This window comes from Pseudodesulfovibrio senegalensis, from assembly GCF_008830225.1.
Taxonomy (GTDB): Bacteria; Desulfobacterota; Desulfovibrionia; order Desulfovibrionales; family Desulfovibrionaceae; genus Pseudodesulfovibrio; species Pseudodesulfovibrio senegalensis.
In genome coordinates, this window is the sequence record NZ_WAIE01000005.1 from 115,344 (window position 1) to 170,840 (window position 55,497).

Annotated in this window: 63 protein-coding genes (2 of these 63 running past the window's edge); 25 read left to right on the forward strand and 38 right to left on the reverse strand. The window is 55.3% G+C overall.

Annotated features, from left to right (window positions below; genetic code table 11):
* From F8A88_RS12025 to F8A88_RS12040, 4 genes are all read left to right on the forward strand, one after another.
* Positions 1-547, forward strand: the 3' portion of a protein-coding gene (locus F8A88_RS12025) for a transporter substrate-binding domain-containing protein (protein WP_151151407.1). It extends 293 nt beyond the left edge of the window; the window shows 547 of its 840 coding nt (coding positions 294-840); its start codon lies beyond the left edge, outside the window; its stop codon occupies positions 545-547.
* Between the two features lie 78 nt (positions 548-625).
* Complete coding sequence (locus tag F8A88_RS12030) at positions 626-1,456, forward strand: amino acid ABC transporter permease (protein ID WP_151151408.1); 831 nt, start codon at positions 626-628, stop codon at positions 1,454-1,456.
* 75 nt (positions 1,457-1,531) lie between these two features.
* The gene (locus tag F8A88_RS12035; RefSeq protein WP_151151409.1) at positions 1,532-1,780 is read left to right on the forward strand and encodes a glutaredoxin family protein; all 249 of its coding nucleotides are present in this window, start codon (positions 1,532-1,534) and stop codon (positions 1,778-1,780) included.
* Positions 1,781-1,785: 5 nt separating this feature from the next.
* The gene (locus F8A88_RS12040) at positions 1,786-2,118 is read left to right on the forward strand and encodes a ferredoxin-thioredoxin reductase catalytic domain-containing protein (RefSeq protein WP_151151410.1); all 333 of its coding nucleotides are present in this window, start codon (positions 1,786-1,788) and stop codon (positions 2,116-2,118) included.
* Positions 2,119-2,157: 39 nt separating this feature from the next.
* Here the strand turns inward: F8A88_RS12040 and traT are convergent, their stop codons facing one another.
* The 4 genes from traT to trmFO form a co-directional block, all read right to left on the reverse strand.
* Positions 2,158-2,868, reverse strand: a complete 711-nt coding sequence (gene traT / locus F8A88_RS12045; protein ID WP_161598411.1) for a complement resistance protein TraT — start codon at positions 2,866-2,868, stop codon at positions 2,158-2,160.
* Between the two features lie 26 nt (positions 2,869-2,894).
* Positions 2,895-4,874, reverse strand: coding sequence for a S1 family peptidase (locus F8A88_RS12050; protein WP_161598412.1), 1,980 nt, complete (start codon positions 4,872-4,874; stop codon positions 2,895-2,897).
* A gap of 348 nt (positions 4,875-5,222) precedes the next feature.
* Complete coding sequence (locus F8A88_RS12055) at positions 5,223-6,524, reverse strand: O-acetylhomoserine aminocarboxypropyltransferase/cysteine synthase family protein (RefSeq protein ID WP_151151413.1); 1,302 nt, start codon at positions 6,522-6,524, stop codon at positions 5,223-5,225.
* 66 nt (positions 6,525-6,590) lie between these two features.
* Entirely contained in the window at positions 6,591-7,916 is a 1,326-nt protein-coding gene (trmFO, locus tag F8A88_RS12060; protein WP_151151414.1) for a methylenetetrahydrofolate--tRNA-(uracil(54)-C(5))-methyltransferase (FADH(2)-oxidizing) TrmFO, read from the reverse strand.
* On the opposite strand from trmFO, the gene F8A88_RS12065 reads away from it, so the two are divergent.
* The 10 genes from F8A88_RS12065 to tsaA are packed head-to-tail and all read left to right on the forward strand — an operon-like array spanning position 7,909 to position 17,425.
* Positions 7,909-8,175 (forward strand): hypothetical protein, encoded by a 267-nt coding sequence (locus F8A88_RS12065; RefSeq protein ID WP_151151415.1) that lies wholly within the window; start codon positions 7,909-7,911, stop codon positions 8,173-8,175. The two genes, trmFO and F8A88_RS12065, sit on opposite strands and share 8 nt — an antisense overlap.
* The gene (locus F8A88_RS12070) at positions 8,162-8,728 is read left to right on the forward strand and encodes an HD domain-containing protein (RefSeq protein WP_151151416.1); all 567 of its coding nucleotides are present in this window, start codon (positions 8,162-8,164) and stop codon (positions 8,726-8,728) included. Before F8A88_RS12065 ends, F8A88_RS12070 begins: the two co-directional genes overlap by 14 nt.
* Positions 8,725-9,495 carry a cobalt ECF transporter T component CbiQ gene (gene cbiQ, locus F8A88_RS12075; protein WP_151151417.1) on the forward strand — a complete coding sequence of 257 codons (771 nt, stop codon included), beginning with the start codon at positions 8,725-8,727 and terminating at the stop codon, positions 9,493-9,495. Before F8A88_RS12070 ends, cbiQ begins: the two co-directional genes overlap by 4 nt.
* A complete protein-coding gene (locus F8A88_RS12080; protein WP_151151418.1) occupies positions 9,492-10,214 on the forward strand; it encodes an energy-coupling factor ABC transporter ATP-binding protein in 723 nt (240 codons plus the stop codon). The genes cbiQ and F8A88_RS12080 overlap by 4 nt, the downstream gene beginning before the upstream one ends.
* 57 nt (positions 10,215-10,271) lie before the next feature.
* The gene (locus F8A88_RS12085) at positions 10,272-11,720 is read left to right on the forward strand and encodes an MATE family efflux transporter (RefSeq protein WP_151151419.1); all 1,449 of its coding nucleotides are present in this window, start codon (positions 10,272-10,274) and stop codon (positions 11,718-11,720) included.
* On the forward strand, positions 11,710-12,591 hold the full coding sequence (locus F8A88_RS12090; protein ID WP_151151420.1) for a DUF2156 domain-containing protein: 882 nt from the start codon (positions 11,710-11,712) through the stop codon (positions 12,589-12,591). Before F8A88_RS12085 ends, F8A88_RS12090 begins: the two co-directional genes overlap by 11 nt.
* A gap of 9 nt (positions 12,592-12,600) precedes the next feature.
* On the forward strand, positions 12,601-13,905 hold the full coding sequence (locus tag F8A88_RS12095; protein ID WP_151151421.1) for an alkaline phosphatase family protein: 1,305 nt from the start codon (positions 12,601-12,603) through the stop codon (positions 13,903-13,905).
* Positions 13,902-16,028, forward strand: a complete 2,127-nt coding sequence (locus F8A88_RS12100; RefSeq protein ID WP_151151422.1) for an ATP-dependent helicase — start codon at positions 13,902-13,904, stop codon at positions 16,026-16,028. Before F8A88_RS12095 ends, F8A88_RS12100 begins: the two co-directional genes overlap by 4 nt.
* A 15-nt stretch (positions 16,029-16,043) precedes the next feature.
* Positions 16,044-17,003, forward strand: coding sequence for a thiamine-phosphate kinase (gene thiL / locus F8A88_RS12105; protein ID WP_151151423.1), 960 nt, complete (start codon positions 16,044-16,046; stop codon positions 17,001-17,003).
* 17 nt (positions 17,004-17,020) lie between these two features.
* Entirely contained in the window at positions 17,021-17,425 is a 405-nt protein-coding gene (tsaA, locus tag F8A88_RS12110; RefSeq protein WP_151151424.1) for a tRNA (N6-threonylcarbamoyladenosine(37)-N6)-methyltransferase TrmO, read from the forward strand.
* 51 nt (positions 17,426-17,476) lie between these two features.
* Here the strand turns inward: tsaA and F8A88_RS12115 are convergent, their stop codons facing one another.
* From F8A88_RS12115 to F8A88_RS12165, 11 genes are all read right to left on the reverse strand, one after another.
* Entirely contained in the window at positions 17,477-18,049 is a 573-nt protein-coding gene (locus tag F8A88_RS12115; protein WP_151151425.1) for a DUF2179 domain-containing protein, read from the reverse strand.
* A gap of 240 nt (positions 18,050-18,289) precedes the next feature.
* Positions 18,290-19,279, reverse strand: coding sequence for a ketol-acid reductoisomerase (gene ilvC / locus F8A88_RS12120; RefSeq protein WP_151151426.1), 990 nt, complete (start codon positions 19,277-19,279; stop codon positions 18,290-18,292).
* A gap of 125 nt (positions 19,280-19,404) precedes the next feature.
* The gene (gene ilvN, locus F8A88_RS12125) at positions 19,405-19,890 is read right to left on the reverse strand and encodes an acetolactate synthase small subunit (RefSeq protein WP_151151427.1); all 486 of its coding nucleotides are present in this window, start codon (positions 19,888-19,890) and stop codon (positions 19,405-19,407) included.
* A gap of 13 nt (positions 19,891-19,903) precedes the next feature.
* Entirely contained in the window at positions 19,904-21,598 is a 1,695-nt protein-coding gene (gene ilvB, locus F8A88_RS12130) for a biosynthetic-type acetolactate synthase large subunit (RefSeq protein ID WP_151151428.1), read from the reverse strand.
* A gap of 3 nt (positions 21,599-21,601) precedes the next feature.
* The gene (locus tag F8A88_RS12135) at positions 21,602-21,832 is read right to left on the reverse strand and encodes a DUF465 domain-containing protein (protein ID WP_151151429.1); all 231 of its coding nucleotides are present in this window, start codon (positions 21,830-21,832) and stop codon (positions 21,602-21,604) included.
* A 34-nt stretch (positions 21,833-21,866) separates the two neighbouring features.
* Positions 21,867-22,190, reverse strand: a complete 324-nt coding sequence (locus F8A88_RS12140; protein WP_151151430.1) for a DUF167 domain-containing protein — start codon at positions 22,188-22,190, stop codon at positions 21,867-21,869.
* Positions 22,187-22,690 carry a DivIVA domain-containing protein gene (locus F8A88_RS12145; protein ID WP_151151431.1) on the reverse strand — a complete coding sequence of 168 codons (504 nt, stop codon included), beginning with the start codon at positions 22,688-22,690 and terminating at the stop codon, positions 22,187-22,189. Before F8A88_RS12145 ends, F8A88_RS12140 begins: the two co-directional genes overlap by 4 nt.
* Positions 22,691-22,713: 23 nt before the next feature.
* Entirely contained in the window at positions 22,714-23,022 is a 309-nt protein-coding gene (locus F8A88_RS12150) for a YggT family protein (protein WP_151151432.1), read from the reverse strand.
* 78 nt (positions 23,023-23,100) lie between these two features.
* Positions 23,101-23,775: an HAD family hydrolase gene (locus F8A88_RS12155; RefSeq protein ID WP_151151433.1), complete on the reverse strand. Its 675-nt coding sequence runs from the start codon at positions 23,773-23,775 to the stop codon at positions 23,101-23,103.
* 13 nt (positions 23,776-23,788) lie between these two features.
* Positions 23,789-24,580, reverse strand: a complete 792-nt coding sequence (locus F8A88_RS12160; RefSeq protein WP_151151434.1) for a hypothetical protein — start codon at positions 24,578-24,580, stop codon at positions 23,789-23,791.
* A 14-nt stretch (positions 24,581-24,594) separates the two neighbouring features.
* The gene (locus F8A88_RS12165) at positions 24,595-24,972 is read right to left on the reverse strand and encodes a hypothetical protein (protein WP_151151435.1); all 378 of its coding nucleotides are present in this window, start codon (positions 24,970-24,972) and stop codon (positions 24,595-24,597) included.
* A gap of 203 nt (positions 24,973-25,175) precedes the next feature.
* Here F8A88_RS12165 and F8A88_RS12170 point away from each other — a divergent pair, with 203 nt between their 5' ends.
* Positions 25,176-25,358 (forward strand): twin-arginine translocase TatA/TatE family subunit, encoded by a 183-nt coding sequence (locus F8A88_RS12170; RefSeq protein ID WP_151151502.1) that lies wholly within the window; start codon positions 25,176-25,178, stop codon positions 25,356-25,358.
* A 65-nt stretch (positions 25,359-25,423) separates the two neighbouring features.
* Here the strand turns inward: F8A88_RS12170 and F8A88_RS12175 are convergent, their stop codons facing one another.
* The 3 genes from F8A88_RS12175 to F8A88_RS12185 form a co-directional block, all read right to left on the reverse strand.
* A complete protein-coding gene (locus F8A88_RS12175) occupies positions 25,424-26,014 on the reverse strand; it encodes a CDP-alcohol phosphatidyltransferase family protein (RefSeq protein WP_151151436.1) in 591 nt (196 codons plus the stop codon).
* A gap of 4 nt (positions 26,015-26,018) precedes the next feature.
* Complete coding sequence (locus F8A88_RS12180) at positions 26,019-26,747, reverse strand: hypothetical protein (RefSeq protein WP_151151437.1); 729 nt, start codon at positions 26,745-26,747, stop codon at positions 26,019-26,021.
* 176 nt (positions 26,748-26,923) lie between these two features.
* On the reverse strand, positions 26,924-27,877 hold the full coding sequence (locus F8A88_RS12185) for a hypothetical protein (RefSeq protein WP_151151438.1): 954 nt from the start codon (positions 27,875-27,877) through the stop codon (positions 26,924-26,926).
* A gap of 146 nt (positions 27,878-28,023) precedes the next feature.
* Here F8A88_RS12185 and F8A88_RS12190 point away from each other — a divergent pair, with 146 nt between their 5' ends.
* Entirely contained in the window at positions 28,024-28,512 is a 489-nt protein-coding gene (locus F8A88_RS12190) for a SixA phosphatase family protein (protein WP_151151439.1), read from the forward strand.
* On the opposite strand, the gene miaA is transcribed toward F8A88_RS12190, so the two are convergent.
* From miaA to F8A88_RS12210, 4 genes are read right to left on the reverse strand one after another with little or no spacing between them, the layout of a single operon-like run.
* Positions 28,502-29,434, reverse strand: a complete 933-nt coding sequence (gene miaA, locus F8A88_RS12195; RefSeq protein ID WP_151151440.1) for a tRNA (adenosine(37)-N6)-dimethylallyltransferase MiaA — start codon at positions 29,432-29,434, stop codon at positions 28,502-28,504. The genes F8A88_RS12190 and miaA overlap by 11 nt on opposite strands.
* A gap of 5 nt (positions 29,435-29,439) precedes the next feature.
* Positions 29,440-29,949 carry a pantetheine-phosphate adenylyltransferase gene (gene coaD / locus F8A88_RS12200; protein ID WP_151151441.1) on the reverse strand — a complete coding sequence of 170 codons (510 nt, stop codon included), beginning with the start codon at positions 29,947-29,949 and terminating at the stop codon, positions 29,440-29,442.
* Positions 29,937-30,497, reverse strand: coding sequence for a 16S rRNA (guanine(966)-N(2))-methyltransferase RsmD (gene rsmD, locus F8A88_RS12205; RefSeq protein ID WP_151151442.1), 561 nt, complete (start codon positions 30,495-30,497; stop codon positions 29,937-29,939). Before rsmD ends, coaD begins: the two co-directional genes overlap by 13 nt.
* Positions 30,498-30,506: 9 nt before the next feature.
* Positions 30,507-32,114, reverse strand: coding sequence for an MBL fold metallo-hydrolase RNA specificity domain-containing protein (locus tag F8A88_RS12210; protein WP_151151443.1), 1,608 nt, complete (start codon positions 32,112-32,114; stop codon positions 30,507-30,509).
* A 191-nt stretch (positions 32,115-32,305) separates the two neighbouring features.
* On the opposite strand from F8A88_RS12210, the gene F8A88_RS12215 reads away from it, so the two are divergent.
* Entirely contained in the window at positions 32,306-32,962 is a 657-nt protein-coding gene (locus tag F8A88_RS12215) for an LOG family protein (protein ID WP_151151444.1), read from the forward strand.
* 32 nt (positions 32,963-32,994) lie between these two features.
* A complete protein-coding gene (locus tag F8A88_RS12220) occupies positions 32,995-33,888 on the forward strand; it encodes a DMT family transporter (protein ID WP_151151445.1) in 894 nt (297 codons plus the stop codon).
* 1 nt (position 33,889) lies between these two features.
* Here F8A88_RS12220 and F8A88_RS12225 read toward each other — a convergent pair whose 3' ends face one another.
* Complete coding sequence (locus F8A88_RS12225; RefSeq protein ID WP_241667445.1) at positions 33,890-35,188, reverse strand: methyl-accepting chemotaxis protein; 1,299 nt, start codon at positions 35,186-35,188, stop codon at positions 33,890-33,892.
* Here F8A88_RS12225 and F8A88_RS16015 point away from each other — a divergent pair.
* Complete coding sequence (locus F8A88_RS16015; RefSeq protein ID WP_241667446.1) at positions 35,168-35,479, forward strand: hypothetical protein; 312 nt, start codon at positions 35,168-35,170, stop codon at positions 35,477-35,479. The genes F8A88_RS12225 and F8A88_RS16015 overlap by 21 nt on opposite strands.
* A gap of 295 nt (positions 35,480-35,774) precedes the next feature.
* Here F8A88_RS16015 and F8A88_RS12230 read toward each other — a convergent pair whose 3' ends face one another.
* Genes F8A88_RS12230 through F8A88_RS12245 form a run of 4 tightly spaced genes read right to left on the reverse strand, consistent with a single transcriptional unit; the run spans position 35,775 to position 38,561 of the window.
* Entirely contained in the window at positions 35,775-36,017 is a 243-nt protein-coding gene (locus F8A88_RS12230; RefSeq protein WP_151151447.1) for a hypothetical protein, read from the reverse strand.
* Between the two features lie 7 nt (positions 36,018-36,024).
* Positions 36,025-37,557: a 2,3-bisphosphoglycerate-independent phosphoglycerate mutase gene (gene gpmI / locus F8A88_RS12235; RefSeq protein WP_151151448.1), complete on the reverse strand. Its 1,533-nt coding sequence runs from the start codon at positions 37,555-37,557 to the stop codon at positions 36,025-36,027.
* Entirely contained in the window at positions 37,550-37,945 is a 396-nt protein-coding gene (gene rsfS, locus F8A88_RS12240; protein WP_151151449.1) for a ribosome silencing factor, read from the reverse strand. The genes gpmI and rsfS overlap by 8 nt, the downstream gene beginning before the upstream one ends.
* Positions 37,946-37,961: 16 nt before the next feature.
* Complete coding sequence (locus tag F8A88_RS12245; protein WP_151151450.1) at positions 37,962-38,561, reverse strand: nitroreductase family protein; 600 nt, start codon at positions 38,559-38,561, stop codon at positions 37,962-37,964.
* 305 nt (positions 38,562-38,866) lie between these two features.
* Between F8A88_RS12245 and F8A88_RS12250 the strand changes: the two genes are divergently transcribed.
* From F8A88_RS12250 to F8A88_RS12260, 3 genes are all read left to right on the forward strand, one after another.
* Positions 38,867-40,171: a phenylacetate--CoA ligase family protein gene (locus tag F8A88_RS12250; protein ID WP_151151451.1), complete on the forward strand. Its 1,305-nt coding sequence runs from the start codon at positions 38,867-38,869 to the stop codon at positions 40,169-40,171.
* A gap of 44 nt (positions 40,172-40,215) precedes the next feature.
* The gene (locus tag F8A88_RS12255) at positions 40,216-40,647 is read left to right on the forward strand and encodes an ACT domain-containing protein (RefSeq protein WP_151151452.1); all 432 of its coding nucleotides are present in this window, start codon (positions 40,216-40,218) and stop codon (positions 40,645-40,647) included.
* Positions 40,648-40,824: 177 nt separating this feature from the next.
* Positions 40,825-41,169 (forward strand): Hpt domain-containing protein, encoded by a 345-nt coding sequence (locus tag F8A88_RS12260; protein WP_151151453.1) that lies wholly within the window; start codon positions 40,825-40,827, stop codon positions 41,167-41,169.
* 10 nt (positions 41,170-41,179) lie between these two features.
* Here F8A88_RS12260 and F8A88_RS12265 read toward each other — a convergent pair whose 3' ends face one another.
* From F8A88_RS12265 to uvrB, 5 genes are all read right to left on the reverse strand, one after another.
* Positions 41,180-42,529 (reverse strand): MATE family efflux transporter, encoded by a 1,350-nt coding sequence (locus F8A88_RS12265; RefSeq protein WP_151151454.1) that lies wholly within the window; start codon positions 42,527-42,529, stop codon positions 41,180-41,182.
* A 76-nt stretch (positions 42,530-42,605) separates the two neighbouring features.
* Complete coding sequence (gene dapB / locus F8A88_RS12270) at positions 42,606-43,385, reverse strand: 4-hydroxy-tetrahydrodipicolinate reductase (protein ID WP_151151455.1); 780 nt, start codon at positions 43,383-43,385, stop codon at positions 42,606-42,608.
* Between the two features lie 39 nt (positions 43,386-43,424).
* On the reverse strand, positions 43,425-45,452 hold the full coding sequence (gene ligA / locus F8A88_RS12275) for an NAD-dependent DNA ligase LigA (protein WP_151151456.1): 2,028 nt from the start codon (positions 45,450-45,452) through the stop codon (positions 43,425-43,427).
* 24 nt (positions 45,453-45,476) lie between these two features.
* A complete protein-coding gene (locus F8A88_RS12280) occupies positions 45,477-46,511 on the reverse strand; it encodes a potassium channel family protein (protein ID WP_241667448.1) in 1,035 nt (344 codons plus the stop codon).
* A 7-nt stretch (positions 46,512-46,518) separates the two neighbouring features.
* On the reverse strand, positions 46,519-48,519 hold the full coding sequence (uvrB, locus tag F8A88_RS12285; protein ID WP_277752590.1) for an excinuclease ABC subunit UvrB: 2,001 nt from the start codon (positions 48,517-48,519) through the stop codon (positions 46,519-46,521).
* Positions 48,520-48,605: 86 nt separating this feature from the next.
* Between uvrB and F8A88_RS12290 the strand changes: the two genes are divergently transcribed.
* Entirely contained in the window at positions 48,606-49,082 is a 477-nt protein-coding gene (locus tag F8A88_RS12290) for a hypothetical protein (protein WP_151151457.1), read from the forward strand.
* A 65-nt stretch (positions 49,083-49,147) separates the two neighbouring features.
* On the opposite strand, the gene F8A88_RS12295 is transcribed toward F8A88_RS12290, so the two are convergent.
* The 5 genes from F8A88_RS12295 to F8A88_RS12315 form a co-directional block, all read right to left on the reverse strand.
* Entirely contained in the window at positions 49,148-50,152 is a 1,005-nt protein-coding gene (locus tag F8A88_RS12295; protein WP_161598413.1) for a PEGA domain-containing protein, read from the reverse strand.
* Positions 50,153-50,247: 95 nt separating this feature from the next.
* Positions 50,248-50,931, reverse strand: a complete 684-nt coding sequence (gene aat, locus F8A88_RS12300; RefSeq protein WP_151151459.1) for a leucyl/phenylalanyl-tRNA--protein transferase — start codon at positions 50,929-50,931, stop codon at positions 50,248-50,250.
* 75 nt (positions 50,932-51,006) lie between these two features.
* Positions 51,007-53,337, reverse strand: coding sequence for an ATP-dependent Clp protease ATP-binding subunit ClpA (clpA, locus tag F8A88_RS12305; RefSeq protein ID WP_151151505.1), 2,331 nt, complete (start codon positions 53,335-53,337; stop codon positions 51,007-51,009).
* Positions 53,338-53,342: 5 nt separating this feature from the next.
* Complete coding sequence (clpS, locus tag F8A88_RS12310; protein WP_151151460.1) at positions 53,343-53,657, reverse strand: ATP-dependent Clp protease adapter ClpS; 315 nt, start codon at positions 53,655-53,657, stop codon at positions 53,343-53,345.
* A gap of 84 nt (positions 53,658-53,741) precedes the next feature.
* Positions 53,742-54,329: a class IV adenylate cyclase gene (locus F8A88_RS12315; protein ID WP_151151461.1), complete on the reverse strand. Its 588-nt coding sequence runs from the start codon at positions 54,327-54,329 to the stop codon at positions 53,742-53,744.
* A gap of 48 nt (positions 54,330-54,377) precedes the next feature.
* Here F8A88_RS12315 and crcB point away from each other — a divergent pair, with 48 nt between their 5' ends.
* Complete coding sequence (crcB, locus tag F8A88_RS12320) at positions 54,378-54,755, forward strand: fluoride efflux transporter CrcB (protein WP_151151462.1); 378 nt, start codon at positions 54,378-54,380, stop codon at positions 54,753-54,755.
* A gap of 43 nt (positions 54,756-54,798) precedes the next feature.
* Complete coding sequence (locus F8A88_RS12325) at positions 54,799-55,137, forward strand: DUF190 domain-containing protein (protein ID WP_151151463.1); 339 nt, start codon at positions 54,799-54,801, stop codon at positions 55,135-55,137.
* Here the strand turns inward: F8A88_RS12325 and F8A88_RS12330 are convergent.
* Positions 55,134-55,497, reverse strand: the 3' portion of a protein-coding gene (locus tag F8A88_RS12330) for a protein-glutamate methylesterase/protein-glutamine glutaminase (RefSeq protein ID WP_151151464.1). The gene runs 713 nt beyond the window's last position; 364 of the gene's 1,077 nt are visible here — the last part of the coding sequence; its start codon lies off the right edge, out of view; it ends in the stop codon at positions 55,134-55,136. The two genes, F8A88_RS12325 and F8A88_RS12330, sit on opposite strands and share 4 nt — an antisense overlap.

Here is a 55,497-nt window from a genome sequence, read left to right on the forward strand (position 1 = left end):
CATCCCTGCCCTGCAAACAGGAAAATTCGACATCATCATCGGCGGCATGGGCATTACTCCGAAACGAAACCTCAAAGTGAACTTCACCATTCCCTATGAATTTTCCGGCATGAACATCGTGGCCAGCAACAAGAAGGCGGCCGGATTCAATTCGCTGGATGATTTCAACAAGCCGGAAGTAAGCGTGGCTGTCCGACTCGGCACCACGGCACATGTGGCCGCAAAAAACTTTCTTCCCAAGGCCACGCTGAAGGTGTTCAGCGAAGAATCGCAAACCATTCAGGAACTCCTGAACGGACGGGTCCATGCCCTTGTGGCTTCCAATCCCCTGCCCAAAAACCTTGCCAAGGAATATTCCGGCAAACTCTACCTGGCCCTGGCGGAAGACTTCACCAAGGAACCCATCGGCTTTGCCATCCGCAAAAGCGATACGGATTTCCTGAACTTCCTGAACAATTGGATTCGTGTAAACTTTGCTTCGGGATGGCTCCAGAACAGGTACGACTATTGGTTCAACACCCACGAATGGGAATCCCAGATCCAATAGACGGAATCTGCTGTTTTGAGAAAAACGCGAATACATCTGCGTCAAAACGGGTTTTCGCCCCTTGACGCATTGATCCTCATGGTCCTGACGGCCTTCTGCGGATTCCTGCTGTATCAGGCCGCAGTAAAGCTGGAATACCACTGGAACTGGGGTGTCATCCCCCAGTTCATACTGCGTCACGACTCAACAACAGGAACATGGCACGCAGGCACGCTTCTTCTCGGGCTATTCATGACACTCAGACTCAGCCTATGGGGAAGCGTGCTTGCCCTGTCGTTCGGCATCATCTTCGGCCTACTCAGGATCAGCAAACACCTATACTGGCGGCTCATTGCCGGAACCTACGTAGGCCTTGTCCGCAACACTCCCCCGCTGGTCATCGTTTTCGTCTTCTACTTCTTCATCGGCGACCAGATCATGAATGCATTCTCGGTCAACACCTTCGCATATGGCCTGGCCGCGGACGACCATCCCTTGTTTGCCCTGCTTTTCGGCCCAACAGACCAGTTGCCGCAAATCCTTTCGGCCATCATCACCATAGGGCTCTTCGAAGGAGCATACATCACCGAAATCGTCCGCGCCGGAATTGAATCCATTGAACAGGGACAATGGGAAGCGTCCTGTTCCCTCGGATTCAACCGCAATCAGCAGCTGCGTCACGTGATTCTTCCCCAAGCCCTGCAGCGCATGATTCCCGCCCTTGCCGGACAATTCATTTCCACCATCAAGGACTCTGCCATCGTGGCGGTCATATCCATTCAGGAACTCACGTTTCAGGGACTGCAACTGATGACCACCACGTATCGGACGTTTGAAATATGGATTACGGTTTTGTGCATGTATTTCATACTCACTTTCATGTGCTCACTCATCCTGCACCGACTGGAACATAATTTTGCATGGAATTAGGGTTTTCAAAAAAGTGTCTTTTGAATTACAAAACACTGAATTGAACAGCCGACCAAACCACAAAGGAGCTACCCCATGAGCAAAGATATCAGCATCTATGCCTTGAGCACCTGCATCCACTGCAAAAACGCCAAAAAATACCTTGATGAATGCGGCGTCGAATACAATTGCGTCTTCGTGGACAAACTTGAAGGGGACGAACGCAAACAAACCATTGAAGCCGTCAAAAAGCATAACCCGGCAGTGTCGTTTCCCACAATCGTCATCGGCGACGACGTGGTGGTGGGATTCAACAAGGACAAGATAGACAAAGCTCTGGGGTAAGAAATATGGACGCGAAACAATTATATGAACAGCTGAAAAAATTTCAGGAATCCAAGGGATACTATTTCAATGACGACATGGAAATGACCATGGCGCTCATGGAAAGCCTGCTGGAAAACAAGAAACGTTTCGGCTATATGGCCTGTCCCTGCCGCCTTGCCAACGGCGACTATGAAAACGACAAGGATATTCTCTGTCCCTGCGTATACCGCGAGGAAGACGTCAAGGAATATGGCGCATGCTTCTGCGGTTTGTATGTGTCCAAGGAATGGAACGAAGGGAAAATAGAAAAACAGGTGGTTCCGGAGCGACGGCCTCCAGATAAGATCATTTTTTAAATCGACCGAAGAAACAGGGGCGGGCCCGAACGCCCCTGTTCATATGATATCCTTCAAAATACTTACGAACCGCTTGCGTACTCCATCCGCTATCTGTCGCTGCCCGACCATTCTCCCGCCGGCATAAACGTGCAGGCGAACCTTTTTCAGGCTACGAAAACTGCGAAAATTATTTCTGGTCCGTTTTTTTCTGCGGTCAACACCAAAAAGCAGTGTTGTGGCGTCATCCCGTACCTTGGGCGTGGTCGTTCCCAAGGCGATGTCCGCCACGATGATATAGGTATCGTCTGTAACAAAAGCTCCGGCAACAGCTCCAAGAGTTGCCCCCACCACTGCACCGACGGCCCCACCCATGAGCATATCCCCGTTCTTGCCTGCCTCGAACCCCGGGTACGCACCGGCCAATGCTCCGGAAACGCCACCGATACGCCGCCCTTCCTCGGCGTAGTTGTCCTGAATCTGGCCGGAATACTTCACGTTGATGTCGAGATACACACCAAAATCCCCATTGTGCGCCAACGTGTACCCGGAATCGGAATACGCCTGTTCCAAGACGTCCCGGAAACAGCTCAGATCAAACGCCTCATCACCGGAAGTATTGCGTATGCGCACTTTGAGCTGCTTGTTGCCAAACAACGACGGGTCGACAATGAAGTCATTGGATACACAGGAACCATACATAAGATCTGTTTCAGTATCAGCCACCATACCGTAGCGCGGCTTCACGCAGCCGGACACAAGCAAAAACATTGCAATCACAAACAACAACCGCCGCATCACTCCCCTCCCGTGACATAATCAAAGCCCGCATGCCGAATGAAATCAATAATCTCGGAATAATGAACCGCAAGACTCAACCCATTTTCCGCGTCCGATTGTGCATTGCAGGTGATCCCGATCACCTCATTGCCCAAAAATAAAGGTCCGCCGATAGCTTCAGCCTTGAACGGACAATCCGTCTGCACCACGCGGGCCGCCCCTGCGCCCTGTTCGCCCACGCAATACTTGCGCACAGCCCCGATCACACCGGGCAACGCCGTGGGGCCCCCCTTGCGTGCATATCCACAGGCCATGACACGCTCCCCGGCCGGAAGCGATTGTCCCTGACGCAGACGAACCGGAACACCGCGGCGCTGCACCCGCACAAGAGCCAGGCCGGCGCGAGCATCCCGAGCCACGACAGTACCCTGAACCTTGCTTCCGTCCCGCAACCAGACCGCAGCCATTTCCCGACCGGAAACAACCCGAAGGGAGGTAAGCACAAGGTTCTCGTCGATATAAAATCCGCTCCCCTTGCGACGCCCCGCCTCTACTTGAATAATCGAGGCAAAACGCTTGTCCGCAGGAAGGAGAACGTCATATTGCTCCGGTTCAACGGTTACGGGCATTGACGCGTTCATGACCCGTTCCATGTCCGTCAGGTCCGCATGACGCCACTTAGTCATGTCGGCCACCGCATCGGCAAAAAGCATGGATAAAGGCATTTCCACAGGCTCCGTTTCAAAATCCACCACGGTCTTTTGATCAACAGTGCCATGGGGCAAAACCAAAAAGTCGGACGCGGCCTGCACCTTCTTTTTGCAGGCCACCTGAAAACCGGAAAGACTCCGTATATCCGCATAATCAGTAAATATTCTATGACTTGCCCGGTCATAAACACAATACTGCACCGTGGCGGTCTTGTCGCACTCCACGTCGCAAACCCGAAACCAGACACCTTTATCGCCCTTTTCGTCTGCTGCTTCTTTCGTGTCCTCCCCGAAAAACCAATCCTCGGCCCTTTCCAGCAGGTGGTATCCTTCGATGCCGCCATCCCCCGTGCTCCCGGCCTCCCAATCCCCCAACACCTTTTTCCGGGCCGCACCGAAGTCATCGGACGTCATGGTTCGAACCTGCATGCCGTTCACATATTCACGTCCTTCGCAATTCTCCACGAACCGTCCACACCGGGACAAAAGCACGGCAACGGCAACCACCACGTCCGCATCCCGCACCCCCGCATCCGCATATGGCCGCTCGTCGTCGGCAACAACGGAAATCACGTTCATGTCTTTGCGCACGGCAACCGGAAAGGCGATCATTTTTCGCGCAAAAGCGACCGGACTCGTTGCGTGCACAAAAGCAACCCTCAATTCCGGGACAATGCTGTCGGCAAGCCCCATATCGCGGACCAATCCAAACGAATGCATCCACCCCTGCAATCCGGGACACATGGTCGGATCATGATCCAGCGCAAACACTCTCGCGGCCAGCCTGCTTCTGCACACCTTCGGCAACCATTGCCCATACTGCTTCTGCATCCGCAAAACGTCCTTGAGGCACAACCCATTGATCCATTCAATGACGCTTTCATGATAGGTCGCAAAAAATTCTTCCGGGGAAATGTTCAACGGATATCTAACAAAAAACGAAGCTGTTTCATCAAACGCATGCCGCATGAACAGGCAGAGAGATTTATTCTTGTATTGTTGCTCCACAGCACCAACAGCAAGCCGCAAATCTACAAGCTGAGCGGGGCGATACTGCGGATCCGCAAACGGCGGCAAAGCCACCAGATCCGCATGAAGCGATCGCGCCGACTGCAAGGATTCACGCGTTTCGGTCCACGCGACCACTTCGGCAGGCCGGGAACAGGAACGCAATGATCGAAGCGCATCATCAACATCATGCGCATGACGGGCATACTGCGCAACGCCCAGACACTTCACAGCCGCGCAGACTTCCGGATCTTGGGCATGCTGTCGAAACCACGCCATGTTATTGCGATAAACAACAACAGCCTGATCAGCCTGTCCATGTTCCAAAAAAACATTCATGGTACAAACAGGCGTTGCCGGCCCGGGGAAAAGATCAACCGAATCGGAAAGCGCACACGAACAGCATGTCCAACACAGCATCAGCACAATCACCAAATGAAACCACACAAAGCGCCTCTGAAAACAACAGATTAATCATCCAATGAAACCGATAAACACATTGCTCTTACGATAAGACCATCAATAAACCAATTTTAAACAGCTAACAAATAACAAAAGTTGTTGTCCAACAGCAAAAAAAAGCCTCTCGCAATGAGAGGCTTTTTACAATCATCATACAAACGAAGATTACGTTTTGCTCAGGGCCTGATCCAGATCGGCGATGATATCGTGCACGTCTTCAAGGCCAACGGAAATACGCACCATGTCCGGGGTCACGCCTGCATCCCGCTGTTTGTCCGGCGAGGATTGGGAATGCGTGGTGCTGGCCGGATGAATGACCAAGGTCCGAGCATCGAGGATATTGGCGAGGTGCGAACACAACTCGACATTTTCAATAAACCTCCTGCCAGCCGCAAGCCCCCCGGTGACGCCAAAGCCGAACACGGCTCCCGGTCCAAGCGGAAACAGCTTACGGGCGCGTTCATTATCCGGATGATCCGCAAGCCCGGCATAGTTGACCCAGTCCACTTTCGGATGGTCAGCCAAAAACTCGGCAACGGATTGGGCATTGGAGCAATGCCTTTCGGCCCGCATGGGCAAAGTTTCCAAACCCTGCATGATCAGAAAGCTATTCATGGGGGAAATGGTCGCCCCGGTGTCGCGCAGCATGCCCGCACGGACCTTGCTGCAGAACACGGGACGCGCCTTGCCTTGGCCACAATCCAAAGCCTCCCAGAAACTCATGCCGTTGTAGGCCGGGTCCGGGGCGCAAATTTCAGGAAACCGCCCGTTTCCCAGCCAGTCGAAATCTCCCTTTTCCACGATGGCCCCGCCCATGGCCGTGCCGTGGCCTCCGGCAATCTTGGTCAGCGAATACACGGCAATGTCGGCACCGAACCCGAAGGGGTCGCCAATGGGCGGCGGCGCAGACGTGCAATCGAGCATGAACGGCACGCCGTGATCATGCGCCACGGCCGCAATGGCTGGCAGATCGTCCACATTGCACCGGGGATTGCCGATGGCCTCGGAATACACAAGACGGGTGTTCTGGTCCATGGCAGCCCTGAAGTTGTCCGCAGACGAGGATTCCACAAAACGGACCTCGATACCGAAACGGGAAAGGGTCTGACGAAACAGGGTGCTGGAGCCATCGTACAAATTGGATCCGGTCACGATATTCTGACCGGCTGAGGCAATGGATGCCACCGCATAAAATACCGCGGACATGCCCGAAGCAACGGCCAGCGCGCCGGCTCCGCCATGCATTGACGCAAGCCGTTTTTCCAAAACGTCCGTAGTGGGATTCATGAGCCGGGTATAGATAAACCCCGGCTCCTTGAGCGCAAAAAGGTCTGCAGCGTGTTCGGTATCTTTGAACACGTAGCTGGTGGTCATGTGAATAGGCACCGCCCGTGACCCGGTATCCGAATCCGGCGTGTGCCCCGCATGCAAGGCTTTTGTCTGCAGCCCCTGGTTGCGTTTTTTCATGCTGGCTCCCATAATTGTTTCGTTCACACGCATGGTGCGAAAAACACGGCCCGTTGGCAAGCGACGTTATCGCGAATCCATGCCTGTGCGCTCCAGCCACGCGGCAAAGGATTCCTGCGCCCTTTGCGCATACGCGCCCTTGCGCATTTTCTTGGGCATTCTCTTCTGCAGGCCGGGCATGAGTCCGAAATTCACGTTGGACGGCTGATACTTCTTGGCCTCGGAGCGCAGATGGCCCAACAACGCGCCAAGGGCCGTTTCCTGCGGCGGCTCCTCGACGGATCCACCCTGCAACCGCGCAGCCAGCATGATGCCGAGCCACTGACCGCTGGCAGCGGATTCCAGATATCCCTCTACCCCGGTGATCTGACCGGCCATGAATACACCGGGCCGGGCCTTGATTTCCATATTCTCAAGCACCTTGGGCGCATTGACGTATGTATTGCGATGAATAGACCCCAAACGCAGAAATTCGGCGTTTTCCAACCCCGGAATCATGCGAAAAATCCGTTTTTGCTCGGGATACTTGAGCTTGGTCTGAAACCCCACGAGGTTGAAGGCCGTCTTGTCACGATTTTCCGCACGCAGTTGCACCACGGCATGGTATCTTTCCCCGGTCTTCGGGTCTTCCAGCCCGACAGGCTTGAGGGGCCCGAACGCCAGAGTCTTTTCGCCCCGTTCGGCCATGGCCTCCACGGGCAGACAACCTTCAAAATGAATTTCCTTTTCAAACTCCCGGGGAACGACCTTTTCACCTTCAAGTAACGCTTTAACAAACGCCTTGTACTGCCCTTCATCCATCGGACAATTCAGGTAATCATCATCCTCAGGACGGTAGCGGCTTCCCCAAAAAGCCACATCCAGATTGATGGAATCCCGGCTCACAATGGGCGCAATGGCGTCATAAAAATACAGGCTGTCACCGCCTACGACAGCGATCAGATCCTCGGCAAGCGAGCTGCTGGCCAGTGGGCCGGCCGCCACCACCACCGCGTCAAAATCCTGCAATTCAGAATCGTCCAAGGAAGCCACTTCACGACGGACCAGCGCTATATTCTCATGGCGGACCACAGCTTCAGTCACATGTGCGGAAAACATATTTCTATCCACGGCCAGCGCCTTGCCCGCAGGAACCTGCGTGGCCAAAGCCGCCTCCATGACAAGACTGCCCAACGTCTGCATTTCCTGTTTCAACAGCCCGATACCGGTTTCCGGCTCATTGGAACGAAACGAATTGGAACAAATAAGCTCGGCAAGCCCCTCTTCGCTGTGTGCCTCGGAATAAACATGGGGCTTCATCTCGAAGAGCGTGACCGAAACGCCCCGGTTTGCAAGACTCCATGCGCATTCGCACCCGGCCAAACCTCCGCCGATTACGGCAACCTTGTTCAATGCCAGCTCCCGGTTGTTGTTATTACAAATTTTCAATGACGCGAATTACCACAGGCAGAACGTCCCTGCCTTGGCGGTGGATACCGTCAGCATCCCGTTTATGCAAGATGAAACAACCGCGATCACGGGCAACGCGCATACATTGCCCCGGCAGGACATGTGTACTTGTATCATGGCGGGCATGCTGATACCGTTTCCGCCAACGCAAAAAACGCCAGCAAAAGAATTGATGGAGACTGTTGACCATGGACAGAAATGAAGCTTTCGGATTGTTGAAAACGCACAACAACGACCCGGCCCAGATCAATCACGCACTTGAATCGGAAGCGGTCATGCGCGCCCTTGCCGGTCATTTGAATGAAGACAAGGAGCTGTGGGGCATAACCGGCCTGCTGCATGATCTCGACTACGGGACCACCAAGGAAAACGTGGTTCGCCACGGGCTGGACACCGAAAAACTACTCGAAGGGAGGCTGCCCGAAGAGGCCCTGAACGCCATCCGGCGCCACGCCTTTGAAATGAACGGATCGGACACCCCGCAAACACGCATGGATTATGCCCTGCGCTGCGGCGAGACCATCACCGGACTCGTGCACACGGCCGCGCTGGTGCGCCCCACGAAAATGGAAGGCATGAAGCCCAAAAGTCTGAAAAAGAAAATGAAGGACAAGGCCTTTGCCGCCAGCGTCAACCGAGACACCATCCGTGAATGTTCGAAGCTGGACATGGAGCTGGGCGACTTCCTGCAACTGGCCATCAACGCCATCACGGAAATAGCTCCTGAAGTGGGATTGGCACAACAGTCGGCATGAATTCCCTGTCCGAGCCGTTTGCCTCAGGCAATTCCATCATTCACCGCACGGATCCCCGGATTCGGATCATCTGCGCTGCCCTGCTGACTGTCCCCATTGCGCTGGTCAACACGCAATTGACGGTCTGGTGTGCGCTCGTGCTGGCCTGCGTACTGACGCTGCTCGCCCTTCTGGACCCCATCCATGTGTTCCGCAGACTGATTGTGGTCAATCTGTTCATAGCATTTCTCTGGGTATTCCTGCCATTTTCCACTCCTGGAGATGCCGTGTTTGCTGTGGGCCCGCTCACGGCAACGCAACAAGGGGTACGGCTGGCGTTGCTGCTGACGTTCAAGTCCAACGCTGCGGTCATCACCCTCATGGCACTCGTCGGCACAATCCCCATGCGCGACATGGGGCCGGCCATGCAGTCACTGGGAATCCCGGCAAAACTGTGCCACCTGCTGCTGTTCACCTACCGATACATCTTCGTGATCCGGCAGGAATACGAAACCATGATCCGGGCCATGCAGGCTCGGGGATTCCGACCCGGTACCAACACACACACCTACAGAAGCTATGCGTGGCTGGTAGGTATGCTTCTGGTCCGCAGCTGGGACCGCGCCGAACGAGTAAACAACGCCATGCTCTGCCGCGGATTTTCAGGCAGGCTGTACACACTGTCCCACCACCGGATAACGGCAGCCGACACACTCTTTGCCCTTACTTGTGTCCTGCTCGGCGCGTCACTGACCGCTCTCGACCTGCATCTCAGGGGAATAATATGATTAAAGACCCACTCATCAGCATGCACGGCCTGCACTATGCCTACCCGGAAGAACCACCGGTCCTTCAAGGGGTCGATTTTTCCCTGACCGCCGAGGACCGTCTGGGCCTGATGGGGCCAAACGGCGCCGGCAAGACAACATTTCTGCATGTGCTCATGGGATTGCTCAAGCCTACCCGGGGAACGGTCAAACTTTTCGGTTCGGAACCAAAAACGGCACAGGAGCTTCGCGAGGCCCGTCTCAAGATAGGATTCCTGTTCCAAAACTCGGACGACCAACTCTTCAGCCCCACGGTTCTGGACGATGTAGCCTTCGGCCCCCTGAATCAGGGTCTTTCTCGAAATGAGGCCCTTGAACGGGCAACGGCCACCCTGCAAAGCATAGGGCTGCACGGCTATGAACAGCGTGTTCCATACCGGCTTTCCGGCGGAGAAAAAAAACTCGTGGCCCTCGCCACCATACTGGCCATGCGTCCGAAAGTTCTCATTCTGGATGAACCAACTACCGGGCTGTCGCCGGAATCACGGCACAGACTCATGCACATTATCAACGACCTGAATATCCCCCGGCTCGTTGTTTCCCACGATGCGGATTTCCTCTCCCACACCACGGACGCCATCCTGGCCATGCGCAAGGGAACCATACGTCCGGGCCAACTCAAACCACATACCCACATGCACGTTCACGTCGAAGGGGATATTCCACACGAACACGGCTGATTCCCTCATCGAACCTTTCCCCTTTTTTTTCGTTTTCGGGTTGGCATTCCCGATAAAATGCCTATTATCTCCTTCGCAGTTCAACCATTCTTCAAGCGAGAAAAGATGCCTTCCGACTTCGCCGCCCAAATGGCACAATCGCCTTACCGTACCATCTGGAAACTCACGTGGCCCCAGATACTGATGATGGTTTTCCATTTCTTCATCGGTGTGGCCGACGTGTGGGTGGCCGGAAAGATCAGCCGCGAAGTTCAGGCCTCGCTCGGAATCATTACACAATCCCTGTTCTTCATGCTCGTTGTAGCCGTAGCCCTTGCCAATGGCGCGGTCGCGGCCATCAGCCAATCCGAAGGAGCAGGACTACACAAACGAGTCCAGCGCTATATCGGCCTCTGCGTTTTGCTCGGCTTGCTCATGGGAACCCTGTTCATGTTTTTATGCCTGCCGATCAAGGACCTGTTACTCACCGCATTGCAGGTTCCGGCAGAAATGCGCTCGGTCACCGACTACTTCTTTCAGGTCTACCTGTATGTGCTGCCCCCCTATTTCATGCTCATCATTACCAATGCCGTATTCCGCGCACGCAAACGCGTAATGCAACCCCTGTACTGCATGGTCATCGTGACCACAGCCAACACCTATCTGGATCTCGGATTGGGGCTGGGGTGGTTCGGTCTTCCGGAAATAGGCTTCAAGGGCCTGGCTTGGGCCACCTTCGGATCAGTGACGGCCGGCGCCGTCTTCAACCTGATCGTTCTCTTCATGCGGGGTGATCTCGGGAAAGGAACGCTTGCGCCATGGCGCTGGATAAAAAAAGCCATGCCCTACGTGGTCCGCGTATCCTGGCCCGCAGGGCTGTTTCAGATAGTCTGGCACTCCGGCTATCTCGTGCTCTATGCCATCACCGCCAGCCTGCCGCAGGGCAGAATAGACGCGCTGGCTGGCATGGCCATCGGGCTGCGCATTGAGTCGTTTCTCTTTTTGCCGGCGTTTGCCTTCAACATGACCGCCAGCATACTGACAGGACACTACCTCGGAGCACGGCAGGCAGATGAAGCCCGGCGCTTCGGGTTGCGCATACTGGGCATCGGTGAAATCTTCATCATTCTTTTCGCCATGGTGCTCTGGCAATTCATGCAGCCCGCCGTGGACATCTTCACCCTTGATCCGGCCGTGGGCGCTCAAGCCATGGATTACCTGTGGTGGAACGTGCTGGCCATCCCCTTCACTCTGGCCAGCATGATACTGGCCGGAGCGCTCAACGGAGCCGGAGCCACCCTATGGAACATGCTCATCATGGGCGGCGCAACATGGTTCCTGCGCCTGCCTCTGGCCTACATGCTCGGCCATGAGGTCATGATGGTTTCCACAGGCATATGGATCGCCATGCTCTGTTCGCAGGTGGTGCAATCCTCCACACTGCTTTATGTTTTCAAATTCAGGAACTGGCCGAAATTCGCCATGTTCAAAGACCGCAACGCAAGGATAACCCCAAATGGCGCTTGATTTCACACCCGTAAGCCTCGAACGGCAAGAGGAATACAGTGCGGCCCTGAACGGATGCCCGCAACTCATGACCTCGGACTTCGCCTTTGCCAATGTCTGGGGATGGGCCGAATACTATCAATTGGAATGGGCCTTTCACAACGGACTGGTCTGGATTCGACAAAACTATCCGGAGACCGCCTGCTGGGCACCGGTCGGGCCGTGGGACGAATATGACTGGGCCAAATGCACGGCCATGCGCGACTGCAGCAAATATATCCGCATTCCCGACTATCTGGCCACAATCTGGAAAAAAGCGTTTGGCGACAAGGCGACCTTCAACGAAAAACGGGGACAATGGGATTACGTATACTCGGTGGAAGAACTCATTGCCCTGCGTGGCAAGGCATTCCACAAAAAGAAAAACCTGCTCAACCAGTTCAAAAAGAAATATGATTGGGAATACACTCCCATGGATACGGAATGCGTGGAAGAAGTGCTGGACATGCAGGCCGAATGGATTCGCTGGTTCGAGGAAAACAATCCCTCCGAGGCGTTGGTGGCGGAGAACACAGCCATCAAGCGGGTGTTGACCAATCTCGACCGTATCGGCAATCTGCGCGGAGCCACCTTGCGTGTCGATGGAAAAGTCATTGCCTATACTGTGGCCGAACCGTTGTGCGACGATACTGTGGTCATCCATTTTGAAAAGGGCAACATCGCCTACAAAGGCGTCTATCAAGCCATCAATCAAATGTTCCTCGAAAATCAGGGCACCGAATTCACCAACGTGAACCGGGAACAGGATCTGGACGACGAAGGACTGAGAAAGGCAAAACTTTCATACAACCCTTCGTTCTTCCTCAAAAAACATGAAGCATTTATTGAATAGCCGAAGACTATGAGTCTCCTGCTTTCCCATACCGCCCGCACCCGTGCGCGTTGCGTGGTCATCGGATTGGACGGCCTGCCTCTCGAGTTGGCGAAAAGTTGGGGTGACTCCCTGCCCTCCATAGCCCGGATTGCAAGGCAGGCAGCTACAATTCGCGCGGAACTGCCGGAGCTTTCGCCGGTGAACTGGACCTCGCTGTTCACAGCTGCAGGCCCGGAAGAACACGGCGTATTCGGCTTTGCCCGCTTTGACCCGAACACCTATCAGTCCGGCATCGCCAATTTCAGCCAGGTGGCCGTACCCACGATTTTCGACCAACTGGGGGAACGCGGGCTGGTGTCCCGGGTCATCAACCTGCCGAACACCTATCCGGCCCGGCCCATTCGCGGCATGCTGGTTTCTGGTTTTGTGGCTGAAAGCCTTGATCAAGCCGTTTACCCGCCTTTTCTTGCTCAAGAACTCGCAGACAAAGGCTACCGCCTCGAGGCTGATACCACACGCGGCATTTCGGATCCCGAACACCTGCTGAACGAACTGGAGGCTACACTGCAATCGCGGCTGGACGCCGTGGAAATGATGTGGCCCGATCTGGCCTGGGACCTGTTCGTTCTGGTATTCACGGAGACGGACCGGCTTTTCCACTTTCTGATGCACGCGGTGCGGGATCATGATCACCCCCTGCATGACCGCTGCATGCGGTTCCTGCGTCTCTGGGACAAGGCTGTGGGCTTGGTCCTTGACCGCTATGACGCCTTACCCGATCCCAAGCGGCTGATCGTGCTGGCCGATCATGGTTTCACCGAACTCAAGACCGAAGTGGACATCAATGCCCTGCTCCGGCAACATGGTTGGTTGCATCAGACGCGTATCCCGGACAATGAATGGGATTCCAGTTGCATAGCCGGAGAAAGCCGTGCCTTTGCACTTGATCCGGGTCGCATCTACCTGCATACACGAGACCGCTTTTCACGCAGCGCCCTCAGCAGGGAACAAACCGTTTCCCTTGTGCCGCAGATATGCAACGCGCTGGAAAACTTGACCTACAACGGCGAGAAGGTCATTGAAAGAGTCTTCGGCGCAGCAGAATTATACCCCGGCCCCTTTCTGGACCGGGCACCGGATCTGCTCTGCCTTGCTCGGCCCGGCTTCGACCTCAAGGCCAAGTTCAACAGGGACGAAGTCTTCGGCACATACGGACGATCCGGCACACATACGGCCTACGGAGCCATTTTTTACGACTCGCAGGGACACACGCCAAAACGCATGCGTGACGCGGGCAAACTCATTCTCGACCATTTCGGAATTACTTCATGAGCATAGATTACGAAAACGAACTCAACGCAGCCCAATTCGAAGCCGTCCAACATACCCAAGGCCCGGTTCTGGTCATTGCCGGCGCGGGCAGCGGCAAAACTCGCACCATCGTCTATCGACTGGCCCATCTGGTGGAACAGGGCGTGGACCCGTCACAAATTCTGCTGCTGACCTTCACACGCAAGGCCGCGCAGGAAATGCTCCAGCGGACCGAAACCATCCTCGGCCGCTCCCTGCACGGCACCAGCGGCGGCACGTTCCATTCATTCGCCTACGCCACCCTGCGCATGAATACGCACGACATCGGTTTTCCCAACGGATTCACCCTGCTGGACCGGGGCGACTCCGAAGCCATCGTCCGCGACGTACGCAGCGACCTGCAATTGGGCAAGGGGGACAAGTCCTACCCCAAAAAAAACACCTTGTTGGACATGATTACCAAGTCCCGCAACAAGGAACGCCCCATTGATGCCATTGTTGAGCAGGAGGCCTACCATCTTGCCTCCTATGTCGAGGATTTCGAGACAATTTCCAGGGGATACGAGGAATTCAAAAAAAACCACGCGCTTGTCGACTATGATGATCTCCTCTTCCGGCTCGACCAGTTGCTCTCGGAAAACGACCCCCTGCGCAACCAGCTGCAGGCCCGCTACCGCTACATCATGGTGGACGAATACCAAGACACAAACCGTGTTCAGGCGCGCATCGTCCAACAGCTGGCCGGAGACTCCGGCAATGTCATGGCCGTTGGCGACGACGCCCAGTCCATTTATGCGTTTCGCGGTGCCAACGTGGCCAACATTCTGGATTTTCCCAAGACCTTCAAGGGCGCAAAGATCATCCGGCTGGAACAGAACTACCGCAGCGTTCAGCCCATCCTGACCATGACCAACCACATTCTGGAAAACGCGCAAACCAAATTTGAAAAAAAGCTGTTTTCCGAACTGCCCAGCGAGCAACTGCCCGAGGTCATTTATCCCATCAGCGACCAGACACAGGCCCGGCTGGTCACGGACAAAATCATCGAACTGGGCAGAAAATACCCGCTGCACGAAGTGGCCGTGCTCTTCCGCGCGGGCTACCAATCCTACCACCTTGAAGTGGCGCTCACGCGCATCGGCATCAAATACCAGAAATACGGCGGCATCCGCTTTCACGAAGCCGCACACGTCAAGGATGTGCTCTGCCTGCTGCGGCTCGTGCTGAATACGCACGACCTCATGGCATGGCAGCGTTCATTGGAGCACATCAAGGGGGTCGGCCCGAAGACGGTCAACAAGATATACGAGGCCCTGCACACCGACGGAAAGGAAAAATACCTGCGCACCATGCGCACAAAGCATCAGGACCTTGACGACCTGCTCAACGAACTGGACGCCATCCGCCGCAACCCCATGAAGCCCTCAGCGATCATGGAGCGGATCATGACCTTTTACACGCCGATCCTCACGGCCAAATACCCGGACGACTACCCTAAGCGTCAGGCCGGCCTTGAGCAACTCGGCCAGATCGCGGCCAACTATACGGAGCTTGAATCATTTCTTGGCGACCTGAGCCTTGATGGGGACCCGGACGAGGAAAAACGCAAGGAAAACGCCGTGGTGCTTTCAACAGTCCATTCCTCCAAGGGACTGGAATGGAAGGCCGTGATCATCATTGACTGCGTGGAAGACCGCTTTCCTTCCAAAAAAGCCATGAACCGCCCCGAAGATTTGGAAGAGGAACGGCGGCTCATGTACGTGGCCTGCACGCGGGCCATGAATTCCCTGCACCTTTTCGTACCCAAGACCATATACAACAGGTTCAACGGGGTTTCCGAACCTGCCCTGCCCAGCCCGTTTGTCCTCGAATTGCCGAGCCACACATTTTCCCGCCTACGTGAGGCCTATTCCGGCGGCATGGAACCGCAAATCTCGAAAAAGGCTACTCCTGCAGCAGCAGGCCATCCCTCCGGAGAAACGGCGGGATCATCGAATAAGCCGTCCGAAAAACTGGGATTCTGCAAACACAAGATATTCGGCAAGGGCAAAATCATCGCCCGGGTGGAACCCAACAAATACCGCATCAATTTTCCGGGATTCGGCCTCAAGGTCATCATTGAAGACTACGTGGAACTGCTCTAAACCAAGGAACTATCAATGAGCATACAGTCCGAAGAAGCATTTTTGTCCCTGATCGACGAACACTTTGCCACGGACAGCGCCGCCCTTGAACTGGGGCGCGGCGACGACTGCGCAGTGCTGTCCCAAGGCGGCCCGTTCTGCGTCAGCTCGGACCTCTTTCTCGAAGACATTCATTTCCGCAGAAGCTATTTTTCCCCGCAGGACATCGGCTACAAGGCCCTTGCCGTGAATGTCAGCGACATCGCGGCCATGGGCGGCAGACCGCTGGCCTTTACCATGGACCTGATGATCCCTTCAGGGCTTGACCGTTCCTTCTGGGAAAAATTCTTTTCCGGCATGGCCGCCCTAGCCCGGCAAAACGACATGCCGCTGGCAGGAGGCGACTTGAGCCGGTCTGATAAACTGGGCGTTTCCATTTCCATATGGGGCACTCCCGGCCCGAGCGGCCGGTTCATTCCCCGCACCGGCGGCAACCCCGGCGACGTTCTCTTTGTTTGCGGGGAACCGGGCCTTGCTCGTGCAGGGCTCTCCCTTCTCGAAAAGGATGGAATCAAGGCCGCCGAAACATTTCCCCAAGCGGTTCAGGCCCACCTGCGTCCCAAACCGAAAACAATGGTGGCGAACCTCCTGTCCGCAGCAGGCACATCCAGCCTCATGGACGTTTCCGACGGACTGGCACGAGACCTACCGCGGCTGCTCGGCAGCAAGCCGGGAGCGGACCTGACCGTCAGCCCGGACATGATCCATGACGAGGTTATCCGGTTTGCCGAACAGACAGACGTCACAGCGGAAGACGTGTTCATGGTGGGCGGCGAAGACTACGCCCTGCTCGGAACCGCCGCCCCGGAAGCCTTCAAGTCCAAGATTCTGACCATCCCGGGCGTACGCGCTCTGGGAAGGATAAACGATTCCGGCACCATTACCGTAAACGGGACACCGTTCACCTTGAACGGATTCGACCACTTCGACGCATAAGCCAATTGGAGGAAGCAATGGACCTCAAGACCATCGGCATTGTCCGCTCAAGCATCACGAAACCCAACGGTCCGGCAAAAATGGAACACGAACCCGGTGCTGTCCGGGCCAGAATAGAAATCGATCCACAATATGCCGAAGCCATGGTCGGCCTTGAACCGGGCATGGAAATCGACCTCTTCACATGGTTGCATCTGGGCAGGCGCGACGTCATGCAGGTGCATCCCCGCGGGGACAAGAGCCGCCCCATGCGCGGTGTTTTTGCCACCCGCTCTCCATGGCGACCCAATCCCATCGGACTGCACAGGGTAACCATCGCAGCCATCCCCTCGCCGCTGTGCATAGAGGTGGACAAACTGGAAGCCATCGACCAAACCCCGGTCATCGACATCAAGACCAAACCTTCCAGCGTGCGCCCCTAAAAGAAAAACCCCGCGAAAGCGGGGTTCAACCTTCAACAGTTCGGGTGAGATTTACGCCTGGCGAACGGGCCACGGCCTGCGGCACGCAAGACGCGACCACACACCGGCCCGCTGTGGCCGATGCACCTTGGACGCTCCAGCTGTTTCATACGTATAAAACAGATCCGGATCCACGCTTCTGGCAACATCCAGCACTTCCTTCATGTCCTTGCGTTTGCAAACCACAAATTGCACGGTGACAGGACCCTCCACACCTTCGCCCGTCACCGTGGTGATGCCATAACCTGCCTCGCGCACCAGCGCGGCAATGGACTTGCCAGAGCTCTGGCTGATGATCCGCAAAACCACATTGCCCATAGCCAGCTTCTTTTCACAGGTAATGCCCAACGCGGTTCCCACACCGAAACCAAGGGCATAGCAAACTGCCAGAAACGGAATTTCGCCCACACGCATGATCACCGTAGAGGTTCCCAAAACCCATATGAGCATTTCCAGAACGCCGAGCACCAGCGCGGTCCTGCGCTCTCCAAGCATGGAAACCATCACACGGATGGTTCCGAGCGTTAAAACCGCAGCTTCGGCCACAAATACCAGCAGCCCCAGATAGAGTGTTTCCATTGCCATTGCATTCACCTCGCGTTGAATTGAGCAAGCGGGTTTATGCCTCAAAACAATTCTGGTCAAGCGCTAAAGACACACTTTTCCGAAATTTATTTTTTTATCATCAAAAATCAAAATGATGCGATATGATCCCCATACCTTAAAGCACATTTCCCCCCCCCCGGTGAACCCACGGAATATGCATGACCAAACAAAAAAAGGCGGCCCCAAAGGGCCGCCCAATACGATCCAGAATCAAGCGGGCTATTTCTTGAGCCAGCTCATCATTTCGCGAAGACGGGAACCGACTTCTTCAATTTGATGTTCCTGACCAAGACGACGCTGTGCCCGCAGGATGGGCTGACCAGCCTGGTTATCCAGAATGAACTTGTGGGCGAAGGTACCGTTCTGGATTTCCTTGAGCACATCCTTCATGGCTTTACGGCTTTCCTCGCCAATAACACGGGGTCCGGTGACGTAATCGCCGAACTCGGCCGTGTCCGAGATGGAATAACGCATGGTGGCCATGCCGCCTTCATACATCAGGTCGATGATCAGCTTGAGTTCGTGCAGGCATTCGAAGTAGGCCACTTCAGGCTGATATCCGGCTTCCACCAACGTTTCGAAACCGGCCTTGCACAGCTCGGTCAAACCACCGCAAAGCACGGCCTGTTCACCGAACAGGTCGGTTTCGGTTTCTTCCTTGAATGTCGTCTCGATAACGCCGGAACGGGTGGCGCCGATGCCCTTGGCATAGGCAAGACCGATCTCCAGCGCCTTGCCGGAAGCGTCCTGAGACACGCCGACCAGCGCCGGAACGGCTCCGCCCTCGGTATAAGTCCGACGCACCATGTGGCCCGGCCCCTTGGGGGCAATCAGAATGCTGTCGACGTCCGCCGGAGGAACGATCTGCTGGAAATGGATGTTGAATCCGTGACCGAATGCCAGCACATTGCCGGCTTCGAGGTTCGGAGCGATATCGTTCTTGAACACGGAAGCCTGAACCTGATCCGGCAGCAGGATCATGATCAGGTCGGCCTGCTTGGCGGCCTCGGCCGCGGACACGGGTTCAAAGCCGTGCTCCTTGGCAAGGTCATAGTTGGGACCGCCAGGACGCTGGCCCACGACGACCTTGATGCCGGAATCACGCAGGTTCTGCGCATGTGCATGCCCCTGACTGCCATAACCGATGATGGCAACCGTCTTGTCCTTGAGCAGTTTGAGGTCGGCATCCTTTTCGTAATAAACTTTCATGACTAATACTCCTGAGATTATTTATCCCGTACTGGTGGTTGCGTACGGGCTGATGAACAGAAAAACGGGGATAGGCTGCCCTCATATTCCGGCAGCCATCCCAAACAATGATACTCCGGCAGGCCTCAGTCCATCTGCATGGACCGTTTCATGGCCACATTGCCGGTACGGGCAATTTCCTTGATGCCAAACCGGCCGAGAAGGTTGACGATGGCCTTGATCTTGCCCCGGTCTCCCGTACATTCGACCGTCAGCTCGTCGCAGCTCACGTCCACGATTTTGCAACGGAAAATATCGGTCACACGCAGGATTTCGGCCCGCTTGGAATCTTCCGCATTAAGCTTGAGCAACACGGTCTCGCGCTCCACGGACTGAACCTCGGTCAGGTCCTTGACCGTGATAACGGGAACCAGCTTGCGAAGCTGTTTTACGATCTGTTCGATAATGGCTTCGTCACCCTCGGCGACAATGGTCATGAGGGAAACACCCTTTTCCAGGGTGGGTGCCACGTTGAGGGACTCGATGTTAAAGCCACGGCCACTGAACAACCCCGCAACCCTGGAAAGGACGCCGGGCTCGTTCTCAACCATGACGGAAAGCGTATGTCTCATGGTGATTTTCTCCTTATACGAGCAGCATCTCGGTCAGCGAGGCTCCGGCCGGAACCATCGGGTACACATTCTCTTCCTGTTCCACGCGGACATCCACGATAACAGGTTTATCCAGTGCAAACGCCTCTTCGAGCACACTCTGCACGTCCTGTTTGCGGGTAACCCGAAATCCGGCCGCACCATAGGCCTCGGCCAATTTCACGAAATCGGGTTGCGCATCCATGCAGGTCGCACAATAATTCTTTTCATAAAAAAGTTCCTGCCACTGACGGACCATGCCCAGATAGCCGTTGTTGAGGATAACGATCTTGACCGGCAGCTTGTTGCAAACGGCGGTCATCATCTCCTGAATATTCATCTGGATGGAGCCGTCTCCGGCAATATCAATGACCAGCTTATCGGGAAAGGCCCGCTGTGCGCCCAGAGCAGCAGGGAATCCATAGCCCATGGTGCCCAACCCGCCGGACGTCAGGAACATGTTCGGTTCCTTGACCGTGCAAAATTGGGCCGCCCACATCTGGTTCTGCCCAACCTCTGTGCAGATGATGGCTTCACCCTTGGTGATTTCATCTATTTTCTCAACAACATACTGTGGCTTGATTTTTTCTTCGTCGTCCAGGTAGGTCAACGGATGCATGCGCCTCCATTCCTGGATCTGGGCCAACCACTGTTCATGTTTGCGTTCCCAATCCATTTCATCACGCAGTGCCTGCATTTCCTTCTGCAATGCGCCAAGCGCCTCCTTGCAGTCCGCCACAAGCGGCACATGCACGGAAACATTCTTCTGAATGGATGTGGGATCAACGTCGATGTGAACGATGGTGGCATGGGGCGCGAATTCACTGATCTTGCCAGTGACGCGGTCATCAAAACGCGCGCCTGCGGCCAACAGCAAATCGCAATTGTGAATGGCCATGTTTGCACTGTAAGTGCCGTGCATACCCAGCATGCCGAGCCACAATTCCTCATCATCGCCCGGATATGCGCCGAGGCCCATGAGCGTGGACGTCACGGGAATACGCAACTCCTGGGCAAGCCAGCGCAATTCTTCATGACTCTTGGACGAGACCACCCCGCCGCCGGAATAGATGAGCGGACGTTCGGCCTTGCGGATCAACCCGGCAACCTTGCGCACCTGTCCCACGTGCGGCTTCACGTTGGGATTGTAGCTGCGCATGCTCACTTTCTCGGGATAGTCGAACCGGCATTTCTGGTTCAGCACGTCCTTGGGCAGGTCGACCAACACCGGGCCGGGCCTGCCCGAACGTGCTATGTAGAATGCCTGTTTAACAATTCTGGCCAGGTCGCAAACATCCTGAACCAGATAATTATGTTTTGTACAGGGCCGTGTAATTCCGACAATGTCCACTTCCTGAAAAGCATCATTGCCAATCAACGGCCGGGGAACCTGCCCCGTGAATATGACCACGGGAATCGAATCGAGATAGGCCGTGGCAATACCTGTTACGGTATTGGTGGCACCGGGACCCGAGGTTACGAGACATACTCCGGTATCGCCCGTGGCGCGGGCATAGCCGTCTGCGGCATGAATCGCACCCTGCTCGTGGCGTACTAGAATATGTTCGACGGAAAAGTTGGGAATCTCATCATAGATGTCAATAACTGCGCCGCCCGGAAATCCGAAAACGACATCGACCCCTTCCTTTTCCAAACACTTCAACAGAATCTGGGCCCCAGTGAGCTCCATGGTCTACTCCTCTTTTTCTCGATATTTATCCAATATCGTCTGCATTTGGGTCTTGCCAGCCAACTTTTTCTTCTTGAGTTCCTTGATCTCCTGAGTTTCCGTAGGACTCAGGTACGACTTGGACTCAAGCTTATCCAGCATCTTCTCGTAAATGATATGCTGGTCCCATAGAGCTTTAAGCTGAGGATCTTCGTTGCCAAACTGTTCAATGATTTCGAGATCTTTCTGTTCCATTGGACGCTCCTTCCGTTAAGCGTTCACACGTTATTCACAACCCGGTGGGAACCAATCGCTTCCAGTCGGGTTCAGCGACACTGTCGATGGACAGGACCTTTTTTCTATTGGTCTGTCCAGACGCCATCCGTACCTGTTTTTTTCTGAGACCGAGTGTATCGGCGACAAAAGCGACAAGAGCCTTGTTGGCCTTGTTATCAACGGCAGGCGCACTGAGACGGATCTTGACACAACCTTGATACTCCCCTGCCAAAGAACTCTTTTTGGCTCCGGGCTGTACCCATACGTCAAGCATCCAGCCGCAGCGGCTGCTTTTGCGTGCAAATTGATGATTTGGTGTGTGGTTTTCCCGGTTCATTCAGCTTTTTTCAGGTAAGTCAGTTTGGATTCCATCTCTTCAATCTTTTCCATTTCAGGGTCATTGTAGTCCAACATCTTCAAATGGGAATCCAATAGCGACTTCAGCTGAATTTCGAACTGGGAACGCTGCCGTTTCAGGGCTTCAATTTCTTCGTGAATCTGGGCCAACCGATGATGGCCTTTCTGAACTGTGGATTCGGCCTTTGAACGGGCCTCATCCATAATAATTTGCGCTTCTCGGGAGGCCTGCACCTTGAGGTCGTCCACCATCTTCTGTGTGCTCATGAGCGTATCGCGCAAGGTTTCATCACGCTTGCGGTACTCGGAAACGGCGGATTCAAGACGTTTGACCTTTTTGCGGAGTTCCTTCTGATTATCGGCCATGGCCCCCATGGCTTCTGCGACCTCAAGAAGGAACTGATCCACTTCAAGCCGGGAATACCCGAACATGCGTTTTGTGAAACGCTTGTTCAGCAGATCGATTTTTGAGACAGACATGATTCTCTCCCTCCATCATCGGTTTACAGGACCGACGCACCGCCCATCGAATATGCCAGACGCATAAGATTTCCCACCACAACGATCTTGAGAACCTGAATGACCAAAATGACCACCAACGGTGACAAATCAATACCGCCGACAAAAACAAAAGGAAGCGTCCTGCGAATCTTGTAGAAAACCGGCTCTGTGATGCCACGCAGAAAGCGCACAATGGGGTTATACGGATCGGGGTTCACCCATGTGATCAAGGCGGAAATGATCACAATCCACATGTAGGCCGTCAGAACGAATCCGAGCACTTGAGCAATGGCCAAAACAACGTAATCCATCTATCCTCCTGTCAAAAGCCGACTATCACCCGAAGGCATCGGCAGGTACAATCAAGTTGGCACAGCACTTGCCGTAAATCAAGCACTAATACGAGAGTTTGCCCGCTGCATGCAACGGCGCAGGGTCCAGTAGTCGGTAATATGCAGATTCGCTTCAAGGGACGGGTTGTCATAGGCCCAGAAGCGAACCCCGGCCTCCTGCGCACAATGTTGGTCCACGATGGAATCACCGATGAAGACGAGCTCTCGCGGATGCACGCCGATCTTGTTCATGATCTGATGCAATCCTTCAGGATGCGGCTTGGGCCGCCTCACCTTGGCCGAAGTAACCACAGGGAAGAAATACCCCTCCAGGTCCATGGCGCTGAGCACCATATCCATGGAATTGGTGCGGCTAGTGTTTACTGCCAGCAAATGCCCGGTATCCCGCAACCACCAGAGAAACTCGACCAGACCGTCCATACGCCGCAAATACGGCAACAAATTCGCGTAATCGAATGAAGCCTGAAACGCGAGCACATCGTCCAGCAGATTTTCGGGCACGATATGAGCCACGGACTCTGAGCAGGTGTGACAATGACAATAGGCGGCCTGTTGCGGGGTCATGGGAGCGAGGCCCACGTGCTCCAGCAGCATGTTATAATAGGTACGGTTAGCCTCTTCGGAATCAATCAGGACGCCGTCGCAATCAAACACGACCGCGGTAATATTCTCAAATGCCCTACCGTTCATAAGATCATTGGTAACAAGCATGCAGACTCCCCTATCACGCGGAGGCAGCCACCACGGCCACCACGATTTCACGCTCGGCCCACGGCATGGACTCGGGGCAATGCTTGCGCCCGGCCAACAGCCATGCTGCCGCCCTGCACACCCGGCTCGCTTCGGGCAAGCCCAAGTCCTTCGGGGCTTCTTCAAAAACAACTCCCACGTCTTCCCAAAGGCCGACACAGGGCGCGTGTTCTTCAACTACCAGAACGGCGTCCTCCGGCAAAAACGGGGGCATGGACTCCATGACACGCTGCCACGGCAGGGAAGGCGTTACAGCCGGAGCCGAAGTCTCACCGACAGTACGTCCCAAAACAGCCTCACGCTCGTCCGCGTTCTCCACGCCGAGATTCTGTCCCAGCATGTCCCACGAATCCCGCACTCCCTGCTCCAATTCGCGCGACTCAACAAGCCCCTTTTCCAGACTCCATGCCAGCATGAGCGTAAACTGGGCGTTGGGCACGTTGTCGTGCTGCTGCGAAGACTCGACTTCACCGTTCAGACGCGCCCTGAGTTCATTTTTGATAGTCAGCGTGGATTCCTTGAAATATTCCTCTGGAGTTTGAGCACCGAAAAAAGCCATTTCCGAAGGGTCCTTGAACTGTTCGCCAAAACGAAGACAATCGTTCAAAAGCGCAGCGCCCTGTTTCGGGGAAACCGGCAGGGATTCGGGACGATAGTAGGCATCGGAAGGCGATGCATCTTCCAGACCCGGATCAAGAAAAACAACGTGATCCAGCGGTGCGAACGGCAGCAATTCCTCATGCATGTATGGAAAATAGATAAGCATCGTTCTTCTCCCAATCATTCAGTGTTTCCGTCCACAGGCTTGTAATGGCGACACCGGCCTTGGCAACGCGGCAATCGCAACAGACAGAGATTGTCGTATTGATACACGCATCCGGGAAGCTCCACGTCAACAGTGTGTTCATAATGCGTACAGTCAAAACGGTCGCGAACAATACGCTCGAAACGCCGGGCCCACATTTCGCCTGCGGCCTGCTGGTCCAGGCTGAAGGCCTCGGCCCGGACAAGAAAATCGTCAAACAACCGTTCCCAATCTTCCAGAACAACGCAACGCCAGGACTGACGGTATCCGGGGTTGAGCCTCTCTTCATACAGGCAGCGTCCACAACGGTGGTACCAGCAATTCCCGGCTGGCAATCGGCGAACATCACTCATTCAGCATCCAGGCTCCGGCCGTGGCGGCCTCTGTCTTTTCACAATCTTTCGAGCCATGTGTAAGCGCACTGCCTCAGATTGTAAAGCGCGTGCAGCCCATTGTTTTTTCCCGCACAACGCCCGTCATTCTTGACCTGACCATGTCACGGGTGTATAGCCACAACAATCTTGATATTCGTATTTCAACTTCGGAGGACATATACATGATTGGCGGATTCGGCGTTTGGGAACTCCTCATCATTCTGCTCATTGTTCTGGTCATCTTTGGCGCCAACAAACTCCCGGAAATCGGGGGCGGCATCGGCAAGGCTATCCGCAATTTCAAAAAGGCCACCAATGAGCCCGATGAAATTGACGTGACGCCGAAAGACAAAAAAGAAGACTAATATCCTGCAAAACAAAATGCCCGGCAGAAATATCTGTCGGGCATTCTTTCTCTCTTTAAACAGAACTAGCGTCTGCCCTTCTCCGCTTCCTCCTCGGCAAAAAAGCCAAACCCCTTGAGCACATAATGCACCCCTGAAACCACGGTCAATGCGGCTGTGAGTGCGATAAGCCATGACTGGACAGCGGGATACGACAAATCAAACGTCTTTTGTATCATGACAAAGAAGACCAAGCCTATCTGGGAGGTGGTGGTAAACTTGCTGCTCCAGATGGGATGAATGCGCGACTTGATGTCCACGCCCCAAAAATGCAACAAGGCCAATCCGCCAACGATAATGGCATCCCGGCTGACCACGAGAACCACCAGCCACTTGGGCAACCATCCCTGCACACCGAGGCAGATGAACGAAGCCACGAGCAGACACTTGTCCGCCAGCGGATCAAGCATGGCCCCAAGCCGCGTTCGTTGCTTCAGCACACGGGCCAAAAAGCCATCCAATGCATCGGTCAGCCCGGCCACGGCAAACAAGGCCCAAGCAAGATCAAAACGCTGATTGATATACGCCATGACAAAAACCGGCGTAAGAAGAATCCTGGCTATTGTCAGCAGATTCGGAATGGTCCAGATGGTATTGCGCGGTATGATCCGGGACATTGGCCTACTCCTGCACATCGACCCCGTAGTTCAAGCCCCGTTCCGGCAAGAAAGCATCCAGCCGGGAGCGGAGAAGGGCCAGATTGACAACACGGATGTCCCACACGGCAGAAACCCCGGCAGGCAACATTTCCATTTCAACAAGCTCGACATCCTGGACAGCCGAGTCCCAGCTCTGCAAAATCTTGTCGAAATCATGAACGCCGTCCGGAGTAAACCAACCGTTGACACGCAAGCGGGTCGAACCGCTCGAGCTTTCGGCCACGGCGCGTGTCTCGAAATACCGGCCCCACAAATCGAACCAGACTTCGGCAATCTCGTTCTTTACAGCGGTCCAATGATGTCCCTGTGTCACCAGGACTCCCCGCCACAACTTGTCTCCTTCCCGCTGCAAAGAAAACTCTGGCAAAACATCCAGCCCGCGTTCCACACCGGAAAGCAGCATCAGTGATTTGAGTGTGTCAAGGTCCTCCTGGCCCAACTGGTCCTGTGAACGAAATGTCGCAGCAATGGGTTTCAGGGTGGTGAAATACACGCCAAGCCGTTGCAGGGAAGATCGCAATGCCCGCCTGTTCACGGTCACATCCATGGTCAGGGAAATACCATCCTCCCCTTCCCGGGTGATGTTTTTCGTTCCGATTTTCCGGTAGCCCTGAACATATTTACCCGCACGCTCAAGATAGTACTCGCCGAGCAATGCACGCCTTTCTTCTCCCAGAGAGCCCGGAAGCATTTTGACGGCCTCATTTTCAACAGCTTGAGCAAAAGCCAAATCCGTCGCCTTTTGCCGCGCTTCCATAACGGAAACATCTTCTTGCCTGGGCTGGAAAACCGTAACCGTTTCAGCCCGTGCAATTCCTGCGGCGCACACTATCGTGACCGCCAGAATACAATATATAAATTCCTTCACTACATCATCTCCTTGGTCGCTTCCGTGGGTTCGTCAGAAACGGATAATTCCGACTGTGACGGACTGAGAACGACAACCACGGCACAGCGTTTGCGGACAAACTCATCCTTCATCAGGGTTCGGACCAAAAAGGCATCGCTGCCCGAAATAATGAAATCACTCTTTCCGTTTCCGGAAACACCCAGAGCCTGCACCACAAGAGGCCGTTTCCCAACGCGCTCACGCAGCACGACTCGGTCCGCAGAGGTGGAATAAGCAACAATGCCATGCTCCACGGCACTGGCCCGACTCACGATAAAGGCGCCGTACACGGCCTCTCCGTCCCGACCATAAACAACTGGCGACAATGCCGGAACAGCGCCAACCAATGCACTGGCATCCACAACAAGTCCTGTATACGTTCCGGCCGCGGCCAATACGTCCGTGGGTTCGGCTGAATTCATTGCTCCCAGACTGTCCACCCCGAGGCTCAAACGGGGTGCGATGCCGCTCTCAAACGGTATCGTCGTAGGCAAAATCGCCTCGGCCAATTTGCCGCGCAGGGCCGCAGACACGGTAACAACACCCTTCCCATCCACGAAATCCGGACGCGTGAGCCGGGAGTTTTGAACAAAATGACGAACACGTGCATCCGCTGCATCATTGTCATGCAGAAATGCCGCCACGGTGGTGGAAGAGTCGATCCGAACGCTCAAAATCGCATCCAGAAGATTTCTTCGGGCGCGAACGGCGGCATCACGCAGGGCCCGCGCCGAACGGTACGCAGCGTCAAAGCTGTCCGGGTCGACCTGCACATCCCGTTGCGCAGAAATCTGCCCGTCACCCCAACTGATTACCGCCTGATCAATTTTTTGCACATATCCGCGAAACGCAAAACCGTCACTCGGGCAAAAAATTGCACACAAAAGCAAAGTAAAAATGATGTATCGCATAGATCTGATCGTTCCCATCATGATGGTCTGAAGGCCAGCATGTCTTTTGTAGAGCCATTGAGCATGTATCGCGCCCGCACGGTTTGCGCAAGCGGCGCATGAGCCTTCTTGCCGGAACCATGCCAATGCGTTACGCTTTGTCAATCAACCCGCAACCGGAGCATGCCATGCGGATATATCTGATGCAGCACGGGACCTGCCTGCCCAAGGAATTGGCCCCGGAACAGCCCCTGAGTCCGGTCGGACGGGAGCAGATTGAAAAAACTGCCGCAATCATGAAAAATCTGGGGCTTGAATTCGATATTATTGCATGCAGCCCCAAACTGCGCTCCCGCCAGTCAGCCCGAATCGCAGCCCACGCAACAAGCTACCCCGAAAAAAACATCTTGGTAACGGATGCGGCCAAACCCATGGCAGACCCGCAAAAACTCATCCAACAAATCAGGGGCTACGGCTCCACGGACTCCGTGCTCATCGCCGGGCATCTCCCTTCGTTGAACGGCGTGGCTTCAAGCCTGCTGCTGGAGCCGGGGCCGCCCACTCTGCACTTCCATATGGAAAATGGTGGACTGACCTGCATTTCCACGGAATCCGAACACAGGCGGGGAACACTTGAATGGCACCTGACACCAAAATTCATCGGCCTCATGAACTAACGCCCTGTTCCAACCACGAAAGGACATGGCCCGCCACGGACTCATTGTCGCCCGGCCGGAACCATTCAATGTCGTCTTCCTTGCGAAACCAGGTCATCTGACGTTTGGCATAGGCACGGGTATTGCGTAGCCAGAGCTCTTTTGTGCGCTTCATATCAATCTCGCCGCGCACATAGGCCAGCAATTCGGCACACCCGATGCCGCTCCAACCCGGCGCGTCACCGTCCGGGCACAATTCATATGCGGCCCGGGCTTCATCCACAGCTCCCTGCTCCAACATGATATTGATGCGCTTGCCAAGGTGCGGGGTCAACTCGTTCAGTGTCATCTCCATGCCCACCTTGCAATAGTGATAGGGAGCGGGAGTATGTTCGGTGGAATGCCACCAGGTCATGGTTTTTCCGGTGGCCGCATACACCTCGGCCGCGCGTGCATTGCGCTGGCTGTCATTGGGATGGATTCTGGCCGCGTATTCCGGATCAACTTCGCACAGTTCGGCATGCAGTTTTTGCGGGCCTTCCCGTTGCAACCGTTCCAGGACCCCTTTGCGTATATCCTCTGGAATCTCCGGAATCTGCGCCATGCCCTGCAAAAGAAACCGCAGGTACATGCCCGTTCCGCCCACCAGAATTGGTAAACGCTTCTGCTCAAGAACCTCGGCAATGGCCGTATGTGCCATATCCACAAACCGGGCCGCACTCATGGGTTCGGCGGTCTCCAGAAAACCGTACAGCAAATGCGGACAAGCTGCCCGCTCTTCCGAATCCGGCTGGGCCGTAATGATCGGAAAATCGCGATAAACCTGCCGGGAATCAAAATTGATGACACTTGCCGGAACCTGCCGGGAAACCTCGATGGCGGCAGCCGTCTTTCCGGTTCCGGTCGGACCGAGAATACAGACGATGGAAGGAAGGTCGGCCATGCAAACTACTCTTCATCCTGAAGGCTGGCATATCGCTCTCGAAGCCGTTCGATCACCTGCCTCGGGACCAATCCCTTCACGTTGCCGCCGTGCTGGGCCACTTCCTTGACGATGGTGGAACTCAGATACATCCACTTGAAGTCGGTCATGAGAAAAACCGTCTGTATCTCTCGGTCCAGCTTGCGGTTCATCAAGGCCATCTGGAATTCGTATTCAAAATCCGAAACAGCCCGCAACCCGCGCAGGACGGACCCTGCCCCGCGGCGGGCCACATAATCGATAAGCAAACCGTCAAACGGTTCTACGATGATGTTCGGTTCGTGCGCGAACACCTCCTTGGCCATCTCCACGCGTTCCTCAAGGGTAAACAATGTCTTCTTGGGCGTACTGTGCGCAATGGCGAAAACAACCTGATCAAAAATCTTGAGCCCACGAGTGATCAGGCTCACATGGCCCCTGGTAACCGGGTCAAACGTTCCGGGGTAAACGGCGAGGCGTGGATTCAACGGCGCCATAGCAATATCCTTGTCTGACCGTATTCACGGTCGGTTATCAATTCCAATTGGGCAAGCGGCCCTTGCTCAGGCGGACGCACGGCTGCCTCCACCTCGGCCAGAATGAACGCATCCGGCGCAAACCATTCGTTCTCCAAAGCTGCCTCAAGAGCCGGGACCAGCAAATCCTTTCCATACGGCGGATCAATGAACGCCATGTCGAACGGTCGGTCCGGTTTTTTCCCAAGCACGGCAAACAAATCTTTAGGCAACACGCTCCAATGATCAGAGGGCACGCCCAAGTCCTTGAGGTTGCCGCGAATCAAGGCCGCAGCCTTTTTACTCTTTTCAACAAACAACGCAAATTCGGCTCCCCGGCTCAAACATTCCACGCCAAGACTGCCGCTGCCCGCGAACATATCCACAACCCGGGCCTGATGCCATGATACCCCACGGGCCTGCAACATGGAAAACACGGCCTCGCGCACCTTGTGGGTGGCAGGCCGGTATCCGGGCCCTTCGCATGTCTTGAGCCTGCGCCCCCTGAATTCTCCGCCGACAACGCGCACAGCACCTCCCTACAATTCGGAAACGAACCGGCTCATTGAACGATTCAAATCCAGCAATTGATCACGGGCTTCCACCTGATCGACCCACGGCTTTGCACGCATGTTGTCCAAACGACTCCGAAGTTCGGCCACAAGGCCCTCGGTATCCTGCAGCAAAAATTCCCAGTCCACGCGGGGACGCGCCATGTCCATGTCCACGACAGGGGCAAATTCCTTGCCCGCTTCGAGTTCGAGTTCTTCCATGTATTCGGGAATATGCACTTCGAATCCGTAGCGTTCGGTTATCAACGCAGCGAACTCCTTTTGCACCTCGGCCTCGCCATGAACCAACAGGATGCGCACAGGCTTGCCGCGCATGCTGTCCAACCAGGCCAACATCTCGGATTGGCCGGCATGACCGGAAAAACCGTTAATGGTAAAGACCTTGGCCTTGATGGCGATGTCCTCGCCAAAAATACGCAGGCTCTTGGCTCCGTTCACGATCTTGCGGCCTGGTGTACCAACCCCTTGGTACCCCACGAAAACAACACTGGCCCCCGGGCGCCAGAGATTGTGGCGCAAATGGTGCTTGATACGTCCGGCATTGGCCATACCGCTTGCCGAAATGACAACGGCCGGCTCCCGGGTTTCATTGATGGCCTGAGACTGTTCGCGGGATTCGGAAAAAACGAGGTTGGGCAAATCCAACGGATTTTCCCCGTTTTCCAAATAGGCCTGCGTTTCCTGATCAAAAAACTCAGGATGCTTGCGAAAAATCTTGGTGGCGCGGATAGCCAGCGGACTGTCCAGATATACGGGCATATCCTCAGGCAAACGCCCCTGCTTCCTGAGCAAAAACAAAGAATAAATGATCTGCTGGGAGCGTTCCACCGCAAAGGCCGGAATGATGACTTTTTCCTTATTCCCGTAAGCATAGGCTATGGCCTCAGCCAACTCGTCAAGGCTGTTGGAGGCATCCTTGTGGTCGCGGTTTCCATAGGTGGATTCCAGAAACAGATAGTCCGCGCAGTCAACCTTGCTGGGGTCATTGACGATCAACTGCTCGGGCCGCCCGAGATCGCCGGAAAAAACGATCTTGGTGGGCTTGCCGTCCTGTGTGTACTCCACCTCGATAAACGCGGAGCCGAGAATATGTCCGGCATCATTATACGTGACTTTAATGCCGGGAACCGGCTCGAACGACTCCCGATACTCGACAGGAGCAAGCAGAGGCAGGGCCTTGTTGGCATCGTTGATGGTATACAGGGGATGAACCTGCTCGCCGCCCTTGCGACGCACCTTGGCGTTGGCCCATTCGGCTTCCATCTCCTGAATATACGCACTGTCCAGGAGCATAATTTCCAACAGGTCCTTGGTCGGGGCCGTGCAATAGATGGGATTCTTGAACCCTTTGGCCACCAGTGCGGGCAACAACCCGGAGTGGTCGATATGCGCATGCGTCACCAGAACAAAATCCAGATTCTTGGCATCGTAGGCATCCAGGTTTTCGTTGCGCTTTTCAATCTCCTTGTTCCCCTGATGCATGCCGCAATCCACGGCGAAACGCTTTCCTTCATGCTCAAGGATGTAGCAAGATCCTGTTACGGTCCGGGCCGCTCCCATAAACGATACTTTCATGTTTTACTCCTGAATACGTACCTTCGGTTCAGGCAAAAACTAACCGCTTCCGAAAGGACGGGAATAAGTGTATTCACGATGGGGCGCGCACCTGCGCCCGACAGACGAACAACATGCATCATAACCATTGATCAGGCAACACCGGTAACAACTCCCCCAACGGGCCAAAACTCAGCCGCGGAGAGATACATATGCACAAATCAAAGCAATACCTCATTGACGACCTTTCCATGCAGGAATCCTGGCGTCTTTTCAAAATAATGTCCGAAATCGTCGACGGTTTCGAAACACTGAGCGACATCGGACCCGCCGTATCCATTTTCGGCTCGGCCCGTGTTCCGGCAGAGAACCCGGTCTACAAACAAACGCAACAAATGGCTGCAGCTTTGGCGCAGGCCGGTTTTTCGGTCATCACGGGCGGCGGCCCCGGCCTCATGGAAGCGGGCAATCTGGGCGCACAGGAAGCTGGCGGCAACTCAGTCGGCCTGCACATCCACCTGCCACTGGAACAGGGGGCCAACCAGTATCTGGATACACGTTGCGACTTTCGCTATTTCTTCATTCGCAAGCTCATGTTCATCAAGTACGCCATGGCATACGTAGCCATGCCCGGCGGCTTCGGAACGCTGGATGAGCTCTCCGAAGCGTTGGTGCTGATACAGACGAAACGCATCCGTCCATTTCCCATCGTGCTCATGGGAACGGAGTTCTGGGGCGGCCTGATCGACTGGTTCAAAAGCCAGCTTTTGGCCCACCATTACTGTCATGAAGATGATTTCAGGTTGTTTCTGGTTACGGACGACATCAATGAAGCCGTGGCTCACATCACGAGCCACGTCATCCTGTAAAGCGATCACGGGGACACGAACGGAGTCCGGACATGACCGCACGGCAAAAAGCACTGGCTTTCGGACTGGGAACCGTGCTGATCTGGTCCACGGTGGCGACGGCGTTCAAGATAACGCTGTCCCACATGGACCCGCTGCAACTGTTGCTGTGTGCATCCACAGTATCCGTAACCCTGCTCGGCATCATTCTCGCCGTGCAGGGCAGGCTGGACAAATTGTCGATGTCCGCCAGAGAATACGCCTACTGCGCCTTGCTCGGCGTGCTGAACCCGTTCCTGTATTACGCAGTCCTTTTCAAGGCGTACGATCTGCTCCCGGCGCAGGAGGCCCAGCCCCTGAATTTCACGTGGGCCATCACTCTGAGCCTGCTTTCAGTTCCACTGCTGGGACAACGGCTGAACAAAGGCGAACTGGCCGCCATTCTGGTCAGCTATCTGGGGGTGCTGATCATCAGCACCCACGGAGATCTGACAAGCCTGCAGTTCACCAACGGCGAGGGCGTGGCTCTCGCCCTGGTTAGCACCGTGATCTGGGCTCTGTACTGGATCGGAAATACGCGCAACCAGTGCGACCCCGTTGCCGGGCTTTTTTTCAATTTCCTGTTCGGACTGCCGCTCATTCTCGGAGCAACGCTGTTTTTTTCCGAACTGCCCCCCCTTAACGCGCACGGCCTGCTTGGCGCCCTGTACATAGGGCTATTCGAAATGGGCATTTCATTCGTATTCTGGCTCACAGCCCTGCGACTGGCCGCCCAGCCACAGGGAGGCGGAACTGCACGGATAGCAAATCTCATCTTCCTCTCACCCTTTCTCTCCCTGTTTTTCATCTCTCGGTTCGCCGGAGAAACCATCCGGACCGCCACTTTCGTGGGGCTGGCATTCATCGTAGCCGGAAACATGCTCATGCAACGGGCAGGCAAGCGCTGAATCAGCCCTGCCCGGACAGCCGGACATCCACGGCCACAACGCCGAGAAATGCGTCCTCCCGCCTGCCGAATGGGCCGGAAACCGTAATGCACTGTTCCCCGGAAGCAGAAGAACGATACACATCGGAAACATAATACGTCTGATTATCTGCTGCGCCACGGAACCAAGGACGATCACTCCAATCCCTGTCGTACGCGCCCCTGTCCTCGGCATACTCCATGCTTCGTCCGCCCACATTGCTCACTACCTGACGCCCTCGGGTGTCCGTGGCGTACACCAGCTCCACAAACTCATTGCCACGCACCAATTCCCGCAAGGCCTGCTCCATACGCTCACGATCGAGTGAAAGAAAACGCGCGTCCGAGGCAAGATTCTCGATGACGGCCTGCACCCTGCCATTGCCCACGAGCAAAAAGGCCTCAACCAACGCACCGAGGTCACGAACCCGGCCGCCAAGATGCTCAACCGCCGTTGTGGCCTTCTCCATATCCTGATCCGTGGATTCGGATATGGCATTCACCTCGGTCATGGTGCGTGTCAGAGACTCGCTTGCCGAAGACTGCTGGGCCGCTGCCGTGGCTATTTGCCGAATCCGGTCCGCACTCTCTCCGGAATGGCGAACAATGGCGTCCAGTGCTGTTCCGGACTCCTCGGCCTTGACGGCCGCGTCATCCACGACATCGGCCATTGACTCGACACCTTCGACGGTACGTCCGACTTCGGTCTGAATGGCGGCAATGGCAACACCGACATCCCGTGTCGCCTCCATGGTCTTTTCCGCGAGCTTGCGAACCTCGTCGGCCACCACGGCAAATCCCCGTCCGGCCTCACCGGCCCGGGCCGCTTCGATCGCTGCGTTCAGGGCCAAAAGGTTCGTCTGATCAGCAATATCCGAAATGACGGACATGATACTGCCCACATCCTCGGCCTGTTTGCCGAGTCCGCTCACGCTCCCTGCCAGACTGCGGGAACTGGCGGAAGCGGAACGAATGGACTCGAGTACCTCGGCAACGACAGCAGCCCCGGCACCGGCTTCTTCCATGGCCTGTTCCGCAGACAAGGCAGCACCATCAGCGCTCTGGGCTGTCTCCAATACCGAAGCGTTCATCTCCTCCATGGCCGAGGCAGCTTCTCCCATGTACTGCTGCTGTTCAACGGCCCCGGCGCGGGAACGGGAAGAAGCAATGTCCACCTGCTCGGACTCGTTACGAACCCCTTCAAGGACTTCTCCCAATGTCTTTGCAGCCGAAAGAAGCCCTTCGCACCGAGAGGACTCGGCATGGACACGTATTTCATCCATTCTTATGCGCATACCGGCCACTTCCTGGCGCATCCGGTTCAATTCTTCTTCGCGATCACGAATATCCCCACAACACCCCTCGCAATAATTAACAATTTCGCACAACGGATTCAAAACATCGTCAATATCGCCATTAAAACCTGCTGCGCCATCGGGCAGCCCCCCAATCCGATTTCGGGCATCATCCACAGCCACGGCCAACTGACGACGGTTTGCGCCCCCTTGCCGCCATGCCACCAAAAGACCGAATGCGCCAATCGTCATGCCCAGGACCCCGGCCAAGCCCCATAGTACGCTAAACATTATTGTCAGGTTGCCCCAAACGAGCCGGGCAGAAGAAAAACCAGCTGCAGCAAGCAATATGCTACAAAATAAAATCAATAAACTCAGGCTGGTAATAAGCAAACCATCACGAAAAAACATTGGCAATACCCCTCCGGAGAACAGCGTTAATACATGAAAGTCTGTTCACATAAGGCAAAAGTGATGCCAAGGGGGCGCGATGTGAGTATGCAGAGACAGATTGATTGAAAAAAAACAAAGAAGCCGCCCAAAGGCGGCTTCTTCATTCATATTTTCTGCTCAATTACAAGAAATCAGGATCAATGCTGGCCTTACCTCCGGCAAGGATAAGCTTGATGTACCGTATCGTGCGGTCATCCACGGGAACAATGGGGAAATTCTTGCGGCAGGCATCGCACTGGGCCATTGCAGGCCGCGTGGGAGCGATGAGAGGCACTTCCCGTTCACAATGGGGGCAGGGATACAGGTAGATTATTTCAATCCCGGCCGGCTTGACCGGGGTCAGCGGTTTTTTTGAATCCGACATGAAAACGCTATCCTTTGCCTTGCAGCAGATTTTTACCGGTCATTTCCGTTGGCCGGTCAATATTCAAAATACCGAGAATCGTCGGCGCAATGTCGCCCAGTATGCCGGAATCCAGCCGCATGTCTGCAGACTGACGGCTGATGAAGACCAACGGAACCGGGTTGGTGCTATGCGAAGTCTGCGGCCCTCCGTCCGGGCCAATCATTTCCTCGGCATTGCCATGGTCCGCCGTAAGCAGCACGTTGCCGCCTTGTTTGAGCACGGCGTCGACCACCCGTTCCACGCACGAATCCACGGTGCGGCAGGCCTGCTCGGCCGCCTCGATCACCCCGGTATGGCCGACCATGTCCAAATTGGCAAAATTGCACACGCACAGGTCATGCTCATCCAACGAAGCTACAAGACGATCGGCAACTTCGTCCGCGCTCATCTGCGGTTTCAGGTCATAGGTGGCCACATCCCGCGGCGACTGAACCATGATGCGGTCCTCGCCTTCAAATGGCTCCTCGCGACCACAGTTGAGAAAATAGGTCACATGGGCATACTTCTCGGTTTCCGCTATGCGCAACTGACGGAGTCCGGCTTCGGAAACCACCTGCCCCAGCGTCTGTTCATATGATTCCGGCGCAAATGCCACGGGCATGGGAAAATCGGATTCGTACCGGGTCATGGTGGCAAAGTCCGCAAAATCGATCATTTTCCCGCGGACAAAACCGTCGAAATCCCCATCAAACAACGCCCGGCAAATCTGCCGCGCCCTGTCCGCACGAAAATTGAAAAAGAACAGGCCGTCCCCGTCGGACAGACGCGCGTCGTCTCCACGCACCACAAACGGCTTGATGAACTCGTCATTTTCTCCCTTGGCGTAGGCCTGCCGCACGCCTTCAAGCGCATCATCCTGCACCGGGGCATCCGCCTCCACCAGCGCACGATACGCAAGCTCATTGCGCTCATAGCGTTTGTCGCGGTCCATGGCGTAATAACGTCCCGAAACAACGCCGACCCGACCGACCCCAAGCTCATCCATGGTCCGAAGCAGACGCTGCATGTACCGCTCGCCACTGGTGGGAGGCGTATCGCGACCATCCATGAAGCAATGCACGATCACGTCACGGATGCCGAATTCTCCGGCCATTCGCAACAGTGCGTCCAAATGATTTTGATGACTGTGCACGCCTCCGTCCGACAGCAATCCCATAAGGTGCAGACGGCCGCTTCCGGCCTTGGTGCGTTCCATGAGCTCGACGAGTGCGGCATTTTGGGCAAAGCTGCCGTCTTCAATGGCCATGTCGATGCGTGTCATGTCCTGATAAACGACCCGGCCGGCACCGATATTCATGTGCCCGACTTCGGAATTGCCCATAAAACCGTCAGGCAGCCCCACGGCCCTGCCCGAGCATTGCAGGCTGGAATTGGGATACTGTTCAAACAGGGAGTCAAGATACGGGGTATGGGCGTTGCGCACGCAATTGCCATCGCCGGGAGGGGCAATCCCCCATCCATCAAGGATAAGCAGCAGTGTCGTGCCGGCCCTAGTCATCACCGTGCTCCGGATTTTCACCAGAATAGTCGGTGCGTTCCGCTTCGGCCCACATACCTTCAATATTGTAGAATCCACGAAGGTCGGCCAAAAAAACATGAATGATCACGTCATTGAGGTCTACAAGAATCCAGTCGCCGGTCTTGTAGCCCTCCATGCCCAAAAATTCCACGCCTTCATCACGACAACGCTCAAGAATGAAATCCGCCAATGCCTGTGCATGCTTGATGCTCCGGGCAGATACCACGCAGATCGTCTCGGTGATGCTGCACAGGTCGGCCACGTTCAGAGAGACGATTTCACCGCCCTGCTTTTCATCAAGCCAGGAACAGACAAGAGCCGCTTTTTCGGCGTTGGGCATGTCCTTGAATTGCTTTTCCTTGTTCATAAAACCTTATTTCCATTTATTCGGTTGTCGTTTCATCGCAGAAACGCACGGTTATCAACGATTCCAATTCACGCTTAGGGACATGGTGCACACCGGCAGAATCCCGCCAATAACGAACATCTCCGTCATCGGGAAGAGGATCAACCACCACGGTTTCCGCAGGAACTCCCAAGGCCAGCACCAATAAAATCTCATGAGAATCAGGCAACCCCAGCACCACAGCCAGTCGTTCGCGATTCACACTGCCCAGCATGCAGCCGCCATATCCTTTTTCCACGGCACCAAGCAGAATCGTCTGGGCCGCTATGCCGTGGTCCCCCCAATCTTCGGAGGTCAGATCCCGATCCACGGCAATGACAATATATGCGGCAGGCCGCTCTCCCGGCTCCGGTCCCTTCCAGCGAGGAAGATACCCCGCCCAGCCAAGCGTGGGAAACACGCTTTCGCACATGTCGACCGAGGACACCAGAGAAAACCGCAGGGCTTGCAGATTACGCGCCGACGCTGTCAGCCGGGCCAAATCAACAAGCGCAACCAAATCGGCCATGGGAATCCGCCGTGACTCGTGAAACCGACGATAACTCCGGTTGGTTTCAACCAGACTGCGAAACCGCATATACTTACCTCCCACCTTGTTGAACTCAGGATTTTGTAAAGGATTACGACGGAGCCTGCAACGCCATTTCCCCTCCTTGCGGCTGCTGAAGCAAGGTGTTGCTTGACAGCGGGCAGAATACTGATGCATGTAGCGCAGATGATGAACGCTTTTTTTACCCGCTTTTTTTTCTTTATGAACCTAACATGAGAAAGCTCGTGGAATAGGAAAGGCGGATTACAGCTGAATACCAAAGGCCACGGGCTTCACGCCGGTGGCCTTTTATATTCTGTCAGTTACGGCGAACAACCTGAAGGAGGAGAGGCATGATTTTCGACGTGGACATGGAAACCCTGCCGAGGGAAGAGCTGGAAAAGATCCAGCTGAAGCGGCTCAAAGCTTTGTGCGAACGGGTTTACAACAATGTTCCGTTCTACAAAAAGCGCTTTGACGAAAAAGGGCTGAAGCCTGGAGACATCACCAGCCTCAGTGATGTCAAACACTTGCCCTTCACGGAAAAACAGGATCTGCGCAACCACTATCCCTTTGGCATGTTTGCCGTGAGCCGTGACAACATCGTGCGCATCCACTCGTCCTCCGGAACCACAGGCAAAGCCACGGTGGTGGGCTACACAAAGCGGGACATCGAAAACTGGGGCCAGCTCATGGCCCGCAGCTTCATGGCTGCCGGAGCCTCGGCCAAAGACATGATCCACAACGCCTACGGCTACGGGCTGTTCACCGGCGGTCTGGGCGCCCACTACGGCAGCGAGGCGCTGGGCGCGGCCACCGTGCCTGTTTCTGGCGGTGCCACCCGCAGGCAGGTCATGCTGCTCAAGGACTTCGGGTCCACGGTCATCTGCTGCACGCCCTCCTACGCCCTGTTCCTCGATGAGACCGCCCGCGAAATGGGCATAGACATCAAGGAACTGCCGCTGAAGGTCGGCATTTTCGGCGCCGAGCCGTGGACGGACGAAATGCGCCGGGACATTGAAAAACGACTCGGCATCACTGCCATCGACATCTACGGGCTGTCGGAAATCATGGGGCCGGGCGTGGGCATCGAATGCCACGAGGCCCAGGACGGTTTGCACCTCATGGAAGACCATTTCCTGTGCGAAGTCATTGACCCGGAATCGGGCGAACCGCTGCCTCCGGGCGAAACCGGCGAACTGGTCATCACCACTCTGACCAAGGAAGCCATCCCCCTGATCCGCTATCGCACCCGGGACCTGACCACCCTGAATACAGCGCCCTGCAAATGCGGACGCACGTTGGCGCGCATGCAACGGGTAACCGGCCGCAGCGATGACATGCTGATCATCCGCGGCGTAAACGTATTCCCGTCCCAGATCGAATCCATCATCATCGAAACCGAGGGACTGACCCCGCATTACCAATTGCTTGTGGAACGCCACGGCAACATGGACACGCTCACGGTCAACGTGGAAGTGAACGAATCAGTATTCTCGGATGAAATTAAAAATTTACAGCGCCTTGAATCCAAGGTACAGAAAAACATTAAGGAATTCCTCGGCGTCACTGCCAAGGTCAAACTCGTGGAACCCAAGGGAATCGAGCGCTCCGTTGGCAAGGCCAAGCGTATCGTGGACCTGAGAAACGAATCCTGAAAACTTACATCCAATCAGGGCTTCGGCCCGAAGCGAGGAGAGCCATGAAAGTAGACCAGCTTTCCATATTCCTTGAAAATCGTGCGGGACGTCTTGCGGAAGTGACCAAAATTCTCGATGAATCAGGTGTCAATATCCGCGCCCTTTCCCTGGCGGACACCTCCGATTTCGGAATCCTGCGCCTGATCGTGTCGGATTTTGAAACCGCAAAAACCAAACTCAAGGAAAACGGATTCACGGTGGGCCGCACCTCGGTTGTTGCCGTGGAAGTCAGCGACAAGCCCGGCGGATTGCACAACATTCTGTCCATGCTGCAAAACGAAGACATCAATGTCGAATACATGTACGCATTTGTTCAGCAGAGCGGCAACAGTGCCGTGCTCATATTCCGTTTCGACAGGACAGACCAGGGGATTGAGGTGCTGCAAAAAAACGGATTGACTATCATTCCCGGCGAAAAACTTTACGCACTTTAATCTCTTTACGCAGACGTTTTAAGGGAGCCTTCAGACGAAGGCTCCCTTTTTTTATCAAATCCGTTGCCCACAAAACGCACAAGGCGTATAAGGTTCATGTACCCTGTGCATCGTCTCGCATTGCCCGATCTAACGCAAACGATGCCCGAAAGGAGACAAGGAAAAGGAAGGGGAATCATGCTGGAAAAAGAAATCATAGATCCGCAATTTCTGGAATCCATGGCGGATAAACGGGCATTCCTCAAAAAAATGTTCGCGGTATTCGTCAGCCAGGAGCCCAAACGCGTGCAGGAAATTCATGATGCACTGGAAAACGGCGATGTCGCCAAGTTGCGTCATCTGGCCCACTCCCTCAAGGGCGGAGCCGCAACAATGGGAGCGGAGCGAGTGCGCCAATGCTGCCTGCTTCTGGAAAACGCAACCCAAGCCAACGACATGAGCGCGGCAATGGGGCATTTCAAAACCCTTGAAACGGAAATGGACCAGGCCTACACGTTCATGTTCAACTTCATGGCTGAATAAACGGCCACACTCAGAGAATCGGGGCCTTACCCTGAAGGGGGGCCCTGCCGACTCCGGGACTGATTCGTACCACTCCAAGCGCGCCCCTGCATGCGGCCCATACTCCGGTGGAAGCCCACACCAGCATCAACACATCCGGCATATCCCTGACAGTAAGAACCAGCGCCCCTCCCACAACCGAAGCCACGAGCATGGCATTCCTCAGGTAACGAAAATCACCGGCCCCCCAATGGATGCCGTCGGTCGCGCAAGCAAGGGAAAAAAGCGGCATGATGCAGGCCAGCAACGTCCACGAAGGCTGGAACAACGCATGGGCCTCGACGGGGAGCAGCAAAGTGGCGATGGCGTTCCGCCCTACAAGCATGAACAGACAAAGACCTGCCCCTGTCACCAAACTCCATACACAGGCATACACAGCCACCCGCCGGGCCTGTTGAACATCGTTACGACCGAGAAAAAAACCGACTAGCGACTGGGCAGTAATGGCAAAAGCATCCATGAAGAGTGCCGTGAAAATGAAAAATTGCCTCCCGGCCTGATACGCAGCACCCTGCCCCGCTCCTGCCTGATTGGCAACGCGCGTGCACAGCGAAAGAAACAATAGAACCGCCCCGGTGCGTATGAACAGATCGCCGCCGATACGTATCAGTTTCTTCAGATCGGCAAGGCCGATATGCAATGAAAAACCAATCCGCCTGCGAACGACCCAAAGAACCCAGATGGCCCCGGTCCACTGTGAAAGGGAACTGGCCAAACCGGCCCCCCCGACCCCAAGTGCTGGAACCGGCCCAAAACCGAAAACAAAAACATAATCCAAACCAACATTCAGAAGATTCATGCCGGTGGCCACCCACAAGGGGGTGCTCATGTCCTGGCATCCACGCAGCGAACCAAAACAGGCCAGACAAACCAGTACGGCCGGAGCCCCCAGCAAACGATAGCGCATATACTGCTCGGACAAATCCAGAACGGCATCGTTGCCGCCGAGAAGTGACGCTGCAGGCGTCAGAAACGGCAGAGCGCCCACAAGAAGCACGAATCCGATCCCACCGCCGAGGAAAACCGCAAGAGTACTTATGCCAGCGGCGCGATCTGCGCGATTTTCACCGCTGAACCTGGCAACCTCAGTCTGGGTTCCGATTCCCAAAAAATTGAAAATCCAGAATATGGAAGAAAAAACCATGGCTCCAATGCCCAGCGCCGCCACAGGTTCCATGCCCAGACGAGCCACAAAGGCCGTATCGACAAGTCCTGTAACAGGTTCTGCAACAAGGGAAAAAAGGACAGGAACTGCCAACTGCAACAGAGTTTTGTTGGGTGCGTGCACAAAGGCATGCTCGCTACCCGAAGACGCGCTCACAAAGGCCTCACTCGAAAAGATATAAAAAAAGCAAGGCTCCCCGGAGACTCACAAGCCTCCGGGGAGTGCAATACTTCTAGAAAATGTCCGCCATGGAATACAGGGCGCCGGGCTTCTGCCCCTTGAGCCACTTTGCCGCCCGCAACGCGCCCGAAGCAAATGTCTCCCGGGAATGAGCCCGGTGGGTCACTTCAATACGCTCTCCCGGCCCGAAGAAATACATGGTGTGGTCACCGACCACATCTCCCCCCCGCAGGGTCTGGACGCCCAGCTCCTTTTGCGGACGCTGGCCGATGATGCCGTCACGGCAATGGCATTTGACGTCATCGTAATCCCAATCCCGGGCCTCGGCCAAACATTGCGCCAACTTCAGGGCCGTGCCGCTCGGAGCATCTTTTTTCATCTTGTGATGAATCTCGGACAGTTCCATATCGTACTCAAGTCCAAGCGCCTGCACCAATTGAGGCAGAACCTTGAGCAGAACATTGACGCCTACGCTCATGTTGGGGGCCCAGAACAACGGCGTTTCAGCAGCATATTTACCCAAGGTCGCCTGTTGGCCGGCATCCAGCCCCGTGGTGCCGATAACGGCAGGATTGCCATGCTTTGCCGCTGCTTCGGCCATGGCGATTGACGCTTCGGGCGCCGTGAAATCAACGATTACGGCACCGGGGCACTGCGGCAAAAGATCGGACAGGGAATCAGAAACCATGCAACCAAGGTAGTCCAATCCATCGGTTCGACCAGGACGCTCGCAAACGCCTGCCAGGTTGAGAGTTTCATCCCGGTTGGCCATCAAGGCCAAAGTTGCCCCCATGCGACCGCCTGCTCCCATAATGATCACATCCGTGGTCATGCTACCTGCTCCTTGTATATAAAAATGATGGTGTTTACTCTAATCATTCGTTTCAATCATATTCATGAACGTCGGCAAATCGATTATTTCCAGACCGAGTTTTTCAGCCTTGCCCAACTTGCTGCCAGCCTTTTCCCCGGCGACCACATAATCGACCTTGGATGAAATCGATTTCACGGCCTTGCCGCCACGCTCCTCCACGAGGGCATGTGCCCGACTTCGAGACAGGGTACCGAGACTTCCCGTAAAAATGAACACCTTGTCGGCCAGCGGAAGATCTTTGGCGTCTTTCGCCCCGCTCTGCCCGGCCGTGGGCCAAAAACCGATCTTCCTGAACCGCTCCAACAGCTGGCGGGCCGTCTCGCTGTGCATAAAAGTGCGCACACTGTCGGCAACTTTTTCACCAACATCTTCGATTTCCTGCAATTCCTCCCGCGAAGCGGCGGCAAGCGCATCCAGATCGCGGTAGGCTTCGGCCAAATTGCGCGCTGTCTGTTCTCCCACATGTCGAATGCCCAACCCGGCGATGAGCCGCCACATGGGCGCGTTCAACCGCGCCTTTTCAATGGCTGCAACAAACTTGGCCGCGGAAACGTCGCCCATACCGCCATACTTGAGCAAATCGGCTTTGCCGAGTTCAAAAATATCTGCTGGCGACGAGATGACTCCGTCATGGGCAAGACGTTCTATCCAGCGCTTGCCCACGCCCTCCATGTCCAAACCGGCCTTGGAAGCAAAATGAATCAGCCATTGGGACACCTTGGCCGGACAGGTGGGATTGCTGCAACGCACAGCCTCGCCGTCTTGAACCACGGTGCTGCCGCATACCGGACAGTTTTCAGGAAAAACAAAAGGGACCGCGCCTGTACGATGCTCGCCGTCAACCACGGAAAGCACCTGCGGAATCACGTCCCCGGCACGTTGGATCAAAACCGTATCACCTTCGCGAAAATCACGCTCGGCAATATAGGCCCGATTGTGGAGAGTAGCCCGGGAGACTTCGACGCCCCCGACACGAACGGGTTCAAGTTCGGCAACCGGGGTCAATACGCCTGTGCGCCCTACTTGTATGCGGATGGCATTGATGCGCGTGGTGGCCTGTTGGGCAGGAAATTTGAGAGCCAGTGCCCAACGCGGAGCACGGGCAGTAAAGCCCAGTGCGCGTTGCATGTCGAAGCGATTGACCTTGGCCACGACCCCGTCAATTTCAACGGGCAGGTCATCACGTTTTTTCTGAAGGTCCCGAAAATATGCAGCGACATCCTCTGCCCCGGTGCACAGCCGGGCTTCTGGCGGCGTGGCAAAGCCCAACCTATTCAGTCCGGACATGGCCTCCTGTTGCGTGGTCCATGCGGAAAGAGGCATATCCCATTCCACACGCCCAAGACCGTAGGCCATAAACCGCAGAGGCCGCGCCGCAGCCACGGCCGGATCAAGCTGACGAATAGAACCTGCAGCGGCATTACGCGGATTGGCAAAAATCTTGTCGCCCTTTTCCGCCTGCTGGCGGTTGAGCCGTTCGAAATCACGGGTTGCCATAACCACTTCCCCGCGAACTTCCAGCAGACGGGGCACATCCGATCCCCTCAGTTGCATGGGCAGATTCATGACCGTACGCATGTTGTGGGTAACCAACTCTCCCACGCTTCCATCGCCGCGCGTAGCAGCCAGCACAAAGCGCCCCTGCTCGTACACGACCTCGGCAGCCAAACCATCCATCTTGGGGTCGACCCAATATTCCACGTCTTCCCGCCCAACGCCCTTGTGCACTCGCCTGGAAAACGCATCCCAGCCGTCGAGATTCATGGCATTGTCCAAACTGTACATGGGCAATGCATGTTCATACTGTTCAAATCCGGCGGCAGGTTCACCGCCCACACGGCGGGTGGGCGAATTGGGATCGTCCAGTTCTGGATTGTCGGCCTCGAGAGCCTGCAGTTCGCGAAACAGTTCGTCATACTCGGCATCGGTAATTTCCGGCTTGTCGAGGACGTAATACTGGTAATTGTGGTGTTCAAGCCGGGCGCGCAATTCAAGCACGCGCTCCCTGATTGTGGATGCAGTCATTGCGATTAGAACCGAACAGAAAAGTTACATGATATCAAGAATTTTTGTAAGATCACTCTTTCGACCTACAGCCAGCAGCGTATCGCCGGCGTCGATGACTTCCTTGGGGCCGGGATTGAAAACCATATCGCCGTTCTTCTTCTTGATGGCGATGATTATGAGATTGAAACGGGGCCTGATCTTGGAATCGATCAGGTCCTTGCCCACCAATTCCGATCCCGTGGAAACGCTGAGTTCATCCATCTGCAGATCGATACCGCCACGCAAAGCCAACTCGACAAAGTTGGTGGCTGTTGGACGCAACACGCTCTGAGCCATGCGCACACCGCCAATGAAATGCGGCAACACGACACGGTCTGCCCCGGCAAGTTCCAGACGGGAAATATGCGACTTATTCCCGGCTCTGGCAATGATGGTCAGGTCCGGATTGAGCTGGCGGGCCGTCAGGGTGACATAAACATTGGCGGCCTCTGAAGAAAGAGCACTGATGAGTGAGCGGGCAGACTGCAAGCCTACGGCAAGCAGCACCTCGTCACTGGTGGCATCACCCTCCACACACAAAACACCTTCCTGTTCCATGTTTTCAATTAACTCGAGATCCTGCTCCACCACAACGACGGCATGTCCCTCTCCCATTATCTCCTTGGTCACGATACTACCGATGCGACCATATCCACAGACGATGAAGTGATCCTTCAACTTTCCGATTTCCTTCATCATTCTCCGTTTCCCCCACAAGATCTGAAGTCGCCCTTCAACCAGAACCTGGGCAAAGGCGGCCGCCATGTACAAAAAACTGCCCACACCGCCGATTATCAGAAGCGCCGTAAACATACGTCCGGCTTCCGAGAGCTGGTGGACTTCCTGAAATCCCACAGTGGAAAGGGTGATGACCACCATATAAAAGGAACTCACAAAGTCCCACTGCTCGATGACCATGAACCCTGCTATCCCGGCAATCACGATCACCAGGCATAAAACAGCGCCGAGCAACATGCTCCAATACGTTCCCATGCGGGCACGCATGCTCAGCATTCTCTGATGCACTCCCTTGATCATTACCTTCCTACCCGAGCTTGAGCAGCCGTTCCCGCAAGGCTGCTACGCTATCCCGCAACGTCGCGGCGCGTTCGAACTCCAGTTCCTTGGCGGCATCACGCATTTCCCGCTCCATACGACGGATTTCCCGCTCCATCTTCCTTGGATCACCGTCAAATCGAGAAAAATCATCCGCTGCAGCACGAATCATGGCATCGTCAGGCGCACCGGATATGGCAGCAAGCGGGTTATCCATTTTTTTATGAATAGTCTTGGGTACGATACCATGCTCGCTGTTGTAGGCAAGTTGCCTTTCCCGCCGCCGTCCGGTTTCCTCCATGGCCTGCGCCATTGAACGCGTCGTCTGATCCGCATACATGACCACACGCGCCTCAGAATTGCGTGCAGCGCGCCCAAAAGTCTGAATGAGCGAACGATTGGAACGCAAAAAGCCTTCCTTATCTGCATCCAGAATGGCGACCAGCGAGACCTCAGGAATATCGAGCCCTTCCCGCAACAAATTGATGCCCACCAAAACAAAGAACTCGCCCTCACGCAGGGCCTGGATAATAGCCATGCGTTCCAGCGTATCGATGTCCGAATGCAGGTACCGCGACGGTACGCCCATCTTGTTCAGATAGTCGTTGAGGTCCTCGGCCATGCGTTTGGTCAACGTGGTGACCAGCACACGCTCGTCCCTTTCCTGCCGTTTCCTGCATTCCCCGAGCAGGTCGTCAATCTGACCGGACACGGGCCGGATATCTATCTCCGGGTCCACGAGACCGGTGGGCCGAATGATCTGTTCCACGACCAGCCCCTGTGAACGATCCAACTCCCACGGGCCCGGCGTTGCCGAAACAAAAACCGCCTGCCCTATACGCTCCAGAAACTCATCAAAGTCCAGGGGCCGGTTGTCCAAGGCAGATGGCAGGCGAAAACCAAAATCCACCAATGTGGATTTGCGCGAAAGGTCGCCCTTGTACATGCCGCCCACCTGAGGAATGCTGATATGCGATTCATCCACGAACATGATGAAGTCGTCCGGAAAATAATCCAGCAGTGTCGCGGGTGGTTCTCCGGCAGAACGTCCGTCCAGATGCCGCGAATAGTTCTCGACACCGTTGCAGTAGCCCAGCTCTTCGATGGACTCCAGGTCGAACATGGTACGCTGCTCAAGCCGCTGTGCTTCCACCAGCTTGTTTTGGCCGCGCAAAAAAGCCAGCTGCCCCTGCAACTCGGAACGGATGTCATCCATGGCGCGATTCAGATTGTCCCTGTCCGAAACATAATGACTGCCCGGATATATGACAGTCTTGCGCAATGTGCTGCGCACTTCCCCGGTCAGGGGATTGGCCTCGCACAGTGAATCGATCTCATCCCCGAAAAATTCGATGCGCAACGAGGTCTCCCGGCTGTAGGCAGGAATGATTTCAACCACATCGCCGCGCACCCGAAACGTGCCGCGATGCAGGTCGTAATCATTGCGCTCGTAATGCACCTCCACCAGCCGTTCGAGCAGAGATTCCATGGAAAGCTGCTGGCCCTGCTCCACCGGAATAATCATCTTTGCATAGTATTCGGGCGAACCAAGGCCGTAAATACAGGAAACCGAAGCCACGATAAGCACGTCCCGCCGCGTGAGCAGCGCATGGGTAGCCGCATGCCGAAGCTTGTCGATATCGTCATTGATGGACGAATCCTTCTCAATATAGACATCCGAGTGCGGCAGATAGGCTTCCGGCTGGTAATAGTCGTAATAACTGACGAAATATTCAACAGCATTGTCCGGAAACAGGTCCCGGAATTCGCTGTATAGCTGCGCTGCAAGCGTCTTGTTCGGAGCCAGCACAAGCGCGGGGCGATTCAGCTCGGCAATGACGTTGGCCATGGTAAACGTCTTGCCCGATCCGGTTACGCCAAGAAGGACCTGACTCTCGATGCCCGACTGCAGATTCTCCTTGATCTGCACAATGGCTTCCCCTTGGTCTCCGGCCGGGGAATATGGACTCACCAGATTGAAATCAGGCATTATTACAAGACCTTGCACCCTTGTGTCCGAGCTTTTTTTACCGTATGGTCAACAACGGAACAATCAACACTTCTGTGGAGTCTTTCATGAATATCAGCATCACACCGCCTCTGAGCACGCCGCCCATCCCGCGGGCCAACGTTATCTCCTTTACCATCAAGGCCTTCAAAGGAAGGCGCAATGTTGAAGTGCACCTTTTCCGATCCGCATGGGACCCGAATGAAGAAAACTCCCTTGATTGGGACAGCCTGCTGGGCGCCCCCATCGAACCGGAACGGAACGACCCGTCCGGAAGCCGTAAAATCGTTCTCGAGGCGTTCACCGACCAAGAACGCGACTCCATAATCAACTACCTGAAAGACCAGTATTCCACAAGAATTACAAGTATCCATTCGATGTCCATGGATTATCCGATTCCGCTCGGACTTCCGGCCCTGTCAGATGCTCAGGAAGGCAAAAACATCGGATTCATTGATTTTGCCAAAATCCCGAGCTATCCGTTGGAAATCCCCATCAAGGGACTCTACGACCTCAGCCAGCACAAGCCTATTGTCGACGGATAGTTACGGTTACAAAAAACCATAAAGGCCGCCCTTGGGCGGCCTTTATTTTACTTCTGACGATCTTCCTATTGCCCGTCTTCATCGGGCATCAACATTTTCTGCAAAGTCTGGGCTGCGGCTCCGGGGTCAACACTCACACCGCCGGAAACCGTTGTCTTGGTCTTTTTGGTGGTGATGCCGCCGTTGGAAACCTTGGTACTGCTGTGCGAGCTGGAGGACTTCCAGGTCTTGCCCACCGAAGGCAATGCCGAGGCCGCGCCCACTGCCGCCCCGCTCAGAGAGCGGGCATTCAACTCCATGCCGTCGGGTGTCGCGGTCTGCATGTTGGCCTGCTGCATGGTGGCGGGATCAAGGATGGTCCAATGTTCATCCCCGGCGCGCAGGGCCTCTCCGTTGACGGTCTTGGAAACGTCGCCACGGGAAATGACCAGTGTAAAAGGACGATGCCAACCGTCCGCCCGGGAAAACGCATGCAACGGAGTAATGGTAAACAGGATGCCGGTTCCCGGGCTGGTCCAGTTGCTCGAATCGCCGGAAGGTTCCTTTTCCAGCACGCGGCTGATGACCTGCCTGTCAAACGTGGACAGGGTCATAAGGGTCGGCAACCCATTGGAATCCACTGCCGCGGCAGAGCCGGCAACGGGCACAAGACGCACGGAAACTGCGGAGGGAGTCAGAAGATACGCCTCGCCGCTCTGTTCCTGCGCCTGCATGGAGTTCACGCCGTTCATGATGCCCATGGACGTGTTGCCGAAGAAATCAGCATCCTGAACACCACGGCTCACGGCGGTCATCATGACCTTGTCCTGTTGGTACTTACGTTTGATGATGATGTCCTGCTGCTGGTAGTCCGGCATCTTCAAGGTAATGATGTGATCACGGTTGCGTTCCAGCGAAACCGAAGACGGCGTCTTGCCCACAAGATTGCCGTCCGCATACAGATCCGCCCCCATGGGGTTGGATGAAATCGGAATATCCTGCGTATAGACTTGCGGTTGACAACCGGCCACGGCCGCTATCATCCCCGCAAACAGAAGCACAAGCACCCGACGAGAAAGAATCCCCTGCATTTCCCACTTCCTTGTTCTATTTGGTATAACTATCGAATTCCACCCAAAAACATATTCACAATAAACACACACCACAGGTGCCGGCAAGCCGCCCGTTAAACGCAATTCCAGCATCCGGGAGGCTCGGCGGCCTGTGCCGCGTCCCGCAGCAACTCCAAGAAACGCGGACGGTTCATCTCCTGCGCGCCAAAACGCAACAGATGTTTGGTGGTCTGCTGGCAGTCGATGAGTGCAAAACCGAACCCCTGCAGCCGTCGAACAAGATGCACGAAAGCGACCTTGGAAGCGTCCGGCTCGCAAAAGAACATGGACTCGCCGAAAAAAGCCCGGCCGAGGGATACGCCATACAGCCCGCCGACAAGCCGACCATCGCGCCACGATTCCACGCTGTGTGCAAATCCGGCCGCATGAAGACGTATATATGCGTCCATCATCTCCGGGACTATCCACGTGCCGTCCTGATCGGGACGGGGGGTGCAGGCACAGGACCGAATCACCCCGTGAAAATCCTGATCAAAGGTCACGGAAAACCGCCCGGAATTCACGACCCGACGCAGGCTTTTGGAAACATGCAGGTGGTCGGGAATCAGGACAAGGCGAGGGTCGGTAGACCACCACAGAATCGGGGAGTCTTCGGCATACCATGGGAAAATTCCGTTGGCATAGGCTGCCAGAAGACGCGGCACCGACAAATCCCCCCCAACAGCCAGCAAGCCATCGGGTTCGGCCTCTTCCGGATCCGGGAAAATCGGAGATTCAAACAACCTGTATATTGCCATGCCACCCAAAAAAAACGTGTTGCAAAAAAACGGGGCAACCCCAAAGGATCGCCCCGCAATATTTACTGATCAAGTTCAACCAGTCTTGCCCTTGGACCGCCGCTTGAACGTGAAGACAAACTCGCCCGAAGGTCCCACGGCCGGGATCTCGCCAGGGACATCTTCGGTTCCCGCCACATCCGCAACGGCCACGCCGCCCCGCATGAGGCTGCCGAACAACAGCTCGTCGGCAATGGCATCCTTGATCTCGGTCTGTATGACACGCCCCATGGGTCGCGCCCCAAACGCCGGATCATGCCCCATCTCGGCAAGACGGGAACGGGCTGCGGCAGTCAACTCCACGGACACCCGGCGCTCGGCAAGCTGCTCGTTGAGTTCGTTTATGAACTTGTCCACAATCATTTCCATGACCTCCGAAGAGAGCGAACCGAACGGCACGATCGCGTCGAGCCTATTGCGGAACTCGGGGCTGAACAGCTTTTCTATGGCCTTGAGGGCTCCGTCCTTGCGGTCGTCGTCCTCGTCGCGTTTGAAGCCGATGTTGCCCTTGGACATTTCCCGTGCCCCGGCATTGGAAGTCATGAGGAGAATGACGTGGCGGAAATCCGCCTTGCGGCCGTTGTTGTCCGTGAGCGTGGCATAATCCATGACCTGAAGCAGAATATTGAACACATCCGGATGCGCCTTTTCAATCTCGTCGAAGAGAACCACGCAATGCGGCTGCTTGCGCACGCCTTCGGTCAAAAGGCCGCCCTGATCAAATCCCACGTACCCCGGAGGCGCACCGATAAGGCGGGCCACCGCGTGCTTTTCCATGTATTCGCTCATGTCGAACCGCAAAAATCCGATACCGAGCTTGGAAGACAACTGGCGGGCCAGTTCGGTTTTGCCCACGCCCGTGGGACCGGTCAGCAGGAAACTGCCCACCGGACGCCCCGCCTGCTTCATGCCGGCTCGGGAACGCTTGATGGCCCCGGTCAGGGCGTGTACGGCGTCGTCCTGACCAAAAACCACGCCTTTGAGCTGATCCTCAAGTCCCTGCAAACGACTCTTGTCCGACACAGTCAGACGCCGGGCCGGTATGCGGGCCATGCGCGCAACCACTCGTTCGATATCCTGAACCGTGATCCTGTCCTTCTTGCGGGGACGCCCGGAGAGCCGGTACTGAGCTCCGGCCTCGTCCATGACGTCAATGGCCTTGTCCGGCAGAAAGCGGTCATTGATGTGCCGGGACGAAAGCTCGGCAGCGGCCTTGAGCGCGTAATGCGTGTAGGAAACGCCGTGGAACTCCTCGTAGTGCGGACTCAGCCCCTTGAGAATATCCACGGTCTCGTCAACGCTCGGCTCAGGCAGGTCGATTTTCTGGAACCGACGCGAAAGCGCCCGATCCTTTTCAAAATGATTCTTGTATTCCTCGTAAGTGGTGGAACCGATGCAACGAAGCTCCCCTGCTGCCAGGAACGGCTTGAGGATATTGGAAGCATCCATGCTGCCCCCGCTCACGGAACCGGCCCCGACGATGGTATGAATCTCGTCAATGAACAGAATGGCATCGTCATGATGCTTCAGCTGTGCCAGAACCCCCTTGAGCCGAGCCTCGAAATCGCCACGGTATTTGGTCCCCGCCAGCAAAGCGCCCATGTCCAGAGAATAAACGGTCATTCCATGAAAACTCTGCGGCACGCGGCGTTCCACTATCTGCAACGCCAACCCTTCGGCCATGGCGGTCTTGCCCACACCGGGGTCGCCCACGAAAATGGGATTATTCTTGCGGCGGCGGGCCAACACCTGAACCGTGCGCTCAAGCTCGCGCTCCCGACCAATCAACGGGTCAACCAGCCCCTTTTTCGCACGTTCAGTCAGATTGACTGTGTATTCTTCGAGAGGGCTCTTTTTCTCGCCCGGCCGAGAGGATGGAGCCTCGCGAATCGGCTTTTCCTCGTCCTCACGCGAAGAATCCATGCCCCAATTCGAGGATTCACGCATTCCGTGTGAGATATGATCCAGAACGTCCAGACGGGAGACGTCGTGGGTCTTCAGAAAATATACGGCATAGGAATCCTCTTCGTCGAACATGGCCGCAAGAACATCGCCTACCTCGACAATATCCTTGCCGGCGGCCTTTTTCTGCCACACGGCACGCTGCAATACCCGCCGAACACCAAGAGTCTGTATGACCTCGGTCTCAGTCCCTTCAGGCAAAGCTTCCATGTTGTCCCGAAAGAACGCCCCAAGCTGATCATGCAGCCTGACCACTTCCACACCGCAGGAGGCAAGAATCTCCCGGCCATTTTCCTCGCGTGAAATGGAATACAGGAGGTGTTCGAGCGTGAGAAACTCATGATTCCTACGCTTGACCTCGTTGACGGCATCTGTCAACGCACTCTCAAGTCCTTTGCTGAGCATCGTCATCATTCACCTTCCATCGTGCATCTGAGCGGATATCCCGCACTTTTCGCCAGTCGATGGACCATGTCCACCTTGGTTTCCGCCACTTCGGCGGTGTAAAGGCCGCATACACCCACGCCTTCATTGTGGATCTGCAGCATGATGATGGTGGCTTCCGTTTCGCTTTTCCTGAACACCCTCACAAGTACCTCCACCACAAAATCCATGGTGGTATAATCATCGTTGTGAAGCAGGACGCGGTATTTTTTCGGTTCCCGCACTTCATGTTCGTCCAGAAGTTCGGACTCGTACTGGTCACCGATATTTGGTTCGCTCATGTGTTCGACTCCAACAAGTCCTTGTTTGCCCTAATTCGCAATATAAGATTGATTACTACGCATGTCGAGAGGCTACGGCGACAATTAGTCCGCACGGTCCTCAAAACGCTGCCGCTCGTCATCGGAAAAAATGAAATCCTCTCTCTCGGGCAAGCCGTTGGCGGTCCGGAATGCACGATTCAAGGCATGATAGGATGAGGTGGAGGCATCGGCCGGATCAAAACCCAACTTGTGCGCACATTCGTCAGCCCTACCGCCTTCTACTTCCATGAACTTCCCAAACGGCAAAAGGTCCAAACACACGGTGCAGTCTGCGAAAGCCCACTTCTCTCGCACCTTGTGGTAGGCAAAACAGTGCCTATACCCCAAAGCCTCAAGCCCGGCACGCAAAACCTCAAAATCCCCGACCGTGGTCTCCAATTCTTCACGAACCTTTGCGTTCTCAGACAAGCCCCCCCTTTGCACGGGATGTTTAACTGTCAATACGGCCTGTCCCTGCCTGCGCCGCAGGCGCAACAAAATCCCCTGAGCCCTGAGAGAGCGTTCTTCATCGTCAAAAACAAGATTCTCCTCGAAATATCGGCCAAGGCGTTGAGCACCATGTTCCGCCAACACATCCCGCAAGTGCTCATGGTCCACATCACAAAATTTCAACTCGACTTCCAATGACATTTGCAATCTCCGTCAAGGTTGCTCATACTGCGTTCGAGGCAATCGATCATGTTGAAAAAAATACTTCTTCTTTCCCTGGGCGGCGCATGCGGAACATTGTGCCGCTATTGGTTGTCCGGCGTGGCGCAGCGCCTAGCCGGAACGGCTTTTCCCTTCGGCACCATGGCAGTCAACATGCTCGGCTGTTTCCTGTTCGGCGCAGTCTGGGGCTTTCTGGAAAATCGTCTCGGATTCGGGGGTGATCTGCGCATCCTGATACTTTCCGGCTTCATGGGCGCATTCACGACCTTCTCAACATATATGTTTGAATCCGCCAATCTGCTGAAATTCGGCCAATATGCACAAGCGGTTCTCAATATAACCGGCCAGAGCCTGCTCGGCCTAACGCTGGTATTCACAGGCATAGCGCTCGGACGTATATTGTAATTGAAATGAAAACAGCCAACAAGGCCGCAAATGGAGGACTTTCATGCAGATTCCCAAAAATGCGCAACGCTTGCGAATATTCATCGGCGAGACTGACCGGCATCAGGGACGGCTGCTTTCGGAAGTGATCGTTGAAACCGCCAGAAAAGATGGATTGGCAGGGGCCACGGTTCTGCGCGGAATCATGGGCTACGGTGCCAACAGCCGCGTTCACACCAACAAAATCCTTCGGCTTTCGGAAGATATGCCCATAGTCGTAGAAATCGTGGACGCCAAAGAAAAAATCGATACCTTCCTACCGCAACTGGATGATCTGATTCAAGAGGGTCTTGTCACAAGGGAAGATGTCCACGTCATCATGTACCGACACAACGGCGGCTAGCCGCCGGACATGGCCAACACGTCATTGGCAATACGCTGCAAAGGAAGAACCTTGTTCACCCCACCCATCTTGATGGCTTCCTGCGGCATACCGAAAACAACAGAAGTTGCCTCATCCTGTGCGATACAATATGCCCCGGCATCGTGAAGCTCCTTCATCCCCCTAGCTCCGTCATCGCCCATGCCGGTCATGATGGCGGAGACAACATTCTTTCCGGCAAACCGAGCCCCTGACCGAAACAGCACGTCCACCGAGGGACGATGTCGCGAAACCAATGGACCGTCCTTCACTTCAACATAGTATTTTGCCCCGGAGCGCTTCAAGAGCATATGCTTGTTGCCGGGAGCGATAAGCACAAGC

Excerpts from the sequence above, each read along its gene's own strand:
- F8A88_RS12030 (WP_151151408.1), top strand. The coding sequence starts at position 626 with ATGGTCCTGACGGCCTTCTGCGGATTCCTGCTGTATCAGGCCGCAGTA.
- F8A88_RS12035 (WP_151151409.1), top strand. The coding sequence starts at position 1,532 with ATGAGCAAAGATATCAGCATCTATGCCTTGAGCACCTGCATCCACTGC.
- F8A88_RS12040 (WP_151151410.1), top strand. The coding sequence starts at position 1,786 with ATGGACGCGAAACAATTATATGAACAGCTGAAAAAATTTCAGGAATCC.
- traT (WP_161598411.1), bottom strand. The coding sequence starts at position 2,868 with ATGTTTTTGCTTGTGTCCGGCTGCGTGAAGCCGCGCTACGGTATGGTG.
- F8A88_RS12050 (WP_161598412.1), bottom strand. The coding sequence starts at position 4,874 with ATGGCGTGGTTTCGACAGCATGCCCAAGATCCGGAAGTCTGCGCGGCT.
- F8A88_RS12055 (WP_151151413.1), bottom strand. The coding sequence starts at position 6,524 with ATGAAAAAACGCAACCAGGGGCTGCAGACAAAAGCCTTGCATGCGGGG.
- F8A88_RS12070 (WP_151151416.1), top strand. The coding sequence starts at position 8,162 with ATGGACAGAAATGAAGCTTTCGGATTGTTGAAAACGCACAACAACGAC.
- cbiQ (WP_151151417.1), top strand. The coding sequence starts at position 8,725 with ATGAATTCCCTGTCCGAGCCGTTTGCCTCAGGCAATTCCATCATTCAC.
- F8A88_RS12080 (WP_151151418.1), top strand. The coding sequence starts at position 9,492 with ATGATTAAAGACCCACTCATCAGCATGCACGGCCTGCACTATGCCTAC.
- F8A88_RS12085 (WP_151151419.1), top strand. The coding sequence starts at position 10,272 with ATGCCTATTATCTCCTTCGCAGTTCAACCATTCTTCAAGCGAGAAAAG.
- F8A88_RS12090 (WP_151151420.1), top strand. The coding sequence starts at position 11,710 with ATGGCGCTTGATTTCACACCCGTAAGCCTCGAACGGCAAGAGGAATAC.
- F8A88_RS12095 (WP_151151421.1), top strand. The coding sequence starts at position 12,601 with ATGAGTCTCCTGCTTTCCCATACCGCCCGCACCCGTGCGCGTTGCGTG.
- F8A88_RS12100 (WP_151151422.1), top strand. The coding sequence starts at position 13,902 with ATGAGCATAGATTACGAAAACGAACTCAACGCAGCCCAATTCGAAGCC.
- thiL (WP_151151423.1), top strand. The coding sequence starts at position 16,044 with ATGAGCATACAGTCCGAAGAAGCATTTTTGTCCCTGATCGACGAACAC.
- tsaA (WP_151151424.1), top strand. The coding sequence starts at position 17,021 with ATGGACCTCAAGACCATCGGCATTGTCCGCTCAAGCATCACGAAACCC.
- F8A88_RS12115 (WP_151151425.1), bottom strand. The coding sequence starts at position 18,049 with ATGGCAATGGAAACACTCTATCTGGGGCTGCTGGTATTTGTGGCCGAA.
- ilvC (WP_151151426.1), bottom strand. The coding sequence starts at position 19,279 with ATGAAAGTTTATTACGAAAAGGATGCCGACCTCAAACTGCTCAAGGAC.
- ilvN (WP_151151427.1), bottom strand. The coding sequence starts at position 19,890 with ATGAGACATACGCTTTCCGTCATGGTTGAGAACGAGCCCGGCGTCCTT.
- ilvB (WP_151151428.1), bottom strand. The coding sequence starts at position 21,598 with ATGGAGCTCACTGGGGCCCAGATTCTGTTGAAGTGTTTGGAAAAGGAA.
- F8A88_RS12135 (WP_151151429.1), bottom strand. The coding sequence starts at position 21,832 with ATGGAACAGAAAGATCTCGAAATCATTGAACAGTTTGGCAACGAAGAT.
- F8A88_RS12140 (WP_151151430.1), bottom strand. The coding sequence starts at position 22,190 with ATGAACCGGGAAAACCACACACCAAATCATCAATTTGCACGCAAAAGC.
- F8A88_RS12145 (WP_151151431.1), bottom strand. The coding sequence starts at position 22,690 with ATGTCTGTCTCAAAAATCGATCTGCTGAACAAGCGTTTCACAAAACGC.
- F8A88_RS12150 (WP_151151432.1), bottom strand. The coding sequence starts at position 23,022 with ATGGATTACGTTGTTTTGGCCATTGCTCAAGTGCTCGGATTCGTTCTG.
- F8A88_RS12155 (WP_151151433.1), bottom strand. The coding sequence starts at position 23,775 with ATGCTTGTTACCAATGATCTTATGAACGGTAGGGCATTTGAGAATATT.
- F8A88_RS12160 (WP_151151434.1), bottom strand. The coding sequence starts at position 24,580 with ATGCTTATCTATTTTCCATACATGCATGAGGAATTGCTGCCGTTCGCA.
- F8A88_RS12165 (WP_151151435.1), bottom strand. The coding sequence starts at position 24,972 with ATGAGTGATGTTCGCCGATTGCCAGCCGGGAATTGCTGGTACCACCGT.
- F8A88_RS12170 (WP_151151502.1), top strand. The coding sequence starts at position 25,176 with ATGATTGGCGGATTCGGCGTTTGGGAACTCCTCATCATTCTGCTCATT.
- F8A88_RS12175 (WP_151151436.1), bottom strand. The coding sequence starts at position 26,014 with ATGTCCCGGATCATACCGCGCAATACCATCTGGACCATTCCGAATCTG.
- F8A88_RS12180 (WP_151151437.1), bottom strand. The coding sequence starts at position 26,747 with ATGCTTCCGGGCTCTCTGGGAGAAGAAAGGCGTGCATTGCTCGGCGAG.
- F8A88_RS12185 (WP_151151438.1), bottom strand. The coding sequence starts at position 27,877 with ATGATGGGAACGATCAGATCTATGCGATACATCATTTTTACTTTGCTT.
- F8A88_RS12190 (WP_151151439.1), top strand. The coding sequence starts at position 28,024 with ATGCGGATATATCTGATGCAGCACGGGACCTGCCTGCCCAAGGAATTG.
- miaA (WP_151151440.1), bottom strand. The coding sequence starts at position 29,434 with ATGGCCGACCTTCCTTCCATCGTCTGTATTCTCGGTCCGACCGGAACC.
- coaD (WP_151151441.1), bottom strand. The coding sequence starts at position 29,949 with ATGGCGCCGTTGAATCCACGCCTCGCCGTTTACCCCGGAACGTTTGAC.
- F8A88_RS12210 (WP_151151443.1), bottom strand. The coding sequence starts at position 32,114 with ATGAAAGTATCGTTTATGGGAGCGGCCCGGACCGTAACAGGATCTTGC.
- F8A88_RS12215 (WP_151151444.1), top strand. The coding sequence starts at position 32,306 with ATGCACAAATCAAAGCAATACCTCATTGACGACCTTTCCATGCAGGAA.
- F8A88_RS12220 (WP_151151445.1), top strand. The coding sequence starts at position 32,995 with ATGACCGCACGGCAAAAAGCACTGGCTTTCGGACTGGGAACCGTGCTG.
- F8A88_RS16015 (WP_241667446.1), top strand. The coding sequence starts at position 35,168 with ATGGACACGTATTTCATCCATTCTTATGCGCATACCGGCCACTTCCTG.
- F8A88_RS12225 (WP_241667445.1), bottom strand. The coding sequence starts at position 35,188 with ATGGATGAAATACGTGTCCATGCCGAGTCCTCTCGGTGCGAAGGGCTT.
- F8A88_RS12230 (WP_151151447.1), bottom strand. The coding sequence starts at position 36,017 with ATGTCGGATTCAAAAAAACCGCTGACCCCGGTCAAGCCGGCCGGGATT.
- gpmI (WP_151151448.1), bottom strand. The coding sequence starts at position 37,557 with ATGACTAGGGCCGGCACGACACTGCTGCTTATCCTTGATGGATGGGGG.
- rsfS (WP_151151449.1), bottom strand. The coding sequence starts at position 37,945 with ATGAACAAGGAAAAGCAATTCAAGGACATGCCCAACGCCGAAAAAGCG.
- F8A88_RS12245 (WP_151151450.1), bottom strand. The coding sequence starts at position 38,561 with ATGCGGTTTCGCAGTCTGGTTGAAACCAACCGGAGTTATCGTCGGTTT.
- F8A88_RS12250 (WP_151151451.1), top strand. The coding sequence starts at position 38,867 with ATGATTTTCGACGTGGACATGGAAACCCTGCCGAGGGAAGAGCTGGAA.
- F8A88_RS12255 (WP_151151452.1), top strand. The coding sequence starts at position 40,216 with ATGAAAGTAGACCAGCTTTCCATATTCCTTGAAAATCGTGCGGGACGT.
- F8A88_RS12260 (WP_151151453.1), top strand. The coding sequence starts at position 40,825 with ATGCTGGAAAAAGAAATCATAGATCCGCAATTTCTGGAATCCATGGCG.
- dapB (WP_151151455.1), bottom strand. The coding sequence starts at position 43,385 with ATGACCACGGATGTGATCATTATGGGAGCAGGCGGTCGCATGGGGGCA.
- ligA (WP_151151456.1), bottom strand. The coding sequence starts at position 45,452 with ATGACTGCATCCACAATCAGGGAGCGCGTGCTTGAATTGCGCGCCCGG.
- F8A88_RS12280 (WP_241667448.1), bottom strand. The coding sequence starts at position 46,511 with ATGATCAAGGGAGTGCATCAGAGAATGCTGAGCATGCGTGCCCGCATG.
- uvrB (WP_277752590.1), bottom strand. The coding sequence starts at position 48,519 with ATGCCTGATTTCAATCTGGTGAGTCCATATTCCCCGGCCGGAGACCAA.
- F8A88_RS12290 (WP_151151457.1), top strand. The coding sequence starts at position 48,606 with ATGAATATCAGCATCACACCGCCTCTGAGCACGCCGCCCATCCCGCGG.
- F8A88_RS12295 (WP_161598413.1), bottom strand. The coding sequence starts at position 50,152 with ATGCAGGGGATTCTTTCTCGTCGGGTGCTTGTGCTTCTGTTTGCGGGG.
- aat (WP_151151459.1), bottom strand. The coding sequence starts at position 50,931 with ATGGCAATATACAGGTTGTTTGAATCTCCGATTTTCCCGGATCCGGAA.
- clpA (WP_151151505.1), bottom strand. The coding sequence starts at position 53,337 with ATGCTCAGCAAAGGACTTGAGAGTGCGTTGACAGATGCCGTCAACGAG.
- clpS (WP_151151460.1), bottom strand. The coding sequence starts at position 53,657 with ATGAGCGAACCAAATATCGGTGACCAGTACGAGTCCGAACTTCTGGAC.
- F8A88_RS12315 (WP_151151461.1), bottom strand. The coding sequence starts at position 54,329 with ATGTCATTGGAAGTCGAGTTGAAATTTTGTGATGTGGACCATGAGCAC.
- crcB (WP_151151462.1), top strand. The coding sequence starts at position 54,378 with ATGTTGAAAAAAATACTTCTTCTTTCCCTGGGCGGCGCATGCGGAACA.
- F8A88_RS12325 (WP_151151463.1), top strand. The coding sequence starts at position 54,799 with ATGCAGATTCCCAAAAATGCGCAACGCTTGCGAATATTCATCGGCGAG.